Source organism: Quadrisphaera sp. GCM10027208 (genome assembly GCF_042658805.1).
GTDB lineage: Bacteria > Actinomycetota > Actinomycetes > Actinomycetales > SCSIO-59966 > SCSIO-59966.
The window spans coordinates 229,711-286,000 of the sequence record NZ_JBHSRC010000003.1 but is presented as its reverse complement, the minus strand read 5'-3'; the positions used below and the strand labels follow the sequence as shown (position 1 = coordinate 286,000).

Genomic DNA, 56,290 nt, shown 5'->3' with positions numbered 1-56,290 from the left:
CCGGGGTGAGGAGTCGGCGGACCTGCTCGACGCCATTGACGACGTCAGGTGCGGGGGCGGTTGTCATGCCGGCATGGTAGTGATGGATACGCCTGTGTCACCAGGCCTGGACGACGGATTCCGTGGGTCCAGCCGAAATCGCCCCCGGCATCCGTGGTCCACACCGACGGTCGACTCGGTAGAGTCGGTGCCCATGACCGGACTCTCGGAGCGCGAGCGCGCGGTGCTGGACGCGGTCCCCACGGGACTGCTCATCGGCGGGACGTGGCGGGACGCCGCATCCGGCCGGCGACTGGACGTCGAGGACCCGGCGACCGGGCAGGTGATCGCCACGGTCGCGGACGCCGACGTCCAGGACGGGGACGCCGCGCTCACCGCGGCGGTCGAGGCGCAGGCGGGCTGGGCCGCCACCCCACCCCGGGAGCGCGCGGAGATCCTGCGCCGCTCCTTCGAGGCGGTGATGGACCGCCAGGAGGACCTGGCGCTCCTGATGACCCTGGAGATGGGCAAGTCGCTGGCGGAGTCCCGCGGCGAGATCGCCTACGGCGCGGAGTTCCTCCGTTGGTTCTCCGAGGAGGCGGTGCGGGTCCACGGCCGGTACTCGGTCGCCCCCGCCGGCGGCAGCCGTCTGCTGACGATGAAGCAGCCGGTCGGGCCCTGCCTGCTCATCACCCCGTGGAACTTCCCGCTGGCGATGGGCACCCGCAAGATCGGGCCGGCGGTCGCCGCAGGCTGCACGATGGTGGTCAAACCGGCGTCGGCCACACCCTTGTCGATGCTGGCGCTCGCGGACGTCATGCAGGAGGCCGGCCTGCCGCCCGGAGTGCTCAACGTCGTCACCACCTCCTCGACAGGCGCGGTGATGGAGCCGCTCATCCGCGACGCGCGGCTGCGCAAGCTGTCCTTCACCGGGTCCACCGAGGTGGGTCGGCGGCTCGTCGAGCAGTCCGCCGACCAGCTGCTGCGGGTGTCCATGGAGCTCGGCGGCAACGCACCGTTCCTCGTCTTCGCCGACGCCGACCTCGACGCCGCGGTCGACGGCGCCATGCTGGCGAAGATGCGGAACATCGGCGAGGCGTGCACCGCCGCCAACCGCTTCCACGTCCACGCCGACGTCGCCGAGGAGTTCTCCCGCCGGCTGGCCGAGCGGATGGCCGCCCTCACCGTCGGCCGGGGCACCGATGACGGCGTCCAGGTCGGACCCCTCGTCGACGAGCGGCAGCGCAGCACCGTGGACGAGCTGGTCCGCGACGCCGTCGCCCGGGGAGCCACCGTGCTCACCGGCGGCGAACGCGTCGGGGACGCCGGCTACTTCTACGCGCCCACCGTGCTCGGCGACGTCCCGGCCGGTGCCCGCATCCTCGCCGAGGAGGTCTTCGGGCCGGTGGCCCCGGTCACGACGTTCCGCACCGACGACGAGGCCGTCGCAGCCGCCAACGACACCCCATACGGGCTCGTCGCCTACGTCTTCACCCGCGACCTCGACCGCGCGCTGCGAGTCGCCGAGCGGCTGCAGACCGGCATGGTCGGGCTCAACACCGGCGTGGTGTCGAACCCGGCCGCGCCGTTCGGCGGGGTCAAGGCCAGCGGCTTCGGCCGGGAGGGCGGCTTCGAGGGCATCGAGGAGTACCTGGAGACCAAGTACGTCGGCATCTCTCTGCCCTAGACCACCTGCCCTAGACCACCTGCCTGCCCTGGACCCGCCGGCGTGCCCTGCCGCGGGCACGGAGGGGGCAGTCGGTGGGCTGGAGGACACTGGGGTTCGTGACGCCCCGTGACGTGGTCCTGCTCGGCTCCACCGGGTCCATCGGCACCCAGGCCGAGGACGTCGTCCGGCGCAACCCGGACCGGTTCCGCGTCGTCGGCGTGGCCGCCGGCGGGCGGGACCTGGTCGCGCTCGCCGAGCAGGCGGTCCGGCTGCGGGTGCAGACGGTCGCGGTCGCCGACCCGGGGGCCGCGGCCGCCCTGGGCGAGGCCCTTCGCGCCGCCCGCGCCAGGGTCCCCGACCCCGGTCCCGTCCCGGAGGTGCTGGCCGGCCCGCAGGCCGCCACCGAGCTCGCCGCCCGGCCGTGCGACGTCGTCCTCAACGGGATGACCGGCTCCGTCGGCCTGGCCCCGTCCCTGGCCGCCCTGCAGGCGGGACGCACCCTGGCCCTGGCGAACAAGGAGTCCCTCGTCGTCGGTGGCCCGCTGCTGACCCGCGCCGCCGCTCCGGACCAGATCGTGCCGGTGGACTCCGAGCACTCCGCGCTGGCGCAGTGCCTGCGGGCCGGACGCCGCGACGAGGTGCGTCGCCTCGTGCTCACCGCGTCCGGCGGGCCGTTCCGCGGACGCTCCCGGGCCGAGCTCGCCGACGTCACCCCCCAGCAGGCGCTCGACCACCCGACCTGGTCGATGGGCCCGGTGGTCACCGTGAACTCCGCGACCCTCGTGAACAAGGCGCTCGAGGTGATCGAGGCGCACCTGCTGTTCGACGTCGGGTACGAGGCGATCGACGTGGTCGTGCACCCGCAGTCGGTGGTGCACTCGATGGTCGAGTTCGTCGACGGCTCGACCCTCGCCCAGGCCTGCCCGCCCAGCATGCTCATCCCCATCGCGCTCGGGCTGGCCTGGCCCGAGCGGGTCCCGGGTGCCGCGCCCGGCTGCGACTGGTCGGCGGCGACGTCCTGGGAGTTCCTGCCGCTGGACGAGGCGGCCTTCCCCGCCGTCCGGCTGGCCCGGGACGTCGGGCGCGCCGGCGGCGCCCTGCCGGCGGTCTACAACGCGGCCAACGAGGAGGCGGTCGCGGCCTTTCTCGCCGGGGGCCTGCCCTTCCTGGGAATCGTCGACACGGTCCAGCGGGTTGTGGACGACGCGGTGCGCGACGAGTCGGTGCCCACCGGCGACGACGTGGTGCTCGGTGACGTGCTGGCGGCCGAGACGTGGGCCCGCAGCCGGGCGCACCGGCTGCTCGAGGGGAGGGTGGGACGATGACCGAGGTGGTCGCCTACACCGTCGGCGTGCTCGTCGTCGTCGTGGGGCTCGCGCTGTCCATCGCCCTGCACGAGATCGGGCACCTGGTGCCGGCCAAACGCTTCGGGGTCAAGGTCACCCAGTACATGGTCGGGTTCGGGCCCACCCTGTGGGCGCGCCGGCGCGGGGAGACCGAGTACGGCGTCAAGTGGGTCCCGCTCGGCGGCTACATCCGGATGATCGGCATGTTCCCCCCGGCGCCCGGCTCGGACGACCGCCACCTGCGGGCCTCGTCCACCGGCCCGCTGCAGTCCCTCGCCGACGAGGCCCGGCGGGCCAGCGCCGAGGAGATCGAGCCTGGCGACGAGGACCGGGTCTTCTACCGGCTCCCGGTCGCCAAGCGCCTGGTGATCATGCTGGGTGGCCCGGTGATGAACCTCGTGCTGGCCGTGGTCTTCCTCGGGGTCACCGTCGTCGGCATCGGTCTGCCCACGCTCACCCCGACCGTGTCCGCGGTCTCGGAGTGCGTCGTCCCGGTGACCCGGGCGGACCAGACCTGTGGGCCCGGGGACCCGGCCGCCCCGGCCGCCGAGGCCGGCATCCGGACCGGGGACGTCATCCTCGCCGTCGACGGCCGCCCCACCCCGGACTGGCGCTCGGTGCAGGAGGCCATCCGCGGCGCCGCCGGGCGCACGGTCCCCGTCGTCGTCGAGCGCGACGGGCAGCGCCTCGAGCTGTCCGCCCCGATCATCGCCGACGACCGGCCCGCCCTGGACGCGGCCGGCGAGCCGGTCCTGGACGCCGACGGTGAGCCGGTGCTCGAGCAGGTCGGCTTCCTCGGGGTGTCTCCCAGCCAGGAGCTCGTCCCCCAGCCGGTCACCGAGGTGCCGGCCGTCGTCGGCGACGCCGTCGTCCAGACCGCCGCCATCATCATCGACCTGCCGGCCCGGATGGTCGACGTCGCCGAGGCCGCCTTCGGGGACGCCGAGCGCGACCCGCAGGGGCCGATCGGCGTCGTCGGGGTCGGTCGGCTCTCCGGTGAGGTCGCCACCAGCGACCTGCTCGCCAGCACCCAGGAACGGGTGGCGGTGATGCTCTCGCTGCTCGGGTCGCTCAACGTCGCGCTGTTCGTGTTCAACCTGCTGCCGCTCATGCCGCTGGACGGCGGGCACGTGGCCGGCGCCCTGTGGGAGGGTGCCCGCCGCCAGCTGGCCCGGCTCCGCGGGCGGCCCGACCCCGGCCCGGTCGACATCGCCCGGCTGCTGCCGCTGACCTACGCGGTCGCCATCGTCCTCGTCGGGATGTCCGGCCTGCTGCTGTACGCGGACGTCGTCCGACCGGTCACCCTCGGGGGCTGAGATGTCCTGCCCACGGGCCGGGCGGCCCAGGCTGCCCTGATCGCGGATACTGGAGCCATGTCGAGTCCTGCCAGCACGCCGACCCCCGGACGCCCCGCTGCCCCCGGCACCCCGGTGGGGCTCGGCATGCCGGCCCTGCCACCGCCGGTGCTCGCCCCCCGACGTCGCAGCCGCACGATCCGGGTGGGGTCGGTCGAGGTCGGCGGCGACGCGCCGATCAGCGTCCAGTCGATGACGACGACGCCCACCGCGGACGTCAACGCGACCCTGCAGCAGATCGCCGAGCTCACGGCCGCCGGCTGCGACATCGTCCGGGTCGCCTGCCCCAGCCAGGACGACGCGGACGCGCTGCCAGCCATCGCCGGCAAGTCCCAGATCCCGGTCATCGCCGACATCCACTTCCAGCCGAAGTACGTGTTCGCCGCGATCGAGGCCGGGTGCGCGGGCGTCCGGGTCAACCCGGGCAACATCCGCAAGTTCGACGACCAGGTCAAGGAGATCGCCCAGGCGGCCAAGGACCACGGCACCTCCATCCGGATCGGCGTCAACGCCGGGTCGCTCGACAAGCGGCTGCTCGACAAGTACGGCAGGCCGACCGCCGAGGCGCTCGTGGAGTCCGCGGTGTGGGAGGCGTCGCTGTTCGAGGAGCACGACTTCCACGACTTCAAGATCTCCGTCAAGCACAACGACCCGGTGGTCATGGTCCGCGCCTACGAGATGCTGGCCGAGCGGGGGGACTGGCCGCTGCACCTCGGTGTCACCGAGGCGGGCCCGGCGTTCCAGGGGACGATCAAGTCCGCGGTCGCGTTCGGGGCGCTGCTCAGCAAGGGCATCGGTGACACGATCCGGGTGTCGCTGTCCGCACCCCCGGTGGAGGAGGTCAAGGTCGGGCTGCAGATCCTCGAGTCGCTCAACCTGCGCCCGCGCCGTCTGGAGATCGTCTCCTGCCCGTCCTGCGGCCGCGCTCAGGTGGACGTGTACAAGCTCGCCGAGGAGGTCACCGCCGGGCTCGAGGGGATGGAGGTGCCGCTCCGCGTCGCCGTCATGGGGTGCGTCGTCAACGGGCCCGGCGAGGCCCGCGAGGCCGACCTGGGCGTCGCCTCCGGCAACGGCAAGGGCCAGATCTTCGTCAAGGGCGAGGTCATCAAGACGGTGCCCGAGTCGCAGATCGTCGAGACGCTCATCGAGGAGGCCATGCGGATCGCCGAGGAGATGGGCGAGGACGTCGAGGGCACGCCCTCCGTGAGCGTCGGCTGAGGTGCTGCGCCAGCCCGTGACGGTGCTGGACGACGCCGCCGCCGGCGCCGTCCTGGAGCTGTGCGAGCAGGACCCCGTCGCCAACGTGTTCGTGTCCTCCCGGGTCGCCGCCGTCGGCTGCGACCCGCGCCGGCTCGGCGGGGAGCTGTGGGGGTACTGGCGGCGGGGTCGGCTGCGGGCCGCGTGCTGGGCGGGCGCCAACCTCGTCCCGGTCGGGGTCGACGACGTCGCGGTCGACGCGTTCGCCGCTCGCGCGCGGCGCCAGGGTCGCCGGTGCTCCTCGCTGGTCGGCCCGGCCGAGGGCGTGCTCGCGCTGTGGGACCGGCTCGAGCCCGCGTGGGGGCCGGCGCGCGACGTCCGGCCCGACCAGCCGCTGCTCGCCATCGCCGCCGACCCGCTGGTCGCGCCGGACCCCGCCGTCCGGGCGACCACCGAGGCCGACCTCGACCTGCTGTACCCGGCCTGCGTGGCGATGTTCACCGAGGAGGTCGGGTACTCCCCGGAGACCGGGGACGGCGGCGCGACCTACCGGCGCCGGGTCGCCGAGCTCGTCCGGCTCGGTCGCTCGTTCGCCCGCATCGACGAGGTGGACGGCCGCCGGCGGGTCGTGTTCAAGGCCGAGCTCGGCGCGGTCGCCCCCGGCGTCGTCCAGGTCCAGGGCGTGTGGGTGCACCCGGCGCTGCGCGGTCGCGGGCTCGCCGCACCGGGGATGGCCGCGGTCGTCGCGCTCACCAGGGAGCGGTTCACCTGGGCCGGCCGGGACACCGTCGTCAGCCTCTACGTCAACTCGTTCAACCGGCGAGCCGTCGCCGCCTACGAACGGGTGGGGATGCAGCACGTCGGGCGCTTCGCCACCGTCCTGTTCTGAGGCCCCCGGCCCTCTTCTGAGGTCCCCGGGCCTGTTCTGAGGCCCCCGGCGATGATCGCCGCCGGGGGAGGAGCCGCGGGGCGCAACGGGCCTGGCGCACGCTCTGGCAGGCTCCGACTCCTCCCCACCTGGCGATCAGCCCGCGACGTCGCGAAGCACCCCGATCACCCACTCCTGGTCGAGCATGACGTCCTCCCAGGCGAACCGCAGCACCGTCCACCCGGCGCGCACCAGCTCGTCGTAGCGGCGGGCGTCCCGGCGCAGCGCCCTGCGGTCGCCGTGCCACTCGAAGGAGTCCGCCTCGAGCACGACGCGTCGCCGCCGGTCGGCGAGGTCCACCCGGGCCGGGCGCCCCGCGTCGATGCGGACCTGCGGCTCGAAGCCCGTGCAGCCGGCGCTCAGCGCGAGCCCGCGCAGGGCCGACTCGAACGGGTTGGCCGCCCGGCCGTCGGCGTGCTCGGCGACCCAGCAGGCGGCGCGCCGGCCCCGACGTCGGCGAACGGCCGCCGCCAGGAGGTCCTCCCGGTGGACGAGCCCGAGCCGCAGCGCCCCGTCGGCCACCGCAAGAGCCTCCAGCCGGTCGAGGTCGGCAGCACAGTCCAGCACCGTCCGCAGCGGGGTCGTCACCGCTGCGCGCCGCTCGACGTCGGCGGGGGCCAGCGACCGCCAGCGGTACACGACGTCCGACCGGGGCGGGGGGTGGGCGTTGGGCGGCACCGTGACGGACGCGGTCTCGGGCGGCAGCAGCAGCGGCAGCCGGTGCTGCTCGGCGGCGGACAGGTGGCTCACCACCCCGCCGCACCGCGCCGCCACCTCTCGGGCGGTGGGCAGCTCGGGCAGGGCGTACACGCCGCGCGCCGCGCGCAGCACGAGCCCGGCCTGCAGCGCCGAGCGCAGCGCGTGCTGGGTCACGTGCTCCGCCAGCTGCGTCCACGTCGCCGTGCCGCCGTGCCGGCGCACCACCATCTCGGGGGTCAGGCCCGTCCGCACCCGGCTGAGCGTGCCGCGCGCCGCAGGGTCCCCGCGCTCGTCGTCCACAGGCGATCGCCACCGCAGGAGGTGGAACCGCGGAGCGCGCGCCGCGGTTCGGGGCCGGCAGCGCGGAACTCCTCCTGGCGTGGCGATCACCCGAGCCGGGCCGGGCAGGTGCAGGGCGGCGGGGCGGCAGGGTGGCGGGGGAGCCGGGGCGGCGGGGCGGCGGGGCGGCGGGGCGGCAGTGCGGCAGGGCGGGGCGGGCTCGTCGCTAGGCTCCGGCCCATGATCCTGCGGATGTCGTCCCTGTTCCTGCGCACCCTGCGCGAGGACCCGGCGGACGCCGAGGTGCCCAGTCACCGGCTGCTCGTGCGGGCCGGTTACATCCGCCGTGCGGCCCCGGGCATCTACAGCTGGCTGCCGCTCGGCGTCCGGGTGCTGCGCAACGTGGAGCGGATCGTCCGCGAGGAGATGGACGCCATGGGCGCCCAGGAGGTGCACTTCCCGGCGCTGCTGCCCCGAGAGCCCTACGAGGCCACCGGGCGCTGGACCGAGTACGGCCCGAACCTGTTCCGGCTCACCGACCGCAAGCAGGGCGACTACCTCCTCGGCCCCACCCACGAGGAGATGTTCACCCTGCTCGTCAAGGACCTGTACTCCTCGTACAAGGACCTGCCGCTGTCCCTCTACCAGATCCAGACCAAGTACCGGGACGAGGCGCGTCCCCGTGCCGGCCTGCTGCGCGGCCGCGAGTTCGTCATGAAGGACTCCTACTCCTTCGACGTCGACGACGCCGGCCTCGAGCGCTCCTACCGGGCCCACCGCGACGCCTACGTGCGGATCTTCGACCGGCTCGGCATGGACTACGTCATCGTCACCGCGATGTCCGGGGCGATGGGCGGGTCGGCCAGCGAGGAGTTCCTCGTGCCGGCCGTCAACGGCGAGGACACCTACGTGCGGTGCACGCGCTGCGACTACGCCGCGAACGTCGAGGCCGTCCGGGTCCCCGTCCCCGAGCCGGTGCCGGCCGGCGACGCACCCGCCGCCCACGTCGAGGACACCCCCGGTACGCCGACCATCGACACCCTCGTCGACCACCTCAACGAGCGGTTCCCCCGCGCGGACCGGCCGTGGACCGCCGCCGACACGCTGAAGAACGTCCTCGTCGTCCTCGTCCACCCCGACGGCCGGCGCGAGCCGCTCGCCGTCGGCCTCCCCGGCGACCGTGACGTCGACGAGAAGCGCCTGGCGGCACAGGTGGAGCCCGCGGTCGTCGAGCCGTTCACCGAGGCCGACTTCGCGGCGAACCCCGTGCTGCGCAAGGGCTACATCGGCCCCGGCGTGCTCGGGACCGACCGCGCCAGCGGCGTCCGCTACCTCCTGGACCCCCGGGTCGTCGACGGCACACGGTGGGTGACCGGCGCCGACCAGGACGGCCGGCACGTGCTCGGCCTCGTCGCCGGCCGTGACTTCACCGCGGACGGCACGATCGAGGCGGCCGAGGTCCGTGACGGCGACCCCTGCCCCCAGTGCGGCGGGGCGCTGGAGTCCGCCCGGGGCATCGAGATGGGCCACGTGTTCCAGCTCGGCCGCAAGTACGCCGAGTCCCTCGGGCTGCGGGTCCTCGACGAGAACGGCAAGCTCGTCACGGTGACCATGGGGTCCTACGGGATCGGCGTGTCCCGTGCCGTCGCCGCGATCGTCGAGAACAGCCACGACGACCTCGGCATCGTCTGGCCCCGCGCCGTCGCGCCGGCCGACGTCCACCTCGTCGCGGCCGGCAAGGACGCCTCGGTGCTCGAGGCCGCCGCAGCCCTCGCCGACGACCTCGACGCGGCCGGCCTCACCGTCCTGCACGACGACCGGCCCCGGGTGAGCCCCGGGGTGAAGTTCAAGGACGCCGAGCTCATCGGCGTCCCGACCGTCGTCACGGTCGGACGCCGGCTGGCGGACGGCGTGGTGGAGGTCACCGACCGCGCCACCGGTGAGCGCTCCGACGTGCCGGTGGCGGACGCGGCCGCGCACCTCGTCGCCGTGTGCCGCGGCTGACCCGGCCACCGTGGAGCTGACCGACCTCGGCGCCGGCACCGTCATCCTGCTGCTGCTCGCGGCCCTGTCCGCCGGCTGGGTCGACGCCGTCGTCGGCGGCGGAGGGCTCCTCCAGCTCCCCGCGCTGCTGCTCGTGCCCGGGATGACCCCGCTGAACGCCCTGGCGACGAACAAGGTCGCCAGCATCTTCGGCACCGCGACGAGCAGCATCACGTACTACCGCCGCGTCCACCCGGACCTGCGGACCGCGCTGCCGATGGCCGGACTGGCCCTGGTCGGAGCGGCCGGCGGGGCGCTGTCGGCCAGCCTGCTGCCCGAGCAGGTGCTGCAGCCGGTCATCGTCGTCGCCCTGCTCGCGGTCGCCGTCTACACCCTGGCCCGGCCCGCGCTCGGGGAGGCCACCGCGCTGCGCTGGCACGGACGCCGCCACCACCTGGCAGCCGGGGCCGCCGGAGCGGCGATCGGGTTCTACGACGGCATCCTCGGACCGGGCACCGGGTCGTTCCTCGTCTTCACCCTCGTCGGGCTGCTCGGCTACGCCTTCCTCGAGGCCAGCGCCAAGGCGAAGATCGTCAACTTCGCGACGAACCTGGGCGCGCTGCTCGTGTTCGTCCCCCAGGGGGCGGTGCTGTGGGGGCTGGGCCTGCTCATGGGCTCGGCGAACCTGCTCGGCGGCTACCTCGGCGCCCGGACGGCGGTCGCCCGCGGCAGCGGCTTCGTGCGGGTGGTGTTCCTGCTCGTCGTCGGCGCGCTCATCCTGCGGCTCGGCTGGCAGGTCGTGACCGGCGGCTGACCCCGCGCGGGTACTCAGTGCAGCCCGGGCAGGGCGGTGGGCGTCCCGGTCCACCGGACCTCCCGGACGGCGGTCCCCACGAGCAGGTCCGCGCCGAGCAGCCGGACGCTGCCGGTCGCGGCCGCCACCGGGGCGTAGTGGCCGGCGAGGCGCCGCTCGATCCCGGCGGCGAGCTCCACCAGCTCCGCAGGCGTGCCGGCCGGGCCCGGCAGGGCGTAGGCGACCTCGGGCACCGGCGGTTCGTGGCCGGCGCCGACGAGCACGTCACGCAGCTGCGCCACCGCCGCCTCGTGGTCGGCCAGCGCGGCGCGGGCGGCCTCCTGGGCAGCGCCGGTCAGCCGGGCGGCGACGACGCCGTACCCGTAGACCGCGGCGTGCGCGGCCTCGGTCGCGGCGGTCAGCGCGGTGACGGCGTCGGCGTCCAGGCCCTCGGACCAGGTGGTGCGCGTGGCCTCGGTGACGAGGGCCGGTGTCGCCGGGGGCGGCGTCCCGGCGGTCCGGGCCACGACGTCGGCGCAGGCCGAGCGGGCCGCGCCCACGGCGGCGAGCAACCGGGCCATCCCCCCGGACACCTCCGGCACGTGGCCGAGCGCCCGGACGGCCGCCGCGGACTCCCGGCCCGGCAGCTCACCGACCGGTGGCGGGACCGGTGGCGCGGTCGTCGGCGCGGCTGACGGCGCGGCTGTCGGCGTCCGGGCGGGCTCGCGGGCGGCGAGCGCCTCGAGGTGGACGGCGTGCACGTCGGCCACCTGCTTGAGCAGCCCAGCCAGCGCCGGGTCACCGGCCGACGCCGCGGCGGCGCCGGCGGCGTCGCGCAGCACCCGCGCGTCGGCCACCGCGGCCCTCCGGGCCAGCTCGTCGGGGCCGGGCACCGGGGGCGGGACCGTCTCGTCGTCGTCCAGCCGGACGTCGCCCAGGCGCGAGAGGTCCGCGCACCCGGTCAGACCGAGAGTGAGCCCGGCCACCAGCGAGGCGAGAACCGCCCGGCGCGGCGGGCCGGCGGCCGGGGAGGGACGCATGGTCGAGGATCCTCGCACGCCGGTTCCGGCTAGGGTGCGCGGTGCAGGTCCGTCGCAGCGCACAACTGCAGAGCCGCCGGGAGGTCACCGTGTCGTCGTCCGACCGCGTCCGCGCCCTGCTCGAGCCCGTCGTCGGCGGGACCGGGCACGTCCTGGAGGACGTGACACTCACACCCGCGGGCCGTCGCCGGGTGCTACGGGTGGTCGTGGACCTGCCCGCCGAGGCCGAGGGCAGCCTCGACCTCGACGCGGTCGCCGAGGTGTCCCGGGCGGTGTCCGAGGCGCTCGACGCCTCCGACGTGCTCGGCGGCTCGCCGTACGTCCTGGAGGTCACCTCGCCCGGCGTCGACCGTCCGCTCACCGAGCCTCGGCACTGGTCCCGCGCCCGCGGCAGGCTGGTCAGGGTCGAGACCGCGCCGGACGCCGCGACCGACGACCTGACCGGCAGGGTCACCGGTACCGACGCGGACGGCGTCACCGTGGAGGTGGACGGCGAGCAGCGGCACCTGCCGTGGGGCGCGCTGCGCCGCGGCCGGGTGCAGGTCGAGTTCGACCGTCCCGGTGACACCGACTCCGACACCGACTCCGACACTGACTCTGACTCCGACACCGACGCGGAGGACTGAGGTGGACATCGACCTCACCGCGCTGCGGATGCTCGAGCGCGAGAAGGAGATCCCGTTCGACGTCCTCGTCCGGGCGATCGAGCAGGCGCTGCTCATCGCCTACCACCGCACCGAGGGGGCCCAGCGGCACGCACGGGTCGAGCTCGACCGGCGCACCGGTCACGTCGTGGTCTGGGCGGCCGAGGTGGACGACGAGGGGGCCGTCGTGCGCGAGTATGACGACACGCCCACCGGCTTCGGCCGGATCGCCGCGACCACGGCCCGCCAGGTCATCCTGCAGCGGCTGCGGGACGTCGAGGACGAGGCCGTCCTCGGTGAGTTCCGCGGCCGGGAGGGCGACGTCGTCGCGGGCGTCGTCCAGCAGGGTCCCGACCCCCGGGTGGTGCACGTCGACCTCGGCACGGTGGAGGCCGTCCTGCCGCCGGCCGAGCAGGTCCCGGGCGAACGGTACGAGCACGGGGCGCGGATCCGCTGCCTCGTCGTCGCCGTCCGCAAGGGACCCAAGGGACCCTCCATCACCCTGTCGCGCACGCACCCCAACCTCGTCCGTCGGCTGTTCGCGCTGGAGGTGCCCGAGGTCGCCGACGGCACCGTCGAGATCACCGCCGTCGCCCGGGAGGCCGGGCACCGCACGAAGATCGCCGTCCGGTCCACGGTCCCCGGCGTCAACGCCAAGGGCGCCTGCATCGGTCCGATGGGGCAGCGGGTCCGGGCGGTCATGGCCGAGCTGCACGGCGAGAAGATCGACATCATCGACCACAGCGACGACCCGGCGGAGTTCGTCGGCAACGCCCTGTCGCCGGCACGGGTGTCCTCCGTCGAGGTCGTGGACGCCGCGGCCCGGGCCGCCCGTGTCGTCGTGCCGGACTACCAGCTCTCGCTGGCGATCGGCAAGGAGGGCCAGAACGCGCGGTTGGCCGCCCGGCTGACCGGCTGGCGGATCGACATCCGGCCGGACACCGCCCCTGGGGGCGGCACGTCGGGGAACACTCCCGGTGCCGGGTGACGCTAGACTGACTGAGGCCGGACGCTCCGTCCGGCGGTCTGCGCGCCCCGCTGCCCCCCAGCGGACCTGCGTCGGCTGCCGGGTGCGGGACGACCGGTCCCGGTTGCTGCGGGTCGTCGCGGAACCGGGTCCTGCCACCGAGGTGGCGCTGGTCCCGGACCCACGTGGCAGGCTTCCGGGCCGGGGTGCGTGGCTGCACCCGGACCTGGACTGCCTCGACCTCGCCGAGCGCCGGCGGGCGTTCGCCCGGGCCCTGCGCCTGCAGGGACCGGTGGACACCGCCGCCGTGCGGGAGCACCTCGCCACGGCGGGGGGCACACAGGGCCGGTAGCGCCGGTAGCAGAGCACCACGTCAGAGAACCAGCCGTCGAGTCGGAAGCGGGTCAGCGTCTGATGGGCACCCGATGAGCACCCAGCGATGAGCACCCCCCAGCACTAACGACGGTCCGCGCCTGTCTGCCAGGGCCCGGACCGAGACAGGAGAGATGTGGCAAAGGTCCGGGTCTACGAGCTCGCCAAGGAGCTCGGAGTCGAGAGCAAGGTCGTCCTGACCAAGCTCCAGGAGCTCGGTGAGTTCGTCCGTTCCGCCTCCTCCACGGTGGAGGCCCCGGTCGTGCGCCGGCTGCGCGAGGCGATGCCTCCAGCCGCGGACGGTGCAGGGAACGGCGCGAGCACCGACACGAGGTCGGCCAGGCCGGCGAAGCCGTCCGCCAGGCCGGGGAGGACGTCCGCGTCTGCGGGCGCGCCACCGGCAGGCGAGCTGCCGGCCGAGGCCCCCCAGGCGCCCCAGGAGTCCCAGCAGCCCCAGCAGTCCGAGCGGCCAGAGCCGATCGAGGCTCCCGCTGCCGACACTGCACAGCAGCCCGCCGCCGCGGCCCCGTCCGCGCCGGCCGGTGACGCGTCGGCCGGTGACGCACCGGCCCGGCCGGGCCCGAAGCCCGCGCCGAAGCCGGCGACGCCGCAGGCCCCCGCGGCCGGCGAGGAGGGCCGCAGCGGTCGTCCGGGTCCGGCCCGCCCGGGGAACAACCCGTTCGCGCCGAGCCAGGGGATGCCCCGGCCCGGTCAGCGTCCGCCGCGTCCGGGGAACAACCCGTTCGCGCCGAGCCAGGGCATGCCCCGGCCCGGTCAGCGCCCGGCGCCCGGTGCCGGTGCGCCGGCTGCCGGGGGCGAGCGCCCCGGCGGTCCTCGCCCGGGTGGTCCGCGTCCGGCTGCGCCCCGCCCCGGCGGTCCGCGTCCGAACCCCGGGATGATGCCCGGGCGCTCCTCGGTCGCCCGCCCCGGTGCGCCCGCGCGTGGCGGGGGTCGTCCTGGCGGCGGCCGTCCCGGGGGTGCCCCTGGCGGTCCTCCCGGTCGTGGCGGGGGCCCGGTCGGCGGCGGCTTCGGCAAGGGCAGTCGCGGTCGCGGTGGCACCCAGGGCGCGTTCGGCCGCGGTGGCGGCCGGCCGGTCCGAGGGCGCAAGTCCAAGCGCGCGAAGCGCCAGGAGTTCGAGGCCATGCAGGCGCCGTCGGTCGGAGGCGTCCAGGTCCCCCGCGGGGACGGCTCGACCGTCGTCCGGATCCGGCAGGGTGCCTCGCTGACCGACTTCGCCGAGCGGATCGACGCCAACCCGGCGAGCCTGGTCACCGTGCTGTTCCACCTCGGTGAGATGGCGACGGCGACCCAGTCCCTGGACGAGGACACCTTCAAGCTGCTCGGTTCCGAGCTCGGGTACGACGTCCGGATCGTCTCTCCCGAGGACGAGGAGCGCGAGCTCCTCGGTGCCTTCGACATCGATCTCGCGGCAGAGCTCGAGGCCGAGGACGACGAGGACCTGCAGCCGCGCCCGCCGGTGGTGACCGTCATGGGTCACGTCGACCACGGCAAGACCAAGCTCCTCGACGCCATCCGCTCCACCGACGTGGTCGCCGGTGAGGCCGGTGGCATCACCCAGGCCATCGGCGCCTACCAGGTGCACACCGAGCACGAGGGTCAGGACCGTGCGCTGACGTTCATCGACACCCCCGGTCACGAGGCGTTCACCGCCATGCGTGCCCGCGGCGCTCAGGTGACCGACATCGCCATCCTCGTCGTGGCCGCGGACGACGGTGTGATGCCGCAGACCATCGAGGCGCTCAACCACGCCCAGGCGGCCGGTGTCCCCGTGGTCGTGGCGATCAACAAGATCGACAAGGAGGGCGCCAACCCGGAGAAGGTCAAGCAGCAGCTGACCGAGTACAACCTGGTGGCCGAGGAGTACGGCGGCGACACCATGTTCGTGCCCATCTCCGCGCTGAAGCGCCAGGGCATCGACGACCTGCTCGAGGCCGTGCTGCTCACCGCGGACGCCGAGCTCGACCTGCGGGCGAACCCGAACAAGGACGCCCGCGGGGTGGCCATCGAGGCCCACCTCGACAAGGGTCGCGGTCCCGTCGCCACGGTGCTCGTGCAGTCCGGCACGCTGCACGTCGGTGACGCCATCGTCGCCGGTAACGGCTTCGGCCGGGTACGGGCGATGCTCGACGAGCACGGTGAGACCATCGAGGAGGCCGGTCCCTCGCGGCCGGTGCTCGTGCTCGGCCTCACCGCCGTCCCGGGAGCGGGCGACACGTTCCTCGTCGCCCCGGACGACCGCACCGCCCGGCAGATCGCCGAGCGCCGCGAGGCCGCCCAGCGGGCCGCGAGCCTGGCCAAGCGCCGTAAGCGGATCAGCCTCGAGGACCTCAACGAGGCGCTCGCGGCCGGCAAGGTCGAGACCCTCAACCTGATCATCAAGGGTGACGGGTCCGGCTCGGTGGAGGCGCTCGAGGACGCCCTGCTCAAGATCGACGTCGGCAACGAGGTCGAGCTGCGGATCATCCACCGCGGCGTCGGGGCGATCACCCAGAACGACGTCAACCTGGCGACCGTCGACAACGCCGTCATCATCGGTTTCAACGTGCGGCCGGCGGAGCGGGTCGCCGAGCTCGCCGAGCGGGAGGGCGTCGACCTGCGGTTCTACTCGGTCATCTACCAGGCGATCGAGGACGTCGAGAACGCGCTGCGCGGCATGCTGAAGCCGGAGTACGAGGAGGTGCAGCTCGGCACCGCGGAGATCCGCGAGGTCTTCCGCTCCTCCAAGTTCGGCAACATCGCCGGTGCGCTCGTGCGCTCCGGGGTGATCCGGCGCAACGCCCGGGCCCGGTTGCTGCGGGACGGCGTGGTCGTCGGGGACAACCTCACCATCGAGTCGCTGCGCCGGTTCAAGGACGACGCGACCGAGGTCCGTGAGGGTTTCGAGTGCGGTATCGGTCTGGGGTCGTTCAACGACATCAGGGTCGGCGACGTCATCGAGACCTTCGAGATGCGCGAGAAGCCGCGCGACTGACACGCGGCCGGCAGTCGCAGCGGCGCGGTGGCCACCGGCTGCCGCGCCGCTGCGACGCCGGGGGAGGAGGCGGGGTGTTCGTCGGCACGCTGACCCTCGACCTGCTGCTCGGGGACGTCCGCTCCCTCAAGCAGAAGCGGGCGGTGGTCCGTCCGCTGGTGGCCGAGCTGCGACGCCGTCACGACGTGGCCTGCGCCGAGACCGGCCACCTCGACCTGCACCGCCGCAGCGAGGTGGCGGTGGCGGTGGTGGCGGCGGACGCCACGCACTGCCGGGAGGTGCTCGACGCCTGCGAGCGCCTCGTGGCCGGCCGTCCGGAGCTCGAGCTCCTGTCGGCCCGCCGACGGGTCCTCGGCGACGGGGACCTGGACGACCGACCCAGCGACAGTGAGGACGGACCATGAGCGACCCAGCGCGCGCCCGCAAGCTCGCCGACCGGATCAAGGTCGTCGTCGCCGAGACGCTCGAGCGCCGGATCAAGGACCCGCGGCTCGGGTTCGTCACGGTGACCGACGCCCGGGTCACCAACGACCTGCAGCACGCGACGGTCTTCTACACGGTGCTCGGCGACGAGACCGAGCGGGCCGGGACCGTCGCGGCGATGGAGAGCGCCCGCGGGGTGCTCCGCTCCGAGGTCGGGCGGCGGACCGGCGTCCGTCTCACCCCGACCCTGGAGCTCGTCCTGGACGCCGTCCCGGAGACTGCCGCGCACATCGACGACCTGCTGCGCCGGGCGGCCGAGCAGGACGCGGAGGTGGCGCGGCGTGCCAGCGCTGCCGGCTACGCCGGCGACCCCGACCCCTACCGGCGCCCGGACGACGAGGACGGCGGGGACGACGAGGACGCCGAGGACGTCGAGGACCCGGGCGACGACGGGGACGCCGGCCGGTGAGCCGCCCGGAGGGCCCCTCCGGGATCGTCGTGGTGGACAAGCCGGCCGGCTGGACCAGCCACGACGTCGTCGCCCGGGTGCGTCGGCTGGCGGGCACCCGCCGGGTCGGGCACGCCGGCACCCTCGACCCGATGGCGACCGGGGTACTCGTCCTGGGCGTCGAGCGGGCGACCCGGCTGCTGACCTTCCTCGTCGGGGCGGACAAGTCCTACACGGCCACGGTGCGCCTGGGGACCGCGACGGTGACCGACGACGCCGAGGGCGACGTCGTCTCCCGCGCCGACGCCAGCGGCGTCACCGACGACGCGCTGGCGGCCGCCGTCGCCCGGCTGACCGGGCCGATCGAGCAGGTGCCCAGCGCGGTCAGCGCGATCAAGGTCGACGGCCGCCGCTCCTACGCCCGGGTGCGTGCCGGTGAGGACGTCGAGCTGCCGCCGCGGGCGGTCACCGTGCACCGGTTCGCGGTCGTCGCCACCCGGGCGCTCACCGTCGACGGGGTGCCCCAGGTGGACGTCGACGTGGAGGTCGACTGCAGCAGCGGCACCTACGTGCGCGCACTCGCCCGGGACCTGGGCCGCGACCTGGGGGTCGGGGGCCACCTCACCGCGCTGCGCCGGACCCGGGTCGGCGGCTACGGCCTCGAGACCGCCCGCACCCTCGACGATCTGGAGGGGTCGTTCTCGGTGCTCCCCCTGGCCGAGGCGGCGCGCGCGGCCTTCCCGGTGCGCGAGCTCGACGCCGAGGAGGCCCGACGGCTCGCCCGCGGGCAGCGACTCACCGTGGCCGGAGGCCCCGGCGACGGGGTCCCGGTCGCCGCCTTCGCCCCCGACGGCACCCTCGTCGCCGTCGTCCAGGACGTCGGGCCGACGACGCGACCTCTCGTCGTCCTCGCCCCGGCCTGAGCGCGGCGCCCGCGGCCGGGCTGGCACAGTTGTCGCGACCCGAGCCCCGCCGGGGGGCCGCGGAAGGAGGCACGCGCGTGCAGCGCTGGAACGACCTGGCCGAGGTCCCCGCCGACCACGGCCCGTCCGTCGTCGCGATCGGCAACTTCGACGGCGTGCACCTCGGCCACCGGAGCGTCCTGACCCGGCTCGTCGAGGAGGCCCGCGCCCGCTCCGCCGCCGCCGTCGCCATCACCTTCTGGCCGCACCCGCTGCACGTGCTGCACCCCGACCGTGCCCCCGAGCTGCTCACCGGCCGGCAGGACAAGCTCGACCTGCTCGACTCCACCGGGCTCGACGCCGTCCTGGAGATGCCGTTCACCCGTGAGCTCGCCGGCTGGAGCCCCGAGCGCTTCGTCGAGGACGTCCTGGTCCGCGCCCTGCACGCCACCGCCGTCGTCGTCGGCCGCGACATCCGGTTCGGGTACCGCAACTCCGGTGACCTGTCCACGATGCGTCGCCTCGGCGAGCAGCACGGTTTCGACGTGATCGTCCTCGACGACGTCGGTGCCGGCGGGGCCGGGGAGGGGAGGTGGTCCTCCACGATCGTCCGGCAGCGGCTGGCCGCCGGGGACGTAGCGGGCGCGGCCGAGGTCCTCGGACGCCCCCACCGACTGCGCGGCACCGTCGTCCACGGGGACCACCGGGGCCGCGAGCTGGGCTTCCCGACCGCGAACCTGGGCCCGGACCAGACCGGGATGCTGCCCGCCGACGGCGTCTACGCCGGCTGGATGGAGCGCCTCGACCTGCCCGCCGGGGCGCCCGACCGCCGGCTGCCCGCGGCGATCTCCATCGGCACCAACCCCACCTTCGACGGGCACGGCCGGCGGGTCGAGGCGTACGTGCTCGACCGTGACGACCTCGACCTGTACGGCGAGACCGTCGCGCTCGACCTGGTGGAGCGGCTCCGGGACACCGTCCGCTACGACGGTCCCGCGTCGCTCGTCGAGCAGATGCGCCGGGACGCCGAGCAGGCCCGGCGGGTCCTCGATTCGGGACGACGGGCCTGACGCTGATAGCCTGAGCGACGCCGTCCGATCGGCCGCGGACCCACAGAGCCCGGGTGAACAGGCCCCGGCGCGCCGCGCAACGACCCACGAAGGAGAGCCAGTGCCGCTCGACAGTGCCACCAAGCAGAAGATCATGTCCGAGTACGCCACGCGCGAGGGCGACACCGGTTCCCCCGAGGTCCAGGTCGCGATGCTCACCCAGCGGATCAAGGACCTGACCGAGCACATGAAGGAGCACAAGCACGACCACCACAGCCGTCGTGGTCTGCTCCTGCTCGTCGGCCAGCGCCGCCGGCTGCTGAACTACCTGGCGAAGAAGGACATCGATCGCTACCGCTCGCTCATCGAGCGGCTCGGTCTGCGCCGCTGACACCACCGGCCGCGGTCCCCTCAGGGGCCGCGGCCTTCGTGCACGGCGCCGCAGGAGCACCGAAACGGCACCACAACCGAATACACACCACACCAGGAGCGCAGGCCCGATCCGTCGCGCCGGTCCTCGGTAGTGGCTCCCGGGAGCCGCCGGCAGGCGAGAGCCCGAGGGCTTCAATCGATGACCGGACACCCGCCCGGACCGCGCGCCGATGCTCCGTGAACCAGAACGGAGTTCCCGTGGAGGGTTCCCAGCACGACGGCGTCGCCGTCACCGAGGCCGTCATCGACAACGGCTCCTTCGGCACCCGCACCGTCCGCTTCGAGACCGGCCGGCTGGCCCGGCAGGCCGCCGGCTCGGTGGTCGCCTACCTCGACGACGAGACGATGCTCCTGTCGGCCACCACGGCCGGCAAGCACCCGAAGGAGCACTTCGACTTCTTCCCGCTCACCGTTGACGTCGAGGAGCGGATGTACGCCGCGGGCCGGATCCCCGGCTCGTTCTTCCGCCGCGAGGGCCGGCCGAGCACCGACGCCATCCTCACCTGCCGCCTCATCGACCGGCCGCTGCGGCCGTCGTTCGTCTCCGGGCTGCGCAACGAGGTCCAGGTCGTCATCACGGTGATGGCGCTGCACCCCGACGACGCCTACGACGTCGTCGCGATCAACGCCGCCTCGGCGTCCACCCAGCTGTCCGGCCTGCCGTTCTCCGGCCCGATCGGCGGCGTCCGGGTGGCGCTCGTCGAGGGCCAGTGGGTGGCCTTCCCGCGGCACTCCGAGCTGGAGCGCGCGGTGTTCGACATGGTCGTCGCCGGCCGCGTCGTGTCCGGCTCCGGCGCGGACGCCGACGTCGCGATCATGATGGTCGAGGCGGAGGCCACCGAGACCTCGTGGGACCTCATCTCCGAGGGGGCCACCGCGCCGACCGAGGAGGTCGTCGCCGAGGGCCTCGAGGCGGCCAAGCCGTTCATCGCCGAGCTATGCCGGGCTCAGCAGCAGCTCGCGGACGCCGCTCGCAAGGAGACCGTGGAGTTCCCGCGGTTCCTGGACTACACCGACGACGTGCTGGAGGCCGTCACCGAGCTGGCCGCCGACGACCTGGCGCAGGCGCTGACCATCGCCGGCAAGCAGGAGCGCGAGAGCCGGCTCGACGAGCTGAAGGCGTCGGTCCGCGAGCGGCTCGCCGACCGCTTCGAGGGCCGCGACAAGGAGGTCGGCGCCGCGTTCCGCGCGCTGACCAAGAAGCTGGTCCGTCAGCGGATCCTGCGGGACAAGGTGCGCATCGACGGCCGAGGCCTGGAGGACATCCGGCAGCTGTCCGCCGAGGTGGACGTCGTCCCGCGGGTGCACGGGTCGGCCCTGTTCGAGCGCGGCGAGACCCAGATCCTCGGCGTCACCACGCTGAACATGCTCCGGATGGAGATGCAGCTCGACACGCTCTCCCCGGAGACGCGCAAGCGGTACATGCACAACTACAACTTCCCGCCGTACTCGACCGGCGAGACCGGCCGGGTCGGCAGCCCCAAGCGGCGAGAGATCGGCCACGGCGCGCTCGCCGAGCGGGCGCTCGTGCCGGTGCTGCCCACCCGCGAGGAGTTCCCCTACGCGATCCGGCAGGTCTCCGAGGCGCTGGGGTCCAACGGGTCGACGTCCATGGGGTCGGTCTGCGCCTCGACGATGTCGCTGCTCAACGCCGGCGTGCCGCTGCGCGCCCCGGTCGCGGGCATCGCGATGGGACTGGTGTCCGACACCGTCGAGAACGCCGCCGGCGAGACCGAGACCGCGTACGCGGCCCTGACCGACATCCTCGGCGCCGAGGACGCGTTCGGTGACATGGACTTCAAGGTCGCCGGCACGAAGGACTTCGTCACCGCGATCCAGCTCGACACCAAGCTCGACGGGATCCCGGCGTCCGTGCTCGCCTCTGCGCTGACCCAGGCCCGCAACGCCCGGCTGCACATCCTCGACGTCATGGCCGAGGCGATCAGCGAGCCGGACGAGATGTCCCCGAACGCCCCGCGGGTCATCTCCGTCAAGGTCCCGGTCGACAAGATCGGTGAGGTCATCGGCCCGAAGGGCAAGATGATCAACCAGATCCAGGAGGAGACCGGGGCCCAGATCTCCATCGAGGACGACGGCACCGTCTACATCGGCGCCACCGACGGGCCGTCCGCCGAGGCCGCGCGCTCGCAGATCAACGCGATCGCCAACCCGCAGATGCCGGAGGTGGGGGAGCGCTACGTCGGCACGGTCGTCAAGACGACGACGTTCGGCGCGTTCATCTCGCTGACCCCCGGCAAGGACGGCCTGCTGCACATCTCCAAGATGCGCCAGCTCAACGGCGGCAAGCGGGTGGAGAACGTCGAGGACGTGCTGTCCGTCGGGCAGAAGGTCCAGGTGGAGATCGCCGAGATCGACGCCCGCGGCAAGCTCTCGCTCGTCCCGGTGACCGAGGGCGGTCAGGACGGCGACACCGCTGGTGACGACGCGGACGCCGCTGGGGACGACGCCTGAGGTGGGCGTCCCGCTCCCGCTGACCACCGGCCACCCCGACGGCCGGACGTCTCGGCTCGCCGGGGAGGCGGGCGGCGCCGAGGTGCGCCGCTCCGTCCTCCCCGGCGGGGTCCGGGTGCTCACCGAGTCGATGCCCTCGATGCGCTCGGCGACCGTCGGGGCGTGGGTGGGCGTCGGCTCCCGGGACGAGGCCGAGGGCCACCACGGCTCGACCCACTTCCTCGAGCACCTGCTGTTCAAGGGCACCGCCCGGCGCTCGGCGATGGACATCGCGGCGGCCTTCGACGAGGTCGGCGGAGAGGCCAACGCCGCCACCGGCAAGGAGCACACCTGCTACTACGCGCGGGTGCTCGACGCCGACCTGCCGATGGCGGTCGACGTCATCTGCGACATGGTCACCTCTGCGCGGATCGCGCCGGAGGACGTCGACAGCGAGCGCGGGGTGATCCTCGAGGAGCTGGCGATGAACGACGACGACCCCGCGGACGTCGTCCACGAGCGGTTCGCCGAGGTGGTGCTCGGCGGCCACCCGCTCGGCCGGCCGATCGGCGGCACGCCGCAGACCATCCGCGCCGTCCCGGCCGAGGCCATCCGGGCGCACTACGAGCGGCACTACGAACCGGGCACGCTCGTCGTCACCGCTGCCGGCGGCGTCGACCACGAGGCGCTGTGCCGGCTCGTCGAGGAGTCCCTGGCCGGTGCCGGCTGGCCGATGGAGGACGCGGCCGGTCCCCGTCCCCGACGGACCCCTGACCCGGACGGCGTCCGCCTTCCCGCCGGTGGCCGGCTGACCGTCCGTCGCAGCACCGAGCAGGCCAACGTGATCCTCGGCGGACCCGGGCTGGTGGCGACCGACGAGCGGCGGTTCACCCTCGCCGTCCTCAACGCGGTGCTCGGCGGCGGGATGAGCAGTCGGCTCTTCCAGGAGGTCCGGGAGAACCGCGGCCTGGCGTACTCGGTGTACTCCTTCTCCGCCGGGTACGCCGACGCCGGCTACTTCGGCCTGTACGCCGGCTGCGCGCCGGCCCGCGTGCCCGAGGTGGTCGAGCTGCTGGCCGAGCAGTGGCACGCCGTCGCCACCGGTGGCATCACCGAGGAGGAGCTGGTCCGTGGCGTCGGCCAGGTCAGTGGCAGCACGGTGCTGGCCATGGAGGACACCGGGTCCCGGATGAGCCGGCTGGGCAAGGCCGAGCTCGTGCACGGGGAGTTCATGGGGGTCGACGAGACCCTGGACCGGTTCCGGGCGGTCACCACCGAGGACGTCCGGGACCTCGCCGCCGAGCTGTGGCAGGCCCCGCACTCGCTCGTCGTCGTCGGTCCGTTCGACGACGACCCCGTCCCCGTCGTCCCCTAGCCGCCGTCCCACCCACCCCCCGCCCACCCCGCCGTGATCATGCAATCCCGCCACCCTGGCCACCCCCTTCGTGATCATGCAATCCCGCCACCCTGCGCGGGACCACGGCCATGGCCACATGCCGCCCCGAAGCTTGCGTCGAGAGCGTGGCCTCGGGCTGCAGAATGCTGGATTCGTCACAGCTTTGCCGGCGTGTTGCGCCACCAACCCAGCACTTTGCGCGGGGTGGGGGGAGGAGGGCAGTGAGGCGGCGGGGGTGGCGGGATTGCATGATCACCAAGGGGAGGTGGGGGCGCGGGGGGCGGGGAGAGACCGGGCGGGGGTGGCGGGATTGCATGATCACCGAGGGGGGGTGACATACTGGGGGGCGAGACACACGACTGCGCGTGCTCCGGGGTTGGGTGAAAGTCCCGACCGGCGGTAACAGTCCGCGACCCGGCCGAAGCCATCGGCCGGTTGACCCGGTGGAACTCCGGGACCGACGGTGAGAGTCCGGATGGGAGGCAGCACGCAGGCGTCCGGTCCGCCGTCATCGGCGTCGCCGGTCGTCCGTCCCGTTCCCCGGAGCCCGTGCCCGACCAGGACGGAGCACGGGATGTTCACCGGCATCGTCGAGGAGCTCGGCGAGGTCCTCGGCACGGAGAGCGGGCCGAGCAGCGCCCGGCTCACCGTGCGCGGCCCCGTGGTCACCGCGGACGCCCGGCACGGCGACTCGATCGCCGTCAACGGGGTCTGCCTGACCATCACCGACCAGCCCGCTCCCGACGCCTTCACGGCCGACGTCATGCTCGAGACCCTCGAGCGGACGACGCTCGGCGGCCTGCGGCCCGGCGACCCGGTGAACCTCGAGCGTGCGGTGCCCGCCGGTGCCCGCCTCGGCGGTCACGTCGTCCAGGGGCACGTCGACGGGGTCGGACGGGTCGTGGCGCGCACCCCGGGGGACCGGTGGGAGACGGTACGCATCGAAGTGCCCGCCGCCCTGGCCCGCTACGTCGCCGAGAAGGGGTCGGTGGCCGTCGACGGCACCTCGCTGACCGTCGCGGCCGTCCACGACGACGACCCCGCCGGCCCGTCGTTCTCCGTGGGTCTCATCCCCACCACGCTCGCCGCCACCACGCTCGGCCGCGCAGCCCCGGGCGCCCGCGTCAACCTGGAGGTCGACGTCATCGCCAAGTACGTGGAGCGCCTGCTGACGGCGGGCGGGGCGTCGTGAGCGCCCCCGCGGTCCGGCTGGACCCGGTCGAGCGCGCCGTCGCCGAGATCGCCGCCGGCCGGCCGGTCGTCGTCGTGGACGACGTCGAGCGGGAGAACGAGGGCGACCTCGTGATGGCCGCGGACGCCGTGACCGCCGAGTGGATGGCCTTCATCGTCCGGCACACCTCCGGGGTGGTCTGCGTGCCGATGACCGGTGACGCCCTCGACCGCCTGCGGGTGCCGTTGATGACCCCGCACAACGAGGAGCGGATGCGCACCGCGTACACGGTGACGGTCGACGCGCGGGTCGGCGTCACGACCGGGATCTCGGCCGCCGACCGCACCCGCACCGTCCGGGTTCTCGCCGACCCGGCCAGCACGCCGGAGGACCTCGCCCAACCCGGCCACGTGCTGCCGCTGCGGGCACGCGACGGCGGCGTGCTCGTGCGCCGCGGGCACACCGAGGCCGCGGTCGACCTGGCCCGCCTCGCCGGCCGGCAGCCCGCCGGCGTCATCGCCGAGCTCGTCGAGGACGACGGCGGGATGCGCCGGGCACCGTCGTGCCGCCGGTTCGCCGACGAGCACGGCCTGGTGATGGTGTCCATCGAGGACCTCGTCGCCCACCGCCGCCGGCACGACCGTCTCGTCGACCGGGCTGCCACCACCCGGCTGCCGACCCGGCACGGTGAGTTCACCGCCGTCGGGTACGCCGACCGCGTCGACGGCAGCGAGCACCTGGCCCTCGTCGCCGGGGACCTCGTGGACGGGCGGCTCGCCGACGGCCGCGACGTCCTCGTCCGGGTGCACTCCGAGTGCCTCACCGGGGACGTGCTCGGCTCCCAGCGCTGTGACTGCGGCCCCCAGCTGGACGCCGCGCTCGCGGAGGTCGCCCGCACCGGCCGCGGCGTCGTCGTCTACCTGCGCGGGCACGAGGGCCGCGGGATCGGGCTGCTCGCCAAGCTGCGGGCCTACGCGCTGCAGGACGCCGGTCTCGACACGGTCGACGCCAACCTCGAGCTGGGACTGCCCGCCGACGCGCGGGAGTACGCGGCGGCCGCGCAGGTCCTCGCCGACCTCGGGGTGCGCAGCGTCCGGCTGCTGACCAACAACCCCGACAAGGTCGCGGGACTGCGCCGGTACGGCGTCGAGGTCACCGAGCGCGTCGGTCTCACCGTCGGCGTCCGGCCGGAGAACATCGACTACCTGCGCACCAAGCGCGACCGGATGGGCCACGACCTGCCCGACGACCTCGGGGTGCGGGCGTGAGGCAGGGACGGCGATGACCTGGGAGCGCACGTGAGCGGGACCGGGGCCCCGACCCCGACGATGCCGGACGGCGCGCAGGGGCTTCGGGTCGCGGTGGTCGCCGCCCAGTGGCACGAGACGGTGATGGCCGGGCTCCTGGACGGCGCCCGCCGGGCCCTCGCCGACGCCGGCGTCCGGGAGGTCACCGAGGTCCGCGTCCCCGGCTCCTTCGAGCTGCCGGTCGCGGCGGCGCGGCTGGCGGTGGCCGGCGCCGACGCCGTCGTCGCCCTCGGTGTCGTCGTCCGCGGCGAGACGCCGCACTTCGACTACGTCTGCCAGGCCGCGACGACCGGGCTCACCCAGGTCGCGGTGTCCACCGGCGTGCCCGTCGGGTTCGGCGTGCTCACCGTGGACACCGAGCAGCAGGCGCTCGACCGGGCGGGGCTCGACGGGTCCCGCGAGGACAAGGGCTACGAGGCCGTCCACGCCGCCCTCAGCACCGTGCTGGCCCTGCGGGCCGAGGGCGCCTGAGGCGCAGGCTAGGGTCGTCGGCATGGTGCGGGTGGCCGTGATCGGCGCGAGCGGGCGGATGGGCGGCCAGGCCTGCCAGGCCGTGGAGGGCGCTGACGACCTCGAGCTCGTCGCCCGGATCGGTCGCGACGACCCGTTGGAGCGCATCGTCGAGGCGCGGGCCGACGTCGCCGTCGAGCTGTCCGTCCCGGACGCCGCCCCGGGCAACGTGGCCTTCTGCGTCGACCACGGCGTGCACGCGGTGGTCGGGACGACCGGCTGGGACGAGCCCGCACTCGCCGACCTGCGCGCCCGGCTGGAACGGCACCCGGACGTCGGCGTGCTCGTCGCCCCGAACTTCGCCCTCGGCGCCGTCCTGGCCATGCGGTTCGCCGAGATGGCCGCCCCGTACTTCGAGTCGGTCGAGGTGGTCGAGCTCCACCACCCGGAGAAGGTGGACGCCCCCAGCGGGACGGCCCGCCGCACCGCCGAGCAGGTGGCCGCGGCCCGCCGGGCCGCCGGTACCGGTCCCAGCCCGGACGCCACCGTCTCGGCCCTGGCGGGGGCCCGGGGCGCGGACGTCGACGGCGTCCGGGTGCACAGCGTGCGGCTGCGCGGCCTGGTCGCCCACCAGGAGGTGCTGCTCGGCGGGGCGGGGGAGCAGCTGACCCTCCGGCACGACTCCTTCGACCGGGTCTCGTTCATGCCGGGGGTGCTGCACGGGGTGCGCACGGTGGCGTCCCGGCCGGGTCTGACCGTCGGCCTCGAGCACTACCTGGACCTGGGGTGAGGACGAAGGCGCTCGTCGCCGTCCTCGTCGCCGGCGTGGTGTTCTACCTCGTCCTGCTCGGTCAGCGTGCCTGGATGCTGCTCACCAGCGGGTCGACGGCCGGTGTGCTGCTCGGCGTGGGTGTGCTGGCGCTGCCGCTGCTCGTCGGCTGGGCGGTGTGGCGCGAGCTGCGCTTCGGTCTGGCCACGCAGCGGCTCGCCCGCGACCTGGACGCCGCAGCCGGCGTCCGTGACGTCGCCGACGTCGCCGACCTGCCGCGCCGACCCAGTGGCCGGGTGGACCGGGCCGCGGCCGACGCCGCCTTCTCCGGGTACCGCGCGGCCGTGGAGGCGGCGCCGCAGGACTGGCGGGCCTGGTACCGGCTCGCACAGGCCTACGACGCCGCCGGGGACCGCCGCCGGGCCCGCGCCGCGATGCGGCACGCCGTCAGCCTGCACGGCTGACCGGCCGGGCCGCGCTCCGCGCGGCCGCCGCGGCCAGCGCCTCGAGCGGCCCCCGCTGACCGGTCGACCGCCACAGCGTCCCGATCACCAGGGCCCCGACGACGTGCCAGGTCAGCTCCCGCAGGCCGAGGCCGAGCGCGACGACGTGCACCGAGTACAGCGTCAGGGTCATCGACCCGGCTGCGGCCAGGGGGAGCAGCAGCCGCCCGGCCCAGGGTGCCAGCAGCAGGCACCCGCCGAGGACGGCGAGCGCCGTCCCGGTCGTGTGCAGCAGGTCGGGCGGGGTCCCGGCATGCGGGGAGTCGACGGCCAGCCACCACCAGGACTCGGTCGGGGTCACCCCGTAGAACCACCGGTCGGCGTCGACGGCGGCCGCCCCGCCGGCGTCCAGCAGCACGGCGGACAGCACTGATGCCGCGGCCGCGAGCAGCAGGCCACCGAGGACCAGCGCGACCGCCGTCCGCGTCCGGTTCAGCCGGCTGCGCCCCACCGCCAGGCCGACGAGCAGGTAGCCGGTCCACTGCAGCGCCGGGTAGTACCCGGTCAGCAGCAGCTCGGTGAGCAGGCCCACCGGGTCACCGAGCGACAGCCACGACGGGTTGGCTCCGGACGGCGGAGGTGCCGCCGGCCGCAGGAGGTGCCCCACCACGGGGCTGACTACCAGCCACGCCCCGGCGAGCATTGCGAGCGTTCGCGCCCGCAGCCGCAGGAACGGGACGGCGAGGACGAACAGCAGCCCGTAGTTCACGAGGATGATCGCGACCGGGGTGGGCAGCAGCCCGAGGGTGAGCCCGATCGCGGCCACCACGGCGGCCCGGGCCAGGACGGCGCGGGCACCGGCGCCGGCCAGGGCGAGCCCGACGCCGGCCAGGACGGCGAACAGCGCCGACGCCCGCCCGGAGGACACCGCGTAGGCGAGGGAGAGCGACCCGTCGGCGTCCGTGCGCGGCAGGACGTGCACCGACATCATGCCCAGCAGCGCCAGTCCGCGGGCGACGTCGACCCCGGCCAGCCGCCGACCGACCGGGGCGGCCCGCTGCCCGGTGGCTCCGGCCGCGAGGCCGCTCATCCGACCCCGGCGGCGCGCAGCCCGGCCGCCACCGCCGCGGCGAGCACGACGACCAGGATGAACGGCGCCCTCAGCCACAGTGCGAGCGCCGCGACGGCCACCGCCGCGACCCGGGCGTCGAGGACGAGCCCGGCGTCCCCGCCGCCGAGGGTCTGCACTCCCACCAGGGCGGCGAGCAGGGCGACGGTGACGAGGGCGGCCAGCCGCCGGGCGCGCTCCCCGGTCAGCAGCCGGGCGGGGACGAGGTAGCCGCCGAGCTTGAGCAGGTAGCAGGCGGCGGAGGCGGCCAGCACCGCCACCCAGCCGGTCACCGGGTTCCCCCGACCGGCCGCGGCAGGAGCCCGACGACGACGGCGACGCCGGCGGCGAGCAGCACCGGCACCCCGGCCGGCAGCCCGGGGGTCGTCGTCACTGCGACGACCGCCGCCCCGGCGGCCACGGCGCGGGTGTCCCGGTGGCGCAGCCGGGGCCACAGCAGCCCGAGGAACGCGGCGGCCGCGGCCGCGTCGAGGCCCCACCGGCGCGGGTCCCCCAGGGCGTCCCCGACGACGGCGCCGAGCAGCGTCATCGCGTTCCACAGCACGTACACGGCCGCGCCGGTCGCCCAGAACCCCAGCCGCCGGGTCGCGGCGGTCGGCTGTGCCGTGGCCACGGCCGTCGACTCGTCGATGGTCAGGTGGGCGGCCAGTGCGCGCAGCGGCCCCCGAGCACCGAGCATGGGGGCGACCTGCAGCCCGTAGAGGCCGTTGCGCGCACCGAGCAGGCCGGCCGTGGCGACCGCCGCACCACCCGCCCCGCCGGCGCCGAGCACGCCGATGAACGCGAACTGCGACCCGCCGGTGAACATGAGCAGGCTGAGCGCCGCGGTCTGGGCGACGGAGAGCCCGGCGGCCACCGACAGGGCGCCGAACGACACCCCGTAGGCACCGGTGGCCGCCCCGACCGACAGGGCCTGCCGCCAGGTCGCGGCCCGCAGCACCCGGTCGGCGTCCGCGGACGTCACGACGCCAGCCCCGCGTGCAGGTGGACCTCCTCCAGGGTGGCGCCACCCGGCAGCTCGAGGGTGCGCCGGCGGCCGTCCGGCTCCAGTCCGCTGGTGCGCAGGAACGCCAGTCGCGGGGCGTCCTGCTCCGGCGTCCAGGTGCCGATCCGCTCACCCCCGGCCTCACGGAGCAGGTCGGCGACCGCGTTGAGCAACCGGGACCCGTGCCCGCGCCGCTGGTGGGCGGGGTCGACGAGCAGCGCGACCACCTCGCCGTCCGGCTCGGCCGCGGCGAACCCGACGACGGTCGGACCGGCCGCGGCGACGAGCACCCGGTGACCGGGGGAGGGCGGAGCGCTCACCGCGGGCCGCCACGCCTCGGCCAGGGCCTCCGGTGCCAGCGCGTCGAGCACCTCGGCGGGCAGCAGCCCGGAGTAGGCCGTCCGCCAGGCGCGGGAGTGCACGGCGCCGATGGCGGGGACGTCGCCGGCGGTGGCCGCGCGCACGGACGCGTCGGCGCCGGGTCCGGTCAGCACGTCGGGCGTCTCCACTCGCGGCATCCTCGCACCCGGGACGGCGGTCGGTAGGGTCGGCCCGTGACCGACGACTTCGAGATCACCTTCCGCAGCGACGTCACCGTCGAGCTGGTGCGCGCCAGCGCCCAGGACGCGGACGTCGTGTTCGCCGCGAGGGTGTCGACGAAGGGTGAGCAGAGCCTCCAGGACGTCGACGCCGACGCCCAGCGGTCCGCCGGGCTCATCAACTACCTCATGCGGGACCGGCACGGCAGCCCGTTCGAGCACAACTCGATGACCTTCTACGTGCAGGCGCCGATCTTCGTGTTCCGGGAGTGGATGCGCCACCGGATCGCCTCCTACAACGAGGAGAGCGGTCGGTACCGAGAGCTGCGACCGGTGTTCTACGTCCCCGGGCCGCAGCGGCACCTGGTCCAGGAGGGCAAGCCGGGGCAGTACGTCTTCGTCCCCGGCACGCCGGACCAGCACGCGTTCGTCGACGAGCAGACCCGGGCCGCCTGCGAGCAGGCCTACGCCGCCTACCGCCGGATGCTCGACGCCGGGATCGCCCGCGAGGTCGCCCGGATCGTGCTCCCGGTGACCACCTACTCCTCGATGTACGTGACGATGAACGCCCGCTCGCTGATGAACTTCCTGTCGTTGCGGACCAAGCGCGAGGACGCCCGGTTCCCGTCCTTCCCGCAGCGGGAGATCGAGATGGCGGCGGAGCAGATGGAGAGTCACTGGGCCCGGCTCATGCCGTTGACCCACGCCGCCTTCGAGCAGAACGGCCGTGTCGCGCCCTGAGCCTGCTGAGCGCGGCTGAGTCTCGGCTGAGGCGGGGGGGTCAGTCGGTCAGTGGGGCCCAGCCGTGGGACCGGGCGACCCCGGCCCGCCAGCGCCGGTAGCCGGCCTCGTCCCGTTCGCCGGGCTCGAACCGGCGGTCCAGCCGCCAGGTGTCGCGCAGCTCCTCCAGCGACGACCACACCCCGGTCCCGAGCCCGGCGAGGAAGGCCGCGCCGAGGCCGGTGGTCTCCGGCATCGCCGGTCGCTCGACCGGGACCCCGAGCTGGTCGGCCTGCAGCTGCATGAGCAGGTTGTTCGCCGACGCGCCGCCGTCGGCGCGCAGCACCGGGACGGTGGTCTCCATCGTCGCGACGACGTCGCGGACCTGGAAGGCGATCGCCTCCAGCGTCGCGCGGACGAGGTGGGCGCGGGTGGTGCCCCGGGTGATCCCGAGGATGGTGCCGCGGGCGTCGGGGTCCCACTCCGGGGCGCCGAGGCCGGTCAGCGCCGGGACGAACACCACCCCGCCGGTGTCCGGCACGGTCCGGGCCAGGGCCTCGGTCTCCGCCGCCGAGCCGATCACCTGCAGCCCGTCCCGCAGCCACTGGACGGCGGCCCCGGTGACGAAGATGGAGCCTTCCTGGGCGTAGGTGAGGGTGCCGTCGGGGGCCATCCACGCGACCGTCGACAGCAGCCCACCGAGCTCGCCGTCGACGGTCCCCGCCGCCGCGGTCGCGCCGGTGTTCACGAGTACGAAGGACCCGGTGCCGTACGTGCACTTGGTGTCCCCGACCTCGAAGCACGTCTGCCCGAACAGCGCCGCCTGCTGGTCGCCGGCGATACCGGCGACCGGGACGTCGAGGCCCAGGAACGAGCCGGGATCGGTCCGGGCCACCTCGCCCCAGCTCGGCACCACCTCGGGCAGCGCCTCCGCCGGGACGCCGAACAGCTCGCACATCTCCGGGGACCAGGTGCCGCTGCGCAGGTCGAGCAGCAGGGTCCTCGACGCGTTCGAGGCGTCGGTGACGTGCCGGGTGCCACCGGACATCCGGGCGACGAGGTAGGAGTCGACGGTGCCGACGGCGACGGAGCCGCCCTGGACCCCGGCCCACGTGTCCGGGTCGTGGTCGCGCAGCCACGCCAGCTTCGTCGCGGTGAAGTACGGGTCGAGCCGAAGTCCGGTGAGCTCGGCGACCCGCGGCTCGTGGCCCTTCTCGCGCAGCCGCTCGCACAGGGCGGCGCTGCGCCGGTCCTGCCAGACGACGGCGCGGCGGGGGGCGGCCAGGGTGCCGCGGTCCCACAGCACCGCGGTCTCGCGCTGGTCGGTGATCCCCACCGCGTGGATCTCGGTGTCACCGCCGCGGCCGCCGTGGCGGGCCCCCGCGGCCCGCAGCGCGTCGCGGCAGGCGGTGAGCGTGGCCTGCCAGATCTCCTCGGGCTCGTGCTCGACCCAGCCGGGCCGGGGGAAGTGCTGGGCGAACTCGGCGTAGCCGCGGCCCAGGACGGTGGCGTCCTCGGCGATGACGAGCGCGGTGACGCCCGTCGTCCCCTCGTCGACGGCGAGTACGGCGCGGCGGGTCACGGCGGCCCCTCAGCCGGCCGCCTGGCCGATGCCCTCGAGCAGGTCCGTGAACCAGGGCGCCGAGGTGTCGAACTGCTTTCCGCCGGCGATCCGGTCGAACTCGATGGCCCGCAGGCGCCCGCCGTGGTCCTCGTCGTGCCCGACGACGCCGGACTCCCCGCGCAGTGCGCACTCCACGGCCAGGTCGACCATCGACTGGATGAGCCGGAGGTCCTTGGCGTTGGCCGGCGCCGAGCGGGAGAAGTACCCCGACTTCTGGACCATGACCTTCTCGGCCGCCAGGCGCTCGGCGAACTGCTCGCCGAACCAGCGGCCCGGGTTGATGGTGTCGAGCTTGACGTGGCCGAACGGGTCGCGCTGCACCTCCTCGCCGGCGGCCTCGAGCTCGGCGACGATGTCGGCGACACCGGCCCCCTCGGACAGGAAGATGTTGACGCAGCCGACGGTGTCCATCACCTTTCGCAGGCGGGCCGCCTCGGCGTCCAGGTCGATGCGCTGCTCGGGCACGTAGACGGCGTGCACCGCCCAGCGCTCGGGGGACAGCCCGATGCTCGGCACCCAGGTCTGCCGGGAGTGCCAGTCCATGTAGTCCCGTGCCGCGGCCGCGGTCAGCCAGCCGCAGTTGCGGCCCATCACCTCGTGCACGATGAGCATCCGTGGGTTCGAGCCGTGCTCGGCGAGCACGTTGCGGGCGAACAGGGAGGCCTGCTCGGCCGCGGTCCACGCGCCGAGGCTCTGCTGGACCGGGACGACGTCGTTGTCGATCGTCTTGGGCAGCCCGACCACGGTGAGCCCGTAGCCGTGCTGGTCGAGGTAGGCGGCGAGGTCCGCGGCGGTGGTGCTCGTGTCGTCCCCGCCGATGGTGTGCAGGACGTCGACGCCGTCGGCCTGCAGCCGCTCGGCCGCGACCTGGAGGGCGTCCTGCCCCTCGGCGATCAGCCCCCGCCGGACGAGGTCGGCGTTGTTCGTCAACTTCACCCGGCTGTTGCCGATCGGGCTGCCGCCGAAGGCGTGCAGCACGTCGGCGTGCGCCCGGGCGTCGTCGTCGACGAGGAACGAGTTACCGGTGAGCAGACCGTGGTACCCGTGCCGGTAGGCGAGGATCTCGACGTCCGGGGCGATCTCGGTGTACCGGGAGACCAGCCCTCCTACCGCGGAGGACAGGCAGGGGGCGAAGCCCCCGGCGGTGAGCAGTGCGACGCGTCGGGTGCTCATGCCCCCTCATCGTAGGGGGCTCCTCGTCGCCGGGGGGCCGTCCGGGTGCCGGACTGGCGCGGGGCACCGCGGGAACGGGGCCTAACCTGGGTCGGGTGACCAGCACCGAGGAGCTCGACGCCTGGCGCGACCTGCCGGCCGCGCAGCAGCCGTCGTGGCCGGACCCGGCCGCCGTCCGTGACGTCGCCGAGGAGCTGGCGGCCCTGCCGCCGCTCGTGTTCGCCGGTGAGGCGGACGTGCTGCGCAGCCGCTTGGCGGAGGTGGCCGAGGGGCGGGCCTTCCTGCTCCAGGGCGGGGACTGCGCCGAGACGTTCGCCGGAGCCACCGCCGACAAGATCCGGGACCGGGTCAAGACCGTCCTGCAGATGGCCGTGGTGCTCACCTACGGGGCCAGCGTGCCGGTGGTGAAGATGGGCCGGATGGCCGGCCAGTTCGCCAAGCCGCGCAGCAGCGACACCGAGACCCGGGACGGGCTGACGCTGCCGGCCTACCGCGGCGACGCCGTCAACGACTTCGAGTTCTCCCCGGAGGGCCGCACCCCGGACCCGCGGCGGATGGTCCGCGCGTACCACACCGCCGCGGCGACGTTGAACCTCATCCGCGCGTTCACCCAGGGCGGGTTCGCCGACCTGCGCCGCGTGCACGAGTGGAACCGCGGCTTCCTCGGCAGCGCCGCCAACGCCCGCTACGACGAGCTCGCCCGCGAGATCGACCGGGCGATGGCCTTCATGGCGGCCTGCGGCGTCGACTTCGACGCGCTGCGCAGCGTGGACTTCTACTCCAGCCACGAGGCCCTGCTGCTGGAGTACGAGCGGGCGCTGACCCGGATCGACTCGCGGACGGGGCTGCCCTACGACGTCTCGGCGCACTTCCTGTGGATCGGTGAGCGCACCCGCGACCTCGACGGCGCCCACGTCGAGCTGCTCTCCCGGGTGCGCAACCCGATCGGGGTCAAGCTCGGGCCGAGCGCGACACCGGACGACGCGCTGGCCCTGATCGACCGGCTCGACCCGGACCGGGAGCCCGGACGGCTCACCTTCATCACCCGGATGGGGGCCGAGCGGGTCCGCGAGGCGCTGCCGCCCCTGGTGGAGAAGGTCACCGCCTCCGGTGCCCGGGTGGTCTGGGTGAGCGACCCCATGCACGGGAACACCATCACCTCCGGCAGCGGCTACAAGACCCGGCGTTTCGACGACGTCATCGACGAGGTGCGAGGCTTCTTCGAGGTGCACCGGGCCCTCGGCACCGTCCCCGGCGGCCTGCACATCGAGCTCACCGGCGACGACGTCACCGAGGTCCTCGGCGGGTACGAGCAGATCGACGAGGAGGCTCTCGGCCGCTGCTACGAGACGCTGTGCGACCCCCGGCTCAACCACCAGCAGTCCCTCGAGCTCGCCTTCCTCGCCGCCGACATGCTCCGCGGGTCCCGGTGAGCACGACGGCTCGCGTCCGGGCCGACCTGCGCTCGGACACCCTGACCCGGCCCACGGCGGCGATGCGGGCGGCGATGGCCGACGCCGAGGTCGGCGACGACGTCTACGGCGAGGACCCGACGGTCACCGCCCTGGAGGAGCGGGTGGCGGCACTGCTCGGGCACGAGGCCGGCCTGTTCACCCCGACCGGGTCGCTGGCGAACATGCTCGGCGTCCGCCTGCTCGTGCCGGCGGGCCGGGAGCTGCTGTGCGACTCCCTCGCCCACGTCGTCCGGGCCGAGCTCGGCGGCCACGCCGTGCTCGGCGGGGTGACGACCCGAACCTGGGCGGCACCGCACGGGCTGCTCGACCCCGCGGCGCCGCTGGGGATGATGCTGCCGGACGCCGGGCCGTACCAGGTGTCGACCGCCGCGGTCGCGGTGGAGAACACCCACAACTTCGGCGGAGGCACGGTCCAGCCGCTGGACGCCCTGCGGGAGCTGCGCGCGGGCACGGCCGCGGCCGGTGTCGCCGTCCACGTCGACGGGGCCCGGCTGTGGAACGCCTCGGTGGCCACCGGTGTCCCCCTGCACGAGTACGGGGCGCTCGCCGACACCGTCTCGGTGTGCCTGTCCAAGGGGCTCGGCGCCCCGGTCGGCTCGGTGCTCGTGTCGTCGGCGGAGCGGATCGCCGAGGCGCGGGTGTGGCGCAAGCGCTACGGGGCGGGGATGCGTCAGGCAGGGGTGCTCGCCGCGGCCGGGCTCCACGCCCTCGACCACCACGTCGAGCGCCTCGCCGAGGACCACGCCCGCGCCCGCCGGCTCGCCGAGGCCTGCGCGCAGGCCCGGCCCGGCAGCGTCGACCCGGACGCCGTGCAGACCAACATCGTCGTCCTCGACGTCGACGCCGCCCCGTTCGCGCAGGCGGCGCTCGCCCAGGGCGTCGCGGTGTCGGTCCTGGGCCGCCGGACCGTTCGGCTGGTGACCCACCTGGACGTCGACGACGAGGCCGTCGGGTACGCCGCCACCGTGCTGGCCGGGCTGCTGCGCGGCGACGACCGGGGATGAGTGGCCCGCCGGCCGGCGGGCCGGAGCCGGACGCCGCCCCCCGGGTGCTGCCACCCGGTCAGCGGCGGGCCAGCCGGCTCAAGGTCCTGCACTACGGACCGGTGCCCCGCCTGCGGGCGGACCGCTGGCGCCTGGTCGTCAGCGGGGCCACCGCCGACGGCCGGCAGCACGAGCTGGACCTCGACGGGCTGCGCGCGCTGCCGCGGATCCGGGTCCGGGCCGACCTGCACTGCGTCGCCCGGTGGACGGTGCCCGACCTGGAGTGGGAGGGCCCGGCCACCCGGACCCTGCTGGAGGCCTTCCCGCCCGCGGACGACGCCACCCACGTGCTGGCCTGGGCCGAGTTCGGCTACTCGGCGACCCTGCGCGTCGACGATCTCGCCAGCCCCCGAGCCCTGCTCGCCACCCACCTCGACGGCGCCGAGCTCACCCCCGAGCACGGGCACCCCGTCCGGCTCGTCGTCCCGCACCTGTACGCGTGGAAGGGACCCAAGTGGCTGCGGGGCATCGAGTACCTGACCCGACCGGTGCGCGGGTTCTGGGAGGAGCGCGGCTACCACGCGGTGGGCGACCCGTGGCGCGAGGAGCGCTACTCCTACCAGGAGTGAGCGCCGGCGCGACGTAAGACGCCCAGTCCGGAGGCGATGGTGCAGGCGCTCACCCCGGTCTGCCGCATCTCGACTACGGTGCGCAACGTGCCGCTTCGACCATCCGCCCACGCCAGGCAACGGATGAGGCAGCGAGGGATCGCCCTCTCGGAGATCGAGGAGGTTCTGCTCAGCCCGCGAACCTCCTACGCCTCGCGCGAGTATCCGGGGGAACGGACGGTCGTTCTCGGGGAGACATCCGGGGGTCGGAGGCTGAAGGTGGTGATCGTGACGCACGATCCTGATGTGGTGGTCACCGTCGCCGATCGCAGCGGAGAGGAGTAGCCTGAGCCGGTGCTCGTGCAGTACGACCCGGACGTGGGCGCCACTTACGTGGTGCTCTCGGAGACCCCGTGCGCCCGGACGGTTGAGGTGGGCGACCTCGTCGCAGTGGACGTCGACGAGCACGGCGATCCCGTCGGAGTCGACTTCGCCGTTGCTGTGCACCAGATCACGGAGTCGATGATCGCCGAGGTCGTCTCTGTGTTCCCTGAGCTCAAGCCCGTGATCGGCGACTCTCGCGAGTGGATGCCCCAGCTGTCCTACTGAGCTCGATGAGGATCACGTCCCTGACTCGGTACCCGGTCAAGTCCCTCGGCGGCGAGAGCCTCGAAGCGGTGGACGTGGTGCTCCGCGGCCTGGCCGGCGACCGGTCCTGGTACGTGCGGACCGAGGACGGCCGGATCGGCAGTGCCAAGTCGACCCGCCGGTTCGGTCGGGTCGAGGGCCTGCTCGACCTCGCTGCGACCACCGGCCCGGCCGGACCCGTCGTCACCTTCCCGGACGGGGCCGTCCACCCCGTGGGCACACCGGACGCCGACGCCGCCCTGGCGGCGCACACCGGCCAGCCGGTGCGGTTCGCCGCCGAGGACGACACCAGCACGTTCGACGCGGGCCCGGTGCACCTGCTGACCGCCTCCGCCCTGCGCCGGCTCGCCGACGCCGTCGGCGAGGAGGTGGACGGCCGGCGGTTCCGCGCCAACGTGCTCCTCGACGACCTGCTCCCCGGCCGGGAGGACCTCCCCCCGGAGGAGGCGTGGCGCACCCTTCGCCTCGGGCCTGAGGTGGTGCTGAGGGTCGAGGGCCTGATGCCCCGCTGCGTCATGGTGACGATGGCGACCCGGGACCTGCCCGCCGACCGTCGCGTCCTGCGTGCCGTGCACGCGACGGCCGGCGGCAGCCTCGGGGTGTGGGCCACCGTCGTCCAGCCCGGACGGGTGGCGGCCGGCGACGAGGTGCGGGTCGGGACCTGATCGGCCCGGTCCCGGTCAGGGCTCGTGGTGCAGCGCCTCGGCCGGCGGGTCGAGCGCGGCGGGCAGCTCCCGCCGGGAGCGCCGCGGACCGAGCTCGGCGAGGTACATCGCCGCCAGCACGAGCGCGCCGCCGGCCAGCACCCGCGGGCCCAGCGACTCCCCGCCGAGCAGGACCGCGAACACGGCGGCGAAGACCGGCTCGGTGGTCATGACGATCGCCGCCCGGGTGGCCGGCAGGTGCGCCTGCGCCCACGTCTGGACGACGAGCGCACCGGCCCCGGCGACCAGCGCCATGTACAGCACCGCGGCCCACACCCCGCCGTCCGGTGGGACGGTGATCCCGTCCGGGACGGCGGCGACCGTGCACGTCGTCGCGATGGCCAGCATCTGCACCGTGGACAGGCCGACGGCCTGCCGGCGGTCGGACCAGGCGCCCAGACCCACGATGTGCAGCGCGTAGACCGCTGCGCTCGCGAACGTGACCGCCTCGCCGAACCCGACGGCCAGGCCACGCAGCGACAGCACGGCGAGCCCGGCGGTGGCCAGCAGCACGGCCAGCCAGGTCGTGCCCGGTGTCCGGGTGCGCAGCAGCACCCCGGCCAGGACAGGGGTGAGCACGACGTACATGCCGGTGACGAAGCCGGACACCGACGCGGAGGTGTGCTCCAGCCCCCAGGTCTGCAGCAGCTGCGCGACGCCGTAGACGGCGCCGAGCAGGAGGCCGTGCCGCCAGGCCGCCGCGTCGAGGCGGCGCAGCTGCGGCCAGGACGCCGCCACCATCACCACGGCCGCCACCCAGAACCGGACGGCGAGGAAGTCCGCCACCGGCAGGACGGTCACGACGTCCTTGATCAGGAAGAAGGTCGAGCCCCAGACGGCGGTCACCGCGGTGAGGCCGAGGGTGGCAGCGACCTCGGTCCGAGGCCTGCCCATCGGGTCAGACGACCCGGACCACGACGGTGCTGCCCTTGCGGACCTCGCTGCCGGCAGGAGGGTCCGTGGAGTGGACGGTGCCGAAGATGCCGCCGAGCAGCCGCTCCACCTCGACCTCGAGACCGGCCTCCTCGAGCACCGCGCGGGCCTCCTTGAGCTGGCTGCCCTGCACCTGCGGGACGGTGACCAGCGGCGGCCCGCTCGACACGACCAGCGCGACGGGGTCCCCCCGGAACAGGGTGCCGTCGGCGGGGTCCTGGGCGATGACGTCGCCCTCGGCGACCTCCTCGCTCGGCTGGGTGGTGACCTCGCCGACGGCGAGCTCGGCGCCGGTCAGGGTCTGCTCCGCCTGCTCGCGAGAGGACCCGACGACCGTGGGCACCTCGATCGGCTGCCGTCCCAGGGACACCACGACGGCGACCGGTTCCCCTCGGCGCAACCGCTCGCCCTCGGCGACGGACTGCGACACGACCAGACCCTTCGCGACGTCCTCGCTGTACTCCTCGGTCACGTCGCCGAGCGCGAGCCGGGCGTCCTCGAGCGTGGTGCGTGCCTCCTCCAGGGGGAGACCGGCCAGCGGCGGGACGGCGACGAACTCCGGCCCGGCGGACACGACCAGCGTGACGGCGCCTCCGCGGCGCACCTGCTCGCCCGGTCCCGGCTCGGTGGCCGCGACCTGCCCTTCGGGCACCTCGTCGTCGTACCGCTCGGTGACCTCCGGCTGCAGGCCGGCCTCGGTCAGCACGCTGCGCGCCTCGGCGACCGGCTGCCCGACGACGGCGGGCGTCGTCGTCCAGGCGCCGGGACCGGCGCTGGTCCACCACAGGCCGACGCCGGTCGCCAGCGCCCCGACGAGCAGCACCGCCAGCGTGAGCAGCAGCCCGCGTCGCCGGTCGCGGCGGGCAGGCGGGACGTCGGGTCCGCCGTCACCGGCCGGCCGCGACGTGCCGTCCTCCCGGTCGGTCCCGGACGGCGCAGGCCGGGCGTGCTCGGCGGTGTCGTCGAGGGGCAGGGCGAGCGCGGCCCCGGTGCGGGGCAGGGCGAGGGTCCGGCCGTCCCCGGGCTCGCCCGCGCCGGCGGCTGCGCCGGCCGCGGTCCGGTCGAGGTCCTCCTCGCTGAGGGCGGCCCGGACGTCGCGGACCTCGGCGAGCAGCACCCGGGCGTCGGCCGGACGGCGGTCGGGATCGCGCGAGGTGGCCCACTGGACGAGCTCGTCGATCTCCGCCGGCAGCCCCGGGACGTGCTCGGAAGGGGCCGGGACGTCGGTGTTGACGTGCTGGTAGGCCACCTGGATCGGGACCTCGCCGGTGAACGGCTGGCTGCCGGTGAGCATCTCGAACAGCACGACACCGGCGGCGTAGACGTCGCTGCGCGCGTCGGCGACCCCCCGCAGCACGAGCTCGGGGGACAGGTACGCGACGGTGCCGATGAGCATGCCCTGGGTCGTCCCGCTGGCGGCGCTGCTGGCGGCCCGGGCGAGGCCGAAGTCGGCCACCTTGACCCGGCCGTCGTCGGCGAGCAGCACGTTCTCGGGCTTGACGTCGCGGTGCACGATGCCCGCGCGGTGGGCGGCGCCGAGGGCGTCGAGGACGGGCTCGAGCACGCCGAGCGCCTCCCGCGGGGTCAGCGGCGCCGAGGTGGCCAGCAGGTCCCGCAGGGTCTGCCCCGGCACGTACTCCATCGCCAGGTAGACGCAGTCGCCGTCCGCGCCCTGGTCGTACACCGCGACGACGTTGGGGTGGGACAGCCGGGCCGCGGAGCGGGCCTCCCGGTGGAACCGGGCGACGAACTGCTCGTCGTCGGCGAGGTGCGGGTGCATGACCTTGAGCGCGACGTCCCGCTCCAGGCGGGTGTCGGTGGCCAGGTAGACGGTGGCCATCCCGCCGCGGGCGACCCGGGAGCGGACGACGTAGCGGCCGTCGACCGACCGGCCGACGAGCGGGTCGCTCACCGCTGTGTCCACCCGCGGGAGTCTACGGTCGCTACCCGGCCGAACGGCGCAGGCGGGCCGTCGGCGCCGTTACCGGAAACGCGCCATCAGGGTCTGCACGTTGGCGACGTAGCGCCGGGTGTCCGGGTACATCCCGTTGCGGCGCACCCCGGCCAGGCCCTGGTAGTAGCCGGCGATGGCGGTGCCCAGGTCGTCCGGCTCCGAGCGCAGCAGGGAGCGCAGGATGACGACGCCGGCGGTGGCGTTGTCGTGCGGGTCGAGCAGGTCCAGCGGGCGCCCGGCCAGGTCCGAGGCCCACCGCCCCGAGGACGGGATCACCTGCATCACCCCGACCGCGTTGGCGGGGGAGACGGCGCGCATGTTGAAGCCCGACTCCTGGTACGCGACCGCCAGGGCCAGCGCCGGGTCAACGCCCCACTGCCGGGCCGTGTCGGCGACGATCGTGCGCATCTGGTCCCGGGAGGGGACGTCGCGGGTGGCGAGGACCTCGCGGTTGGCCGCGGCGGCCTCGGCGACCGGGCCGGGGTAGGTGCGCCCGGCGAAGGTGTTCGGGACCGGGCTCGGGCCGGCCGGTAGCCGCAGCTGCTGGCCGACGCGGATCGTGCCCGGTCCGTCCAGGCCGGGGTTCGCCTCGCGCAGCGCGGCGACCGTCGTGCCCTCCCGGACGGCGATGTGGCTCAGCGTGTCCCCGGCGCGGACCGTGTACGGGCGGGTGGAGCGGACCACGGGGGCGACCGGCGGGGTCGGCGCGGCGGCGCCCGGCAGCCGCAGGGTCTGCCCGGTGCGGATGATGCTGGTGGCGCTGAGCCCGTTGAGCCGCAGGATCTCGGTCATCGGCAGCCCGGTCCGCGCGGCGATGTGGCTGACGGTGTCCCCGGCCCGCACCGTGTACGTGGTCTGCCCGGAGTCCGTGGTCTGCCCGGACGCGCCGCCGGCCGGCGCCGGTGAGGACGACGAGGACGGCGATGCCGAGGTGGCGGACGGGATCGTCAGGGTCTGGCCCACCCGGATGAGGGCCCGGGAGTCCAGCCCGTTGGCGCTGACGATCGCCGAGACCGACGTGCCGGTGCGCGCCGCGATGTGGCTGACGGTGTCCCCGGCCCGGACGGTGTACCGCAGCGCGGTGGGGGCCGCCGGGGCAGGACCTCGGGTGGCTGACGGGCCGGGCACGGTGAGCCGCTGGCCGACCCGGATGGTGGCCCGGGAGTCCAGCCCGTTGGCGCTGACGATGGCCGAGACCGACGTGCCGGTGCGCACGGCGATGTGGCTGACGGTGTCCCCGGCCCGGACGACGACGGTGCCCGCTGCGGCGGCCGGCGCGGCGAGCGTGGCGCCGAGCGCGGTCGTCCCGAGAGTGGCCAGGGCTGCCGCGGCGCGGCGGCGGCCGTGACCGGCCGGTGCGATGGGGGCCGGGTCGGCGGTGCGAGCGGCGCTGGACTGCATGCGGTGTCCTGTCCTCCGGTCGGCCGGTGCCCGCGACCCGGGTGGGCCGGGCCGGCTGGTGCGGCTGTCATGCGGTGAGACTCGTGTGACTCACGTGGCGTGCGGGACGCTACACGAGCGGTGGTGGTCGGGTCACGAGTTACACCGGCGGAATTCGTTCCGCCGGTGGACGGGGCCCGTGGCAGGCTGGCCCCGTGGACGACGACCTCGACGCACTCGTAGGGAGCTGGCTGCCGCTGCCGGACGTCGCCGAGCGCCTCGGCACGGACGTCTCCCGGGTCCGGCGGATGATCGACGACGGGCTGCTGATCGCCGTCCGGCGCGGGCAGCCGCGAGTGCTCAGCGTGCCGGAGGCGCTCGTCGAGCCCGAGCCGCTGGCCGACCTGCCGGGCACGGTCACGGTCCTCGCCGACGCCGGGTTCGGCACCGAGGAGATGCTGCGCTGGCTGTTCACCCCGGACGACTCCCTGCCGGGCACACCCCTGGCCGCGCTGCGAGCGGGGCGCCGGCGGGAGGTGCGCCGGCGGGCGCAGGCGCTCGCCTTCTGACCTGTTTTCGCGCGGACGCTCAGGCCTGCTGCCAGCGGACGGCCTGACCCCGTGCCCACCGGGCCCGGGCCAGTGCCGGCAGGGCCACCTGGGCACGCCGTGGCAGCGGCACGGCGACCCGGCGCTCCAGCACCCGGTACCCGCTGCGCTCGACCGCGCGGAGGATGTCGCCGTAGAGCACGTACGCGCAGCGGATGGCGTCCCGGCTGGTCGGGTGCAGCATGGCGATGCCCGGCTCGGCGCGCCGGTAGAGCTCCCGGGTCCGTTCCACCTCGAAGGCCAGCAGCCGCCGCACTGCCGCCGGGGTGCTGCCCGCGGCCCGCCCGGCCCGCAGGTCCGCCACCGTCACCCCGAACGCGTCGAGGTCCTCCTGCGGCAGGTAGACCCGGCCCCGGTCGAGGTCCTCGCCGACGTCCCGGACGAAGTTCGACATCTGGAACGCCTCCCCGAGCAGCCGGGCGTGGCACGCCGCCTCCGCGGACACCGGCTCGAGCACCGGCAGCATCTGCAGCCCGATGACCGCGGCCGAGCCGTACATGTACTCCTCGAGGTCGGCGTACGTGGCGTACCCGGTGCGGGTGATGTCCATCCGCATCGACCGCAGGAACGCCTCGACGTGCTCGGTCGGGATGTCCCAGCGCCGGACGGTGGTCAGCATCGCCCTGCCCACCGGGTCGTGCACCGTCCCGGTGCGCAGCGCGTCGAGGAACGACTCCCCCCAGGTGAGCAGCCCGTCCGGGTCGGGGGCCTCGAGGGAGTCGACGAGCTCGTCGGCGTACCGGGCGAACCCGTAGAGCGCCCAGACGTACGGCCGCTTGCCCGGCGGCAGCAGCCCGGTGGCGAGGAAGTAGGTGCGGCCGTGCTCGGCGTGCAGGGCCCGGCAGGTGAGGAAGTCCTGCCGCAGCCGCGGGTCGGTGATCCCCGCGGCGTCCAGGGACGTGGCCCCGGCCGGGCGACGCCACGCCGCTCGCCGGTGGCTGTTCACCGCCACGCCCGGGACCGGTAGGACGGGTCCGGTCCGAGCACCCGCTCGGCCGCCAGCCGCCCGGAGATGAGGACCATCGGGACGCCGACACCCGGCTGGGTGCCGGAGCCGGTCAGCACGACGTTGTCCCCCCAGATGTTCCCCGGCCGGAAGGGCCCGGTCTGCCGGAAGGTGTGCGCGGCGGCGAACGGGGCCCCCGCCGCCATGCCCCGCGCCTCCCAGTCCGCCGGGGTCGTCACGTGCTCGACCTCGATCCCGGCCTCGAACCCGGTCAGCCCGCGCTGCTCGAGGGTCCGCAGCACGTGCTCGCGGTACCGGGGGCCGATCCGGCCCCAGTCGACGCCGGCGTCGTTGTGCGGGGTCGGGAACAGCACGTAGTAGATGTGCCGGTCCGGCGGGGCCAGCCCGGGGTCGGACACCGTCGGCGTCGACAGCAGGACGCTGGGGTCGCTCATCAGCCGCCCGGAGGTGAGCTCGGCGAACACGCTGCGCCAGGCCTGCCCGAAGAGGATCTGGTGGTGGGTGGTGCCGGGGTACCGGGCGGTGGAGCCGGCCAGCAGCAGGTACGCGGACGGCGAGTAGTCCAGGTGGCGGACCCGCCGCGGGACGGTGCCGAGCAGGTCGCGGTAGGCCACCGGCAGGTCAGGGTTGAGCACGACGACGTCCGCGGGCACCCGCTCCCCGTCCGCGGTGACCACCGCGGTCGCACGGCCCCCTGAGTGCTCGACTCGCTCGACGGTGGTGCCGTAGCGGATCTCCACCCCGTGCCGCTGCGCGGCGGCCGCCATCGCGCGCGGTACCGCGTGCATCCCCCCGACCGGGAAGAACACCCCGGCCACCGAGTCCATGTAGGCGATGACCGCGTACAGGGCCATCGCGTCCTGGGGAGCCACCCCGGCGTACAGGGACTGGAACGAGAAGACCCGCTGCGTGCGCTCGTCCCGCAGGTACTGCTCCACCTTGGGGGCCAGGCGGCGGAACCCGCCGGCGGCGACGAGCCGGGCCAGGTTGGGGGTGAGCAGGTCGAGCGGGGTGTCGATGTTGCGGTCGATGAAGTCCCGGATCTCGTACCGGTACAGCCGGGTGACGAAGTCGACGTACCGCCGGTAACCGGCGGCCTCGTCCGGACCGATCACGGCCTCGATCTGCGCGGCCATCGCCTCGGTGTCGGCGTGCACGTCCAGGCTCGACCCGTCGGCGAAGCGGGCCCGGTACAGCGGTGACACCGGGCGCAGGTCCAGCCAGTCGGCGACGTCCTCCCCGAGGGCGTCGAAGCAGTCCGCGATAAGGTCCGGCATCGTCAGGACCGTCGGCCCGGTGTCGAACCGGTACTCCCCGTCGGCCGTCGTCGTCCGGACCAGTCCCGCCCGGCCACCGGGGACCTCCTCGCGCTCGAGCACGGTGACCCGTCGGCCGGCCCCGGCGAGCCGCATCGCGGCGCTCAGGCCGGCGAGCCCGGCCCCGACGACGACGACGTGGTCCGTGGGACCGACCACCCGCCGGACCCGTCCGGGTGCCAGCGACGCCGCCAGCCGCCGGGCCCGGCCCGCGGCGGCGGACGCAGCGCTCACGCGGTCCTCGTCGTCGCCGCGTCGACCAGGGAGCGCAGCACCCCGGCGGCCTGGGGGGTGACGGGGGCGGCGTCCAGGGCCTCGCGGGCCGCCATGACGCGCTCGGTGATCATCGACTCCACGGTGTCCAGGGCCCCGGTGCCGACGATGACCTCCCGCAGGGCCGCCACCCCGGCGGCGTCCAGGCCGGGGTCGCCGAGCAGCCGCTCCACGACGGCTCGGCCGGCCGCGTCGGCCCGGCGCAGGGTGAGGGCGACGAGGACCGTCCGCTTGCCCTCCCGCAGGTCGTCGCCCGCGGGCTTGCCGGTCGTCCCGGGGTCGCCGAACACGCCCAGCACGTCGTCCCGGAGCTGGAAGGCCTCCCCGAGCGGCAGCCCGAACGCCGAGTACGCGGCCCGCACCTCCTCCCCGGCACCGGCCAGGGCGGCACCGAGCAGCAGCGGGTGCTCGACCGTGTACTTGGCGCTCTTGAACCGCACCACCCGCAGCGCCGCCTCCACCGGGTCCTCCCGGTGCCGGCCGGCGACGGCCTGGGCGAGCACGTCGAGGTACTGCCCGCCCATCAGCTGGGTGCGCATCCGGTCGAACACCGCCTTGCCCCGCTCCACCGCGGTGGTCGGCAGCCCGCTGCCGCACAGCAGCTCGTCGCACCACGACAGGCACAGGTCCCCGGCGAGGATCGCCCCCGCCTGGCCGAACCGCTCGCGGTCACCGCCCCACCCGCCGTCGTCGTGCAGGTCGGCGAACTGCCGGTGCACCGCCGGCATCCCGCGCCGGGTGTCCGAGGAGTCCATGACGTCGTCGTGGATGAGCGCCGCGGCCTGGAACAGCTCCAGGGACGCCGCCGCCCGGACGACGCCGGGCCCGTCCTGGCCGCCGGCCCCGCGGTAGCCCCAGTAGCAGAACGCCGGCCGCAGCCGCTTGCCACCGGCCAGGAGACCCCGGACCGACCCGACCAGCGGCTCGCAGTCGGTGCCCAGCTCGCCCAGCACCGCGCTCTGCTGGTCGAGGAAGGCGTCGAGCTCCTGCTGGAGGCGCCGGCGCAGGTCCGCGGCGTCCAGCGGGGACGCCGCCAGCGAGGGCACGCCGTGGGCCTGGCTCACCGCTACTCCTGTCGCGTTCCGGACCGTCACGGTCATCGGCTCTCCTCGTCAGCCTAGTGCGGGCATGGTCCTGACCGTCCTTCGGAACGTTCTGATCGTCCTTCGGACCATCATGACCGTCCTTCGGACGACGTGCCCGGTCCGGATGCACCGTGCGTAGCCTGGTCGGGTGGCTCTGGGTGTCCCCTCCGTGCGCGACGGCGTCCCGCCGGTGCACGAGGCGATCGCCGCGGCCGTCGCGGCGGGCACCCCCGCGGTGTCCTTCGAGTTCTTCCCGCCGCGGGACGACGCGGCCGCCGACCGGCTGTGGACGGCGGTGCGCCGGCTGGAGTCCCTGCAGCCCACGTTCGTGTCGGTCACCTACGGCGCCGGCGGCAGCACCCGGGACCGCACCGTGCGGATCACCCGGCGGATCGCCGAGGAGACGACGCTGACCCCGGTCGCGCACCTCACCTGCGTCGCCAGCCCCCGCGCTGAGCTGCGGCGCGTGGTCGGCGCCTACGCCGACGCCGGGGTCCGGTCCGTGCTCGCTCTGCGCGGCGACCCGCCCGGCGGTCCGGGTGCCCCGTGGACGGCGCACCCGGACGGGCTCGACCACGCCGAGGACCTGGTCCGGCTGGTCCGCGGTCTCGGCGACTTCAGCGTCGGGGTCGCTGCCTTCCCCGACGGGCACCCGGAGTCCTCCGGGCCCGACCAGGACGCGCAGGTGCTGCTGGCCAAGCAGCGGGCCGGGGCGACCTTCGCCGTCACCCAGTTCTTCTTCGACCCGGCGGCCTACCTGCGCCTGCGGGACCGTGCCGCGGCACGCGGCTGCGACCTGCCGATCGTGCCGGGGGTGATGCCGGTGACCGACGTGCGCCAGGTCCGGCGGTTCGCCGAGCTGTCCGGCACGCCGCTGCCGGCACCGCTCGTCGACCGGCTGGAACGGGTGGCCGACGACCCGGTGGCGGTGCGAGCCGTCGGGGTGGAGGCGGCGACCGCGCTCGGGGAGCGGCTGCTTGCCGAGGGCGCGCCGGGACTGCACTTCTACACGCTGAACTCCTCGACCGCGACGACGGAGATCTACGAGGCGCTCGGCCTGTCCCGGCGCCGCCGGGCCGGGCCGGGCAAGATGCCCGGGTGACCACCCCCTCGTCGTCCGGCCCGCCGGACGAGGCCGAGTTCGCCCGGCGCTGGTCGGCCGCGCACGGCGGGGCGGACCCGACGGCCCGGTTCGTCGCCGGCTACCTCACCGTCGTGCAGGCCCTGGCCCGGCCGCTGGCCGCGGCCGGCGTCCGGCCGGACGCCGTCACCGCCACCGGGCCGGTCCTCGCGGCGGTGGCGCTGTGGCCCGCCGCGAGCGGGGGGCGCTGGGCGCTGCTCGTCCCGCTGGTCGTCGTCGTGTCGGCGGTCCTGGACGGCCTGGACGGCGCGATCGCGGTGCTCACCGCCGGCCCGACCCGGTGGGGGGCCGTCCTCGACGGCGTCGCCGACCGGGTCGCCGACCTGGCCTGGACGGCGACCCTGTGGCTGCTGGGGGCACCCGGCTGGCTCGTCGCCGCCGCCGCCGCGGTCGGCTGGCTGCACGAGTACCTGCGCGCCCGGGCCGGCGCCGCTGGGATGACCGGCGTCGCGCGGGTCACGGTCGGGGAGCGTCCGACCCGGGCGGTCGTCGTCGCCCTGTTCGCGCTGGGGGCCGGTCTGTACCCCGCCGCGGCCGGCGGGTGGGCCACGGCCGGGGCGGCCGCGCTCGTCGGTGTCGGTGTCGCCGGGCTCGCCCAGCTCGTCCCCGCCGTCCGGCGGGAGCTGCGGTGAGCCTCCTCGACGCCGTCCCTGAGCAGCCGCCGCCACCGACCCGGACGGTGTGGATGGACGCGGCCCGGGTGGTGGCGATCGTCGTCGTCGTCCTCATCCACGTCGTCGCCCCCACGGTGGAGGGACGCGGCGTCGAGGTCGGCAGCGCCGGCTGGTGGGTGGCCAACGCGCTCAACGCCGCGAACCGGTGGTGCGTGCCGGTCTTCCTCATGATCTCCGGCGCGCTGGCCCTCGACCCGGCCAAGGTCGCCCGGCCACGGGACTTCTACCGTCGCCGCTGGCAGCGGGTCGGCGTCCCGCTGGTGTTCTGGACGGTCTTCTACCTGGCCTTCCGGCAGGTCGTCCTCGGCGCCGGGCTCACCCCGCAGCGAGCTGCCACCGACGTCGCCGCCGGCGCGCCCTTCCTCCAGCTGTACTTCCTCTACGTGCTGGCCGGGCTGGTGCTCGTCACGCCGTTCCTCAAGGTGGTCACCCGGCACGCCACGTGGCGGATGCAGCTCGGTCTCGCCGTCGTGCTGCTCGCGCTCGGCGCCGTCGACCAGGTCGTCGAGTACGCGGCCGGGGTGGGCGAGCCGAACGCCGTGACCCGGTTCGTGCCGTTCGCCGGGTACTACGTGCTCGGGTGGGTGCTGCGCGACGTGCTCCTGCACGGCCGCCAGCTCGTCTGGGCCTGGGCCGGCTACGTCGGCAGCGTCGTCGTCGTCGCCGTGCTCGCCGTCACCGGCGGCTTCGGGGACGTCGGTCGGTACGCCTACGACTTCCTGTCCCCGCCGGTGATCGTCATGTCGGTGACCGGCTACCTGCTGCTCCACCACGTGCTGCGCGCCGGCTGCCGTCCGCTGGAGCGGCTCGCCCCGCTGTCGTTCGGGATCTTCCTCGTGCACGGCGCACTGGTGTACGGGCTGCGGCACGTCACCGGCGTGCCCACCGACCTCGCCGGGGTGCTGGTGGCGGCGTTCGGGCTCACCGCCGTGCACACCGCCGCCTCGGCGCTCATCAGCTGGGTGCTGCTGCGCGTCCCCTACCTGCGGGCGGTGCTCGGGGAGCCGGCGCGCCCGAGGAGGTCGGCGACGATCTGAGCCGACAGCCCGACGAGCGGGATGCCGCCGCCGGGGTGCGCCGAGCCGCCGACGAGGTAGAGACCCGGCAGCGGCGAGGCGTTCGCCGGCCGCAGGAACGCCGCCCGCGGGCCGTTGCTCGACGTGCCGTAGATCGACCCGCCCACGCTGCGGGTGTCCCGCTCCAGGTCGGCGGGGGTGCGCACCTCGCGCCACAGCACGCGGTCGCGCACGTCCAGACCGCGGGACGCCATCACCTGCAGCACCTGGTCGGCGTACCGGTCGGCGAGGCCGGGGGCGTCCCAGTCGATCCCGGCACGCGGGTCGTCCGGCACGTGGCGCGGCGCGTTGACGAGCACGAACCACGCCTCGGAGTCGTCGTCCGGGCGGGTGGCCGGGTCGTCGGGGACGGCGACGTAGACCGTCGGGTCCGCCACCGGGCGGGGCGCCCCCCGGCGCCGGCCGACGCCGAACACCGCGTCGAACTCGGCGTCGTAGTCCGCGCCGAACAGCACGGTGTGGTGGCGCAGCCCGGGGGTGCGTCCCCGCAGGGCCAGCAGCAGGACGAACCCGGACAGCGACGGCGTGACCCGCCGCAGGCCGGCCAGCGCCCTCCTGCGGGCGGGTACGGCGTCCGGGACCAGGTCGCGGTACAGGGCCGTGGCGTCGGCGTCGGACACGACGACGTCCGCGGGCAGGACGGCGCCGTCGGCGAGCCGGACGCCGGCCGCCCGGCCGTCCTCGACGACCAGCGCCACGACGTCCGCGTGCGTGCGCACGAGGGCCCCGGACGCCACGGCCCGGTCGTGGACCGCCTCGGCGAGCCGGCGCAGTCCGCCGCGCACGTACCAGGAGCCGAACCGCTGCTCCATGTACGGCACGGTCGCCAGCGCGGCCGGGGCGCGGCGCGGGTCGCTGCCGGTGTAGGTGGCGTACCGGTCGAGCAGGGTGCGCAGGTGCGGGTCGTCGAGGTACCGGCGGCCGAGCGAGCGCAGCGACAGCCACGGCGCGACCGTGCGCAGGTCGCCGGTCCGGCGGGAGAGGCGGGCCAGCGTGCGCGGGCCCTGCAGCGGGGAGGTGAGGAACGGCTCACGGGTGACGTCCCAGATCCGTGCGGCCCGGCGCATCAGGGCCAGCCACTGGTCCCCGGCACCGGCGCCGAGCGCGGCGTCCATCGCCGCGCGGGTGCCCGAGCGGGACAGGTTCGGCAGCTCGAGACGGGTGCCGTCGGCGAACCGGTAGTCGAACGCCGGGTCGACCGGCTCGAGGTCGACGTGGTCCTCCAGCGCGGTGTGGCCGGTGGCGGCGAACAGGTCCCGGTACACGGCGGGCAGGGTGAGCAGGCTCGGCCCGGTGTCGAAGCCGAACCCGTCCCGGCTGAACCAGCCCAGCTTGCCGCCGACGGTGCCGGACTGCTCGCAGACGGTCACCCGGTGCCCGGCGGCGGCGAGCCGGGCGGCGGCGGCCAGCCCGCCGAGGCCCGCGCCGACGACGACGACGTCAGCCACGGCGTCGGCGCCGTCCGTCCCGCGCCCCCGGCAGGGTGCGGCCCTTCCAGGTCAGCGCGCCCCGCTGGTGCAGCCACCACGAGCGGGCGGTCAGCCCGGCGAGGGCGAGCACGGACAGCGGGTGCGCGGCGGCGTCCAGCGGCCGGCCGCCGGTGCGGCGGGCCACGAGCACGCGGCCCAGCACGCCCGCGGCGTAGCCCACGGCCCCGGCCCGGGAGCCGCGCAGCGCGGCCGCGGCGGGGACGACGTAGGCGAGCGTGAGCAGCCCGGTCACCGCGGCGGCGCCGGCGGGGGAGCCGAACGCTGACCACAGCGACTTGGCGTAGCCGTCGCGGACCTGCGCCCAGGAGGTGTACATCCGGCAGGTCGCCAGCGTGGTGCCGTCGGCCACCACGCCGCGTCCCCCGGCCGCCTTGACCGCCCGCAGCAGCGCGATGTCGTCGAGCACCTCGGCGCGAACGGCGTCGTGGCCGCCGGCGCGCCGGTAGGCGGCGGCGTCGACGGCGAGCAGCTGGCCGTTGGCGGCGCTCAGCGAGGGCCGTGGGGACCACTCGGCGACCCGCAGCGGCAGCGTCGTGAGCCAGGACCACTGCAGCAGCGGCTGGACCAGTCGCTCCGCGGCCGTCCCGGTGAGCTGCCGTGGGTACGGCGAGACGAGGTCGAGCCGGTGCCGGCGCAGCAGGCCGACGGTGGCGGCCAGCGCGTGCGGTGCCAGCCGGACGTCGGCGTCCACGAAGACGAGGACGTCACCGGTCGCGGCCGCCGCCAGCTGCCGGCACGCCCACGGCTTGCCCAGCCAGCCCGCCGGCGGCGGGGTGCCGGTGAGCACCCGGACCCTCGGGTCGCCCCCGGCGGCGGCCCGGGCGGCGTCCGCCGTCCCGTCCACGGAGCCGTCGTCCAGGACGAGCACCTCCAGGTCCGCCACGCCGGTGCCGGCGAGCACGGCCCGCAGGCAGTCGCCGACCTGGTGCGCCTCGTCGCGGGCCGGGACCAGCACGCTGACCCGCTCCCGCACCGGCGGCGGGTCGGCGTCCGGGGTGCGCAGCAGCCGGAGGTTGACGACGGTGTGCACGGTCAGCAGCACCGCCAGGGCGCTGCCGGCCCGGGTCAGCGCCCCGCTCACCGCCGTGTCTCCTCCGGCTCGGGCCGGGCCACGACCGGACGGGTCCCGGTGCGGCTCCGGCCCACGGCGACCAGGTAGGGCGCCGTCACCAGCCCCATCCCGACGAACCCCCACGCGGCCACGGCCGGCCGGTCGAAGAACGCGAGGTTCGCCACCGTGGACCCCAGCCAGGTCCAGCCGAGCAGCACCGCCGGCACGAGGTGGTCGGTCGGCAGCGGGCGGTGCCCGCGCCGCGCCGGGACGGCGAGGTGCAGGGCGCTCTGCAGGACGCCGGCGACGAGCAGCCACCCCGCGTAGTTCGTCAGCGGGACACCCGCGACGCCGGGCAGCGCCGGCTCCGGGAACGTCCACGTCCAGTGGCCGGCGGCCACCATCTGCGGGTCGAGGAACAGGTCCCAGGAGGCGAGCAGCCAGGCGGCGACGGGCACGGCCCGCCACGAGGGGCCGGCCAGTCGGCGGGCCGCGACGAGCGCGGGCCAGGCCATCATCGTCCAGGCCAGCGGGACGACGACGGGGACGCCGGCCACCTCCGGCCCGAGAGTGCCGGTGTAGGCGTACCGGCCGAACGGGACGCCGGTGCTCACCCCGACCACCTCGGCCGCCAGGCCGACCCCGCCGGCGACCCCGAGCACCCGCAGCGCGCCACCGGCCCCGACGGTCGCCGCCGCGTGCGTCAGGGCCGCGCCGCAGAACAGCAGCACGGAGACGACGGTCGCGGTGCGCAGCCCCGCGCCGTCCAGCAGCGGGTAGCTGATCTGGGTCAGCACGGCGGCTGCGGCGAGCAGCAGCGCGGCCCGGCGTGCCGTCACCGCAGCGTGCCCGGCTGCGTGCGCTGGCGGCGCTGGCGGCGCCAGGCGCGGACCCGGGAGAGCAGCAGCAGCACGAGCACGGTCCCGGTGACGAGGAGGACGGCCGCGACGCCGGCCGCCAGCCACGGGGCCACCAGCACCAGGGAGACCACCGAGGCGACCCCGACGTCCTCGGCGACGCTCACGGCGACGTTGCTGGCCGGCTCCGGGGAGGTGTTGACCGCCGCCCGCAGACCGGCCTTGACGGCGTGGCTGGCCAGGGCCGTCACCCCGCCGGCGGTGGCGGCCAGCGCCTGCTCCACGCTCGAGGCCTCCCCGGCGAGCAGGGCACCGAGGACGGCGCCCACGGTCGGACGGATCGCGGTGTGGACGGCGTCCCAGGTGGAGTCCAGGTAGGGGACCTTGTCGGCCACCGCGTCGACGGCGAACAGCACCCCGGCCGCGACGAGCACGTCGGTGCGGGCCAGCACGTCGGGGACCGCCGCGACGCCGGCGAACCGCTCGACCAGACCCAGAATCAGGACGACGAGGTAGGCGTTGACGCCGCTCGCCCAGCCCGTGGTGAACACCCACGGCAGCAGCTCCACGCGCCCCTCCTTCCGTCACTCCTTCGCCGTCACGGCCGGCCGGCACCGGTCTCAGGCCCGGTAGGACCCCAGTGTGCCGCGCGCGCCCAGCACCTCGAACCGGGCGAACAGCTCCTCGCCGTACCAGCCCTCGGCGCCGGTGCGTCGGACCACCTCGGCGTGCGCGGCCCGCCGGTGGGCGAACTCCTGCAGCGCGGCGTCGTCGTCCCACAGCGAGAACGTGCCCTGCAGGCCGACCGGCGCCTCGCCGATCCCGATGGCGAGCCGGAGCCCGCCCACCCGGTGCAGGTCCACGGCCACCGGCGGGACGGCGCGGTGGAAGGTCAGCAGCGACCGGGTGCGGACCCGGGCCCGGGTGATGCTGGCGACCGGGCCGGTGACCCGCCGCGGGACCGGCTCGCCGAACGGTTCGCGTCCCGCCCACCGCCCGCGGGAGGCGAGCGGGCGCAGGACGACGTGCAGGCGCTCCTCGGCGATCCGGTCCCAGCCCCGCACCGTCGCCGAGTCCTCGAACGCGGTCGCGGCTGCCTCGTCGTCCCAGGTGGTGAGCAGTGCCCAGTGCCGCGGGTCGGCGTCCCGGACGGTGAACGTGCGTCCCCGGCCGGTGCCGAGCAGCCGGCTGAACCGGGCCGGGCCGTGGCGCAGCAGCAGGGGGTCCAGGGCCATCCGGCCGAGCGCGGCGGGAACGGCGCGGGACGGCACCCCCCAGACCGACAGGGTGACGAGCGGGACCACCGGTCAGCCGACCTCGACCGGCTGGCCGGCGGTGATCCGCAGCAGCTCGTCGTAGCGGGTGGGGAACACGGTGCGCGGGTGCCCGCCGGCGGCCCAGACGACGTCGTGCTGGGCGAGGGCGACGTCGACGAGGGTCTGCAGCGGTTCGGTGTGCCCGACCGGGGCGACGCCGCCGATGGCGAAACCGGTGCGGCGGCGGACGAGGTCCGGGTCCGCCCGGTGCAGGGCGGGGACGCCGAGCACGCCGGCGACCCGGGCCGGGTCGACCCGGTGGGCGCCGGAGGTGAGCACGAGCACGGGACGGCGTCCGTCGGGGTCGTCCGGGTCGTCCACGGCGAAGATCAGGGAGTTGGCGATCTGACCGACCTCGACGCCGAGCGCGGCGGCCGCCAGGGCGGCGGTCCGGACGTGCTCGTCCAGGGCCACGATCCGGCCGGTGGCGCCGAGCTCGTCGAGGGCGGCGCGGACCCGCTGGACGCTGGGGTGGGCCAGGACGGGATCGTCCGGGCCCGGTCGGGTGGAGGGAGCCGTCATGGGGAAAGGCTAGTTGTCCCCAGGTCCAGAACTCGCTGTTGACGGGACCGTCGTCGCCGGGGTGTACTGTCGCCATCGTTCGAACAGGTGTTCGACAGATGGTCGACAAAGGGTCCGGGTCCCCGTCCCGGCCCCGTGGCACCTGTCGGACGGTCGCACGACGCGGGAGTCGCACCCGTGTCGGGCGGTCCGGAGCGGTGGTGCCTCGACCCCGCCCCGCTCCGGACCGCCGGTCGGCTGAGTCGCGGCCGAGGCCGCAGGGGAGGGCAGCACGGTGCGGACCTACGACGACCCGGTGGACGTGCGCGGCCAGGACGCGCCCCACCAGTTCCTCTGGCGGGGGCGGCTGTACGTCGTCCGGGAGGTGCTCTCGCACTGGTACGAGCGCACCGCCTGGTGGGACGGCGCGGCCGCCCAGGCCGTGCGCGGGAGCGCCGACCCGGTCGTCTCCCCGCCGCCGGCCGGCGCCGTGGACCCCGCGGCCGCGTCGTCCGGGCCGGACGTCGAGCGGGAGGTGTGGCGGGTCGAGGCGAGCGCCGGGCGCACCGCCGGCTGCGGGGTCTTCGACCTCGTGCTGTCCCGTCCCGTCGGCCGGCCGGCGCAGACCGGGTGGCGGCTGGTCCGGGTCGTGGACTGAGGAGGTGCCGACGATGACGACGACAGCGACGACGACAACGACGACAGCGACGACAGCGACGAGAACGAGGACGGCGAGGACGACGGGCGCGGCGGGTCCTCGGCCGGCCCCCGTTCCGGTGGCCGCCGTCGAGCTGCTCGACCGGGCCGCCCGCGGCCTGGCCCGGGCGGAGCTGGCCGGCACGCCGGGGGAGCGGTACGTCGCCGCCCACCTGGCGGCGCTGCGCTGCGCCGCCGCGGTCCTCGCGGTCCGTGGCCGGCCGAGCCGCCGCGGCCCGCGCAGCGTCTGGGAGGTGCTGCCGCGGGTGGCCCCCGAGCTCGGTGAGTGGGCGGCGTTCTTCGCCTCGACGGCGTCCCGCCGGGCCGCGGTCGAGGCCGGCCGGGGGGAGACCGTCACGGCCCGGGAGGCCGACGACCTGCTCCGGGACGCCGGCGCCTTCGCCGTCCTCGTCGCCGGGTCCCTCGGCGTCCCGGTGCCTTCCGCCCTGGCGGTCTGATGCCCGTCACCCACCTGCCCTCCGGCACCCACCTGCCCTCCTTCACCCACCTGCACGTGGCCTCCGGCTACTCGATGCGGTACGGCGCGAGCACCCCGGCCGCGCTCGTCGAGCGGGCGGCCGGGCTGGGGCTCGACGCGCTGGCCCTCACCGACCGGGACGGGCTCTACGGGGCGGTCAAGTTCGTCACCGCCTGCCGGGACGCCGGCCTCACCCCGGTGCTCGGGGTCGACCTGGCGGTCGAGCCGAGCGGGCTGGCCGCCGGCCTGCCGGCCTGGGCCGACCCCGGCGCCGCGGCTCGCGGCGTCCGCGGCGGCACCCCGGTCCGGGGCGGGTCGGCCGTCGACCCCCGGCTGCCCCGGGTCACCGTGCTCGCCCACGGCAGCGTCGCCCCCGACGAGGTGAGCGCCGGGCTGGCGCCCGGAGCCGGCTACGCCCGCCT

Annotated in this window: 58 protein-coding genes and 1 riboswitch (2 of these 59 running past the window's edge); of the genes, 37 read left to right on the top strand and 21 right to left on the bottom strand. The window is 75.2% G+C overall.

The genetic code is table 11. The annotated features are described in order from the left end of the window. A protein-coding gene (gene gabT / locus ACFP6A_RS06780) for a 4-aminobutyrate--2-oxoglutarate transaminase (RefSeq protein WP_379602586.1) crosses the window boundary here: on the bottom strand, nt 1–67 show its start. It extends 1,292 nt beyond the left edge of the window; 67 of the gene's 1,359 nt are visible here — the first part of the coding sequence; it begins with the start codon at nt 65–67; its stop codon lies off the left edge, out of view. 126 nt (nt 68–193) lie between these two features. Between gabT and ACFP6A_RS06775 the strand changes: the two genes are divergently transcribed. From ACFP6A_RS06775 to ACFP6A_RS06755, 5 genes are all read left to right on the top strand, one after another. Then, complete coding sequence (locus ACFP6A_RS06775; RefSeq protein ID WP_379602584.1) at nt 194–1,666, top strand: NAD-dependent succinate-semialdehyde dehydrogenase; 1,473 nt, start codon at nt 194–196, stop codon at nt 1,664–1,666. A 98-nt stretch (nt 1,667–1,764) separates the two neighbouring features. Next, nucleotides 1,765–2,973, top strand: a complete 1,209-nt coding sequence (gene dxr / locus ACFP6A_RS06770) for a 1-deoxy-D-xylulose-5-phosphate reductoisomerase (RefSeq protein WP_379602583.1) — start codon at nt 1,765–1,767, stop codon at nt 2,971–2,973. After that, complete coding sequence (locus ACFP6A_RS06765) at nt 2,970–4,310, top strand: M50 family metallopeptidase (protein WP_379602581.1); 1,341 nt, start codon at nt 2,970–2,972, stop codon at nt 4,308–4,310. The genes dxr and ACFP6A_RS06765 overlap by 4 nt, the downstream gene beginning before the upstream one ends. A 126-nt stretch (nt 4,311–4,436) precedes the next feature. Then, nucleotides 4,437–5,567, top strand: coding sequence for a flavodoxin-dependent (E)-4-hydroxy-3-methylbut-2-enyl-diphosphate synthase (gene ispG / locus ACFP6A_RS06760; protein ID WP_379602898.1), 1,131 nt, complete (start codon nt 4,437–4,439; stop codon nt 5,565–5,567). 1 nt (nt 5,568) lies between these two features. After that, nucleotides 5,569–6,435, top strand: a complete 867-nt coding sequence (locus ACFP6A_RS06755; RefSeq protein WP_379602579.1) for a GNAT family N-acetyltransferase — start codon at nt 5,569–5,571, stop codon at nt 6,433–6,435. 135 nt (nt 6,436–6,570) lie between these two features. On the opposite strand, the gene ACFP6A_RS06750 is transcribed toward ACFP6A_RS06755, so the two are convergent. Further along, nucleotides 6,571–7,473, bottom strand: a complete 903-nt coding sequence (locus ACFP6A_RS06750) for a DUF559 domain-containing protein (protein WP_379602577.1) — start codon at nt 7,471–7,473, stop codon at nt 6,571–6,573. A 219-nt stretch (nt 7,474–7,692) separates the two neighbouring features. Between ACFP6A_RS06750 and ACFP6A_RS06745 the strand changes: the two genes are divergently transcribed. Both ACFP6A_RS06745 and ACFP6A_RS06740 read left to right on the top strand, forming a co-directional pair. Beyond that, entirely contained in the window at nt 7,693–9,456 is a 1,764-nt protein-coding gene (locus ACFP6A_RS06745; RefSeq protein ID WP_379602575.1) for a proline--tRNA ligase, read from the top strand. Between the two features lie 10 nt (nt 9,457–9,466). Next, nucleotides 9,467–10,249 (top strand): sulfite exporter TauE/SafE family protein, encoded by a 783-nt coding sequence (locus tag ACFP6A_RS06740; RefSeq protein ID WP_379602574.1) that lies wholly within the window; start codon nt 9,467–9,469, stop codon nt 10,247–10,249. 14 nt (nt 10,250–10,263) lie between these two features. Here ACFP6A_RS06740 and ACFP6A_RS06735 read toward each other — a convergent pair whose 3' ends face one another. After that, a complete protein-coding gene (locus ACFP6A_RS06735) occupies nt 10,264–11,268 on the bottom strand; it encodes a DUF4439 domain-containing protein (protein WP_379602573.1) in 1,005 nt (334 codons plus the stop codon). 41 nt (nt 11,269–11,309) lie between these two features. Between ACFP6A_RS06735 and rimP the strand changes: the two genes are divergently transcribed. The 16 genes from rimP (at nt 11,310) to ACFP6A_RS06655 (ending at nt 27,505) form a co-directional block, all read left to right on the top strand. Beyond that, entirely contained in the window at nt 11,310–11,894 is a 585-nt protein-coding gene (gene rimP / locus ACFP6A_RS06730) for a ribosome maturation factor RimP (RefSeq protein ID WP_379602571.1), read from the top strand. 1 nt (nt 11,895) lies between these two features. Beyond that, a complete protein-coding gene (gene nusA / locus ACFP6A_RS06725; protein ID WP_379602569.1) occupies nt 11,896–12,900 on the top strand; it encodes a transcription termination factor NusA in 1,005 nt (334 codons plus the stop codon). Beyond that, a complete protein-coding gene (locus tag ACFP6A_RS06720) occupies nt 12,890–13,231 on the top strand; it encodes a YlxR family protein (protein WP_379602568.1) in 342 nt (113 codons plus the stop codon). The genes nusA and ACFP6A_RS06720 overlap by 11 nt, the downstream gene beginning before the upstream one ends. Before the next feature lie 156 nt (nt 13,232–13,387). Continuing rightward, a complete protein-coding gene (gene infB / locus ACFP6A_RS06715) occupies nt 13,388–16,243 on the top strand; it encodes a translation initiation factor IF-2 (RefSeq protein ID WP_379602566.1) in 2,856 nt (951 codons plus the stop codon). Nucleotides 16,244–16,317: 74 nt separating this feature from the next. After that, nucleotides 16,318–16,647 (top strand): DUF503 domain-containing protein, encoded by a 330-nt coding sequence (locus tag ACFP6A_RS06710; protein ID WP_379602564.1) that lies wholly within the window; start codon nt 16,318–16,320, stop codon nt 16,645–16,647. Continuing rightward, entirely contained in the window at nt 16,644–17,135 is a 492-nt protein-coding gene (rbfA, locus tag ACFP6A_RS06705) for a 30S ribosome-binding factor RbfA (RefSeq protein ID WP_379602562.1), read from the top strand. The genes ACFP6A_RS06710 and rbfA overlap by 4 nt, the downstream gene beginning before the upstream one ends. Next, complete coding sequence (truB, locus tag ACFP6A_RS06700; RefSeq protein ID WP_379602561.1) at nt 17,132–18,037, top strand: tRNA pseudouridine(55) synthase TruB; 906 nt, start codon at nt 17,132–17,134, stop codon at nt 18,035–18,037. The genes rbfA and truB overlap by 4 nt, the downstream gene beginning before the upstream one ends. Before the next feature lie 77 nt (nt 18,038–18,114). Next, a complete protein-coding gene (locus tag ACFP6A_RS06695) occupies nt 18,115–19,086 on the top strand; it encodes a bifunctional riboflavin kinase/FAD synthetase (RefSeq protein WP_379602560.1) in 972 nt (323 codons plus the stop codon). Between the two features lie 100 nt (nt 19,087–19,186). Beyond that, nucleotides 19,187–19,456, top strand: coding sequence for a 30S ribosomal protein S15 (gene rpsO, locus ACFP6A_RS06690; RefSeq protein WP_379602559.1), 270 nt, complete (start codon nt 19,187–19,189; stop codon nt 19,454–19,456). Nucleotides 19,457–19,695: 239 nt separating this feature from the next. Next, a complete protein-coding gene (locus ACFP6A_RS06685) occupies nt 19,696–21,969 on the top strand; it encodes a polyribonucleotide nucleotidyltransferase (RefSeq protein ID WP_379602557.1) in 2,274 nt (757 codons plus the stop codon). Beyond that, a complete protein-coding gene (locus tag ACFP6A_RS06680) occupies nt 21,935–23,323 on the top strand; it encodes a M16 family metallopeptidase (protein WP_379602556.1) in 1,389 nt (462 codons plus the stop codon). Before ACFP6A_RS06685 ends, ACFP6A_RS06680 begins: the two co-directional genes overlap by 35 nt. Before the next feature lie 383 nt (nt 23,324–23,706). Beyond that, nucleotides 23,707–23,836, top strand: a riboswitch (FMN riboswitch). Between the two features lie 82 nt (nt 23,837–23,918). Further along, the gene (locus ACFP6A_RS06675; protein WP_379602554.1) at nt 23,919–24,536 is read left to right on the top strand and encodes a riboflavin synthase; all 618 of its coding nucleotides are present in this window, start codon (nt 23,919–23,921) and stop codon (nt 24,534–24,536) included. Further along, nucleotides 24,533–25,783: a bifunctional 3,4-dihydroxy-2-butanone-4-phosphate synthase/GTP cyclohydrolase II gene (locus ACFP6A_RS06670; protein WP_379602553.1), complete on the top strand. Its 1,251-nt coding sequence runs from the start codon at nt 24,533–24,535 to the stop codon at nt 25,781–25,783. The genes ACFP6A_RS06675 and ACFP6A_RS06670 overlap by 4 nt, the downstream gene beginning before the upstream one ends. A 30-nt stretch (nt 25,784–25,813) precedes the next feature. Continuing rightward, nucleotides 25,814–26,293 carry a 6,7-dimethyl-8-ribityllumazine synthase gene (ribH, locus tag ACFP6A_RS06665; protein ID WP_379602551.1) on the top strand — a complete coding sequence of 160 codons (480 nt, stop codon included), beginning with the start codon at nt 25,814–25,816 and terminating at the stop codon, nt 26,291–26,293. Nucleotides 26,294–26,315: 22 nt separating this feature from the next. Then, a complete protein-coding gene (dapB, locus tag ACFP6A_RS06660; protein ID WP_379602549.1) occupies nt 26,316–27,062 on the top strand; it encodes a 4-hydroxy-tetrahydrodipicolinate reductase in 747 nt (248 codons plus the stop codon). Next, on the top strand, nt 27,059–27,505 hold the full coding sequence (locus tag ACFP6A_RS06655) for a hypothetical protein (RefSeq protein ID WP_379602547.1): 447 nt from the start codon (nt 27,059–27,061) through the stop codon (nt 27,503–27,505). Before dapB ends, ACFP6A_RS06655 begins: the two co-directional genes overlap by 4 nt. Here the strand turns inward: ACFP6A_RS06655 and ACFP6A_RS06650 are convergent. Genes ACFP6A_RS06650 through ACFP6A_RS06635 form a run of 4 tightly spaced genes read right to left on the bottom strand, consistent with a single transcriptional unit; the run spans nt 27,489 to nt 30,107 of the window. Beyond that, complete coding sequence (locus tag ACFP6A_RS06650) at nt 27,489–28,574, bottom strand: heparan-alpha-glucosaminide N-acetyltransferase domain-containing protein (protein WP_379602546.1); 1,086 nt, start codon at nt 28,572–28,574, stop codon at nt 27,489–27,491. The two genes, ACFP6A_RS06655 and ACFP6A_RS06650, sit on opposite strands and share 17 nt — an antisense overlap. Further along, complete coding sequence (locus tag ACFP6A_RS06645; RefSeq protein ID WP_379602545.1) at nt 28,571–28,885, bottom strand: AzlD domain-containing protein; 315 nt, start codon at nt 28,883–28,885, stop codon at nt 28,571–28,573. The genes ACFP6A_RS06650 and ACFP6A_RS06645 overlap by 4 nt, the downstream gene beginning before the upstream one ends. Then, nucleotides 28,882–29,577 (bottom strand): AzlC family ABC transporter permease, encoded by a 696-nt coding sequence (locus ACFP6A_RS06640; protein ID WP_379602543.1) that lies wholly within the window; start codon nt 29,575–29,577, stop codon nt 28,882–28,884. The genes ACFP6A_RS06645 and ACFP6A_RS06640 overlap by 4 nt, the downstream gene beginning before the upstream one ends. Further along, nucleotides 29,574–30,107, bottom strand: a complete 534-nt coding sequence (locus ACFP6A_RS06635; RefSeq protein WP_379602541.1) for a GNAT family N-acetyltransferase — start codon at nt 30,105–30,107, stop codon at nt 29,574–29,576. The genes ACFP6A_RS06640 and ACFP6A_RS06635 overlap by 4 nt, the downstream gene beginning before the upstream one ends. A 45-nt stretch (nt 30,108–30,152) precedes the next feature. Between ACFP6A_RS06635 and thyX the strand changes: the two genes are divergently transcribed. Next, a complete protein-coding gene (thyX, locus tag ACFP6A_RS06630; protein WP_379602540.1) occupies nt 30,153–30,878 on the top strand; it encodes an FAD-dependent thymidylate synthase in 726 nt (241 codons plus the stop codon). Nucleotides 30,879–30,918: 40 nt separating this feature from the next. Here the strand turns inward: thyX and ACFP6A_RS06625 are convergent, their stop codons facing one another. Further along, nucleotides 30,919–32,439 (bottom strand): FGGY family carbohydrate kinase, encoded by a 1,521-nt coding sequence (locus ACFP6A_RS06625; RefSeq protein WP_379602539.1) that lies wholly within the window; start codon nt 32,437–32,439, stop codon nt 30,919–30,921. A gap of 9 nt (nt 32,440–32,448) precedes the next feature. Next, on the bottom strand, nt 32,449–33,654 hold the full coding sequence (locus tag ACFP6A_RS06620) for a pyrophosphate--fructose-6-phosphate 1-phosphotransferase (protein ID WP_379602538.1): 1,206 nt from the start codon (nt 33,652–33,654) through the stop codon (nt 32,449–32,451). Between the two features lie 95 nt (nt 33,655–33,749). Between ACFP6A_RS06620 and ACFP6A_RS06615 the strand changes: the two genes are divergently transcribed. From ACFP6A_RS06615 to ACFP6A_RS06590, 6 genes are all read left to right on the top strand, one after another. Continuing rightward, the gene (locus ACFP6A_RS06615) at nt 33,750–35,087 is read left to right on the top strand and encodes a class II 3-deoxy-7-phosphoheptulonate synthase (protein WP_379602537.1); all 1,338 of its coding nucleotides are present in this window, start codon (nt 33,750–33,752) and stop codon (nt 35,085–35,087) included. A gap of 62 nt (nt 35,088–35,149) precedes the next feature. Next, complete coding sequence (locus ACFP6A_RS06610) at nt 35,150–36,133, top strand: threonine aldolase family protein (protein ID WP_379602897.1); 984 nt, start codon at nt 35,150–35,152, stop codon at nt 36,131–36,133. Continuing rightward, a complete protein-coding gene (locus tag ACFP6A_RS06605; RefSeq protein WP_379602535.1) occupies nt 36,130–36,741 on the top strand; it encodes a molybdopterin-dependent oxidoreductase in 612 nt (203 codons plus the stop codon). Before ACFP6A_RS06610 ends, ACFP6A_RS06605 begins: the two co-directional genes overlap by 4 nt. Before the next feature lie 87 nt (nt 36,742–36,828). Then, nucleotides 36,829–37,065, top strand: coding sequence for a DUF4258 domain-containing protein (locus ACFP6A_RS06600; RefSeq protein ID WP_379602534.1), 237 nt, complete (start codon nt 36,829–36,831; stop codon nt 37,063–37,065). A gap of 9 nt (nt 37,066–37,074) precedes the next feature. Next, entirely contained in the window at nt 37,075–37,329 is a 255-nt protein-coding gene (locus tag ACFP6A_RS06595; RefSeq protein WP_379602532.1) for a DUF2283 domain-containing protein, read from the top strand. 5 nt (nt 37,330–37,334) lie between these two features. After that, the gene (locus ACFP6A_RS06590; RefSeq protein WP_379602530.1) at nt 37,335–38,033 is read left to right on the top strand and encodes an MOSC domain-containing protein; all 699 of its coding nucleotides are present in this window, start codon (nt 37,335–37,337) and stop codon (nt 38,031–38,033) included. 15 nt (nt 38,034–38,048) lie between these two features. Here ACFP6A_RS06590 and ACFP6A_RS06585 read toward each other — a convergent pair whose 3' ends face one another. The 3 genes from ACFP6A_RS06585 to ACFP6A_RS06575 are packed head-to-tail and all read right to left on the bottom strand — an operon-like array spanning nt 38,049 to nt 42,360. Beyond that, nucleotides 38,049–38,966 (bottom strand): DMT family transporter, encoded by a 918-nt coding sequence (locus ACFP6A_RS06585; RefSeq protein ID WP_379602528.1) that lies wholly within the window; start codon nt 38,964–38,966, stop codon nt 38,049–38,051. Nucleotides 38,967–38,970: 4 nt separating this feature from the next. Further along, a complete protein-coding gene (gene pknB, locus ACFP6A_RS06580) occupies nt 38,971–40,929 on the bottom strand; it encodes a Stk1 family PASTA domain-containing Ser/Thr kinase (protein ID WP_379602526.1) in 1,959 nt (652 codons plus the stop codon). A gap of 57 nt (nt 40,930–40,986) precedes the next feature. After that, the gene (locus ACFP6A_RS06575; RefSeq protein ID WP_379602524.1) at nt 40,987–42,360 is read right to left on the bottom strand and encodes a LysM peptidoglycan-binding domain-containing protein; all 1,374 of its coding nucleotides are present in this window, start codon (nt 42,358–42,360) and stop codon (nt 40,987–40,989) included. 194 nt (nt 42,361–42,554) lie between these two features. Between ACFP6A_RS06575 and ACFP6A_RS06570 the strand changes: the two genes are divergently transcribed. Continuing rightward, entirely contained in the window at nt 42,555–42,908 is a 354-nt protein-coding gene (locus ACFP6A_RS06570) for an Rv2175c family DNA-binding protein (protein WP_379602523.1), read from the top strand. Nucleotides 42,909–42,927: 19 nt separating this feature from the next. Here ACFP6A_RS06570 and ACFP6A_RS06565 read toward each other — a convergent pair whose 3' ends face one another. The 3 genes from ACFP6A_RS06565 to ACFP6A_RS06555 are packed head-to-tail and all read right to left on the bottom strand — an operon-like array spanning nt 42,928 to nt 46,567. Continuing rightward, on the bottom strand, nt 42,928–43,899 hold the full coding sequence (locus ACFP6A_RS06565; protein WP_379602521.1) for a phytoene/squalene synthase family protein: 972 nt from the start codon (nt 43,897–43,899) through the stop codon (nt 42,928–42,930). After that, nucleotides 43,890–45,413, bottom strand: a complete 1,524-nt coding sequence (gene crtI / locus ACFP6A_RS06560) for a phytoene desaturase family protein (protein WP_379602895.1) — start codon at nt 45,411–45,413, stop codon at nt 43,890–43,892. Before crtI ends, ACFP6A_RS06565 begins: the two co-directional genes overlap by 10 nt. A 47-nt stretch (nt 45,414–45,460) precedes the next feature. Further along, nucleotides 45,461–46,567 carry a polyprenyl synthetase family protein gene (locus tag ACFP6A_RS06555; RefSeq protein WP_379602520.1) on the bottom strand — a complete coding sequence of 369 codons (1,107 nt, stop codon included), beginning with the start codon at nt 46,565–46,567 and terminating at the stop codon, nt 45,461–45,463. Between the two features lie 169 nt (nt 46,568–46,736). Here ACFP6A_RS06555 and metF point away from each other — a divergent pair, with 169 nt between their 5' ends. Genes metF through ACFP6A_RS06540 form a run of 3 tightly spaced genes read left to right on the top strand, consistent with a single transcriptional unit; the run spans nt 46,737 to nt 49,440 of the window. After that, entirely contained in the window at nt 46,737–47,690 is a 954-nt protein-coding gene (metF, locus tag ACFP6A_RS06550) for a methylenetetrahydrofolate reductase [NAD(P)H] (RefSeq protein WP_379602518.1), read from the top strand. After that, the gene (locus ACFP6A_RS06545) at nt 47,687–48,361 is read left to right on the top strand and encodes a CDP-alcohol phosphatidyltransferase family protein (RefSeq protein ID WP_379602516.1); all 675 of its coding nucleotides are present in this window, start codon (nt 47,687–47,689) and stop codon (nt 48,359–48,361) included. Before metF ends, ACFP6A_RS06545 begins: the two co-directional genes overlap by 4 nt. Further along, nucleotides 48,358–49,440 (top strand): acyltransferase, encoded by a 1,083-nt coding sequence (locus ACFP6A_RS06540; protein ID WP_379602514.1) that lies wholly within the window; start codon nt 48,358–48,360, stop codon nt 49,438–49,440. Before ACFP6A_RS06545 ends, ACFP6A_RS06540 begins: the two co-directional genes overlap by 4 nt. Here ACFP6A_RS06540 and ACFP6A_RS06535 read toward each other — a convergent pair. Genes ACFP6A_RS06535 through ACFP6A_RS06510 form a run of 6 tightly spaced genes read right to left on the bottom strand, consistent with a single transcriptional unit; the run spans nt 49,383 to nt 54,715 of the window. Then, a complete protein-coding gene (locus ACFP6A_RS06535) occupies nt 49,383–50,927 on the bottom strand; it encodes a phytoene desaturase family protein (protein WP_379602512.1) in 1,545 nt (514 codons plus the stop codon). The two genes, ACFP6A_RS06540 and ACFP6A_RS06535, sit on opposite strands and share 58 nt — an antisense overlap. Continuing rightward, on the bottom strand, nt 50,920–52,050 hold the full coding sequence (locus tag ACFP6A_RS06530; protein WP_379602511.1) for a glycosyltransferase: 1,131 nt from the start codon (nt 52,048–52,050) through the stop codon (nt 50,920–50,922). The genes ACFP6A_RS06535 and ACFP6A_RS06530 overlap by 8 nt, the downstream gene beginning before the upstream one ends. Beyond that, nucleotides 52,047–52,859, bottom strand: coding sequence for a carotenoid biosynthesis protein (locus tag ACFP6A_RS06525; RefSeq protein ID WP_379602509.1), 813 nt, complete (start codon nt 52,857–52,859; stop codon nt 52,047–52,049). The genes ACFP6A_RS06530 and ACFP6A_RS06525 overlap by 4 nt, the downstream gene beginning before the upstream one ends. Next, nucleotides 52,856–53,446, bottom strand: coding sequence for a DUF4126 domain-containing protein (locus ACFP6A_RS06520; RefSeq protein WP_379602507.1), 591 nt, complete (start codon nt 53,444–53,446; stop codon nt 52,856–52,858). The genes ACFP6A_RS06525 and ACFP6A_RS06520 overlap by 4 nt, the downstream gene beginning before the upstream one ends. 51 nt (nt 53,447–53,497) lie before the next feature. Next, nucleotides 53,498–54,181 (bottom strand): monooxygenase, encoded by a 684-nt coding sequence (locus ACFP6A_RS06515; protein WP_379602506.1) that lies wholly within the window; start codon nt 54,179–54,181, stop codon nt 53,498–53,500. A 3-nt stretch (nt 54,182–54,184) separates the two neighbouring features. Beyond that, a complete protein-coding gene (locus ACFP6A_RS06510) occupies nt 54,185–54,715 on the bottom strand; it encodes a YbaK/EbsC family protein (protein WP_379602504.1) in 531 nt (176 codons plus the stop codon). A gap of 274 nt (nt 54,716–54,989) precedes the next feature. Between ACFP6A_RS06510 and ACFP6A_RS06505 the strand changes: the two genes are divergently transcribed. The 3 genes in view from ACFP6A_RS06505 to ACFP6A_RS06495 are tightly spaced (at most 13 nt apart) and all read left to right on the top strand, a layout consistent with a single transcriptional unit that may run on beyond the window. Further along, complete coding sequence (locus ACFP6A_RS06505; RefSeq protein WP_379602503.1) at nt 54,990–55,352, top strand: DUF6504 family protein; 363 nt, start codon at nt 54,990–54,992, stop codon at nt 55,350–55,352. Between the two features lie 13 nt (nt 55,353–55,365). After that, the gene (locus ACFP6A_RS06500; protein WP_379602501.1) at nt 55,366–55,848 is read left to right on the top strand and encodes an SAV_6107 family HEPN domain-containing protein; all 483 of its coding nucleotides are present in this window, start codon (nt 55,366–55,368) and stop codon (nt 55,846–55,848) included. After that, a protein-coding gene (locus ACFP6A_RS06495) for a DNA polymerase III subunit alpha (protein WP_379602499.1) crosses the window boundary here: on the top strand, nt 55,848–56,290 show its 5' portion. It continues 3,661 nt past the right edge of the window; the window shows 443 of its 4,104 coding nt (coding positions 1–443); it begins with the start codon at nt 55,848–55,850; its stop codon lies off the right edge, out of view. The genes ACFP6A_RS06500 and ACFP6A_RS06495 overlap by 1 nt, the downstream gene beginning before the upstream one ends.

What these genes read in the sequence shown, in the direction of transcription:
- ACFP6A_RS06500 (WP_379602501.1), top strand. Translation starts at nt 55,366, where the DNA reads ATGACGACGACAGCGACGACGACAACGACGACAGCGACGACAGCGACG.
- ACFP6A_RS06510 (WP_379602504.1), bottom strand. Translation starts at nt 54,715, where the DNA reads ATGACGGCTCCCTCCACCCGACCGGGCCCGGACGATCCCGTCCTGGCC.
- rbfA (WP_379602562.1), top strand. Translation starts at nt 16,644, where the DNA reads ATGAGCGACCCAGCGCGCGCCCGCAAGCTCGCCGACCGGATCAAGGTC.
- ACFP6A_RS06765 (WP_379602581.1), top strand. Translation starts at nt 2,970, where the DNA reads ATGACCGAGGTGGTCGCCTACACCGTCGGCGTGCTCGTCGTCGTCGTG.
- ACFP6A_RS06735 (WP_379602573.1), bottom strand. Translation starts at nt 11,268, where the DNA reads ATGCGTCCCTCCCCGGCCGCCGGCCCGCCGCGCCGGGCGGTTCTCGCC.
- ACFP6A_RS06610 (WP_379602897.1), top strand. Translation starts at nt 35,150, where the DNA reads ATGCGGGCGGCGATGGCCGACGCCGAGGTCGGCGACGACGTCTACGGC.
- ACFP6A_RS06605 (WP_379602535.1), top strand. Translation starts at nt 36,130, where the DNA reads ATGAGTGGCCCGCCGGCCGGCGGGCCGGAGCCGGACGCCGCCCCCCGG.
- ACFP6A_RS06620 (WP_379602538.1), bottom strand. Translation starts at nt 33,654, where the DNA reads ATGAGCACCCGACGCGTCGCACTGCTCACCGCCGGGGGCTTCGCCCCC.
- ACFP6A_RS06590 (WP_379602530.1), top strand. Translation starts at nt 37,335, where the DNA reads ATGAGGATCACGTCCCTGACTCGGTACCCGGTCAAGTCCCTCGGCGGC.
- dapB (WP_379602549.1), top strand. Translation starts at nt 26,316, where the DNA reads ATGGTGCGGGTGGCCGTGATCGGCGCGAGCGGGCGGATGGGCGGCCAG.
- ACFP6A_RS06775 (WP_379602584.1), top strand. Translation starts at nt 194, where the DNA reads ATGACCGGACTCTCGGAGCGCGAGCGCGCGGTGCTGGACGCGGTCCCC.
- ACFP6A_RS06585 (WP_379602528.1), bottom strand. Translation starts at nt 38,966, where the DNA reads ATGGGCAGGCCTCGGACCGAGGTCGCTGCCACCCTCGGCCTCACCGCG.
- ACFP6A_RS06575 (WP_379602524.1), bottom strand. Translation starts at nt 42,360, where the DNA reads ATGCAGTCCAGCGCCGCTCGCACCGCCGACCCGGCCCCCATCGCACCG.
- ACFP6A_RS06745 (WP_379602575.1), top strand. Translation starts at nt 7,693, where the DNA reads ATGATCCTGCGGATGTCGTCCCTGTTCCTGCGCACCCTGCGCGAGGAC.
- ACFP6A_RS06675 (WP_379602554.1), top strand. Translation starts at nt 23,919, where the DNA reads ATGTTCACCGGCATCGTCGAGGAGCTCGGCGAGGTCCTCGGCACGGAG.
- ispG (WP_379602898.1), top strand. Translation starts at nt 4,437, where the DNA reads ATGCCGGCCCTGCCACCGCCGGTGCTCGCCCCCCGACGTCGCAGCCGC.
- ACFP6A_RS06650 (WP_379602546.1), bottom strand. Translation starts at nt 28,574, where the DNA reads ATGAGCGGCCTCGCGGCCGGAGCCACCGGGCAGCGGGCCGCCCCGGTC.